Origin of the sequence: Microcoleus sp. bin38.metabat.b11b12b14.051 (assembly GCF_013299165.1) — a bacterium.
In the GTDB taxonomy this organism is placed as follows: domain Bacteria; phylum Cyanobacteriota; class Cyanobacteriia; order Cyanobacteriales; family Microcoleaceae; genus Microcoleus.
Map to the genome: position 1 here is coordinate 115,344 of NZ_JAAFKD010000006.1, position 57,671 is coordinate 173,014.

Sequence of the window (57,671 nt, forward strand, 5' to 3'; positions counted from 1 at the left end):
CCAGTTGTCCGAGAGTGGAGAGTTTTTCTTGCTGCACCAATTGCAATTGGGCTTTCTGCAACTCATCAGTACGTTCTGCCACTCGTTGTTCCAAGGTGTCGGTGAGTTGCTTGAGGCGCCAGTGAACTTTCACCCTGGCTAATACTTCCTGGGGTTCAAAAGGTTTGGTGATGTAGTCCACCGCCCCCAAGGACAACCCTTCAACTTTATTATCCGTATCTGCTAAAGCCGTCATAAAAATTACTGGGATACCTTGAGTAGCCTCGTTGGCTTGGAGGCGGCGGCAGGCTTCAAAACCGTCCATTTTGGGCATCTGCACGTCGAGTAAAATGAGGTCTGGGTGAGCATAGGCGACCATAGCTAGGGCTTCTTCGCCATCCACTGCCATGCGAACTTTGTAGTTTGCAGATTTCAAGGTTTTGGAAAGGATCGACAAGTTGGTTGCATTGTCATCCACAATCAAAATAAAAGGACTGGTTGAGTTAGGCATAGTTTCTACTGCTACAGATTAAGGAAGATACTGCTGAATAAATGCCCGGAGTTGTTGGATCTCACACGCCTCAACCATCTGGATCAGTTCTCGGAAAAAAGCAGTTGTCTCTCCATCTGAAATTTGCTGGGCGATTTCCATTACCTCGTCTAAATCGCCAATGCGGGCTAGTTGAGCAAGTTGGGTCAAAATCGCGATCGAGGGTGGCTGAATTTCTTGGGCTTCATTAGGCCCATTTACCCGATCGCCTTTCTGTTCCTGATAAATCCACTCTAAGTTTAAATATTTTTGTAATTGTTCTAGCAGAGTTTCAGCTATGATGGGTTTGGGCAAGAAATCATTGCCGCCCGCTTTAATGCTATTGTGGCGATCGATGTCAAACACACTCGCCGAAGAAACCAGCACAATGTGATGTTGTAGTTCTGCTTGCGATCGCAAAGAGCGCAAAAAATCAAACCCGTCCATCACTGGCATTGCCAAATCGGTAACAATCAAATCCGGTGCTGTGTGTAAAACTTGCTCTAACCCTTCTTGTCCGTTGCTAGCTTCAATAATTGTAAAACCAATTGGTTCTAAAAGATTCAGCAACACCGAACGGTTTTCCCAGCGATCGTCGATCAATAATATTTTGCGTCTTTCCCCTACATAGCCGACGATCTGCCCTTGAGACACAACTCTCGAATCTGCTGCCCAATCTCTAACTTGGGGCAATTCTACCTCAAACGAGAAGGTGCTACCTTCCCCGGGAATGCTCTGCACCTGAATTTCACTATCCATCAAGGAGACAATTTTGTGGCTAATTGCTAGTCCTAATCCCGTACCTTCGGATTGTTTTTTACTATCTCCTACCTGTTCAAACGGCTGGAATATCTTCTCTACCTGTTTGGGGGTCATGCCCACTCCTGTATCTGCGATCGCAAAACGAATGCCTGTTTTCTTCCCTTTATCTACTCGCTCGCTCGCTTCTACTTTAAATGTCACTTTACCCTGTTCGGTAAATTTAATGGCATTTCCCAACAGATTAATCAATACCTGACGCAAGCGTTTTTCATCTGCCAGAACTCCGACAGGTAAGTTTTCATCTACCAACAAGTCGAAGGTAATTCCTTTTTGTTCGGCGCGGATCTGGTTGATTTCGACAATGCTTTGAAGAAACGAAGGGAAATGTAAGGAGGTGGGATATAGTTCAAGTTTACGGGCTTCGATTTTAGAGAGGTCAAGGATATCATTAATCAGAGTGAGCAGATGGGATCCGCACTGGTAAATGATGTCAACTCCATTAAGTCCTTTTTCGCTGAGGGGTTCGCTGCGTTGCAAGATTTGAGCGTAGCCGAGGATGCCGTTGAGGGGCGTGCGGAGTTCGTGGCTCATGTTGGCGAGGAATTCGCTTTTGGCCGCGTTAGCATTGTCGGCTGATTCCTTTGCTTGTTGGAGTTCGGCTGTACGCTCAGCAACTCGGTCTTCCAATACTGTAAACGAGGTTTTGAGTTGCACTGCCATTTGGTTGAACGATCGCCCCAAACCTTCCAATTCCTTAATTCCTTTGACTTCCACAGGGCGATCTAAGTCTCCACTGGCGATCGCCTCACTCGCTTTTTGGAGACGGAGAATTGGGTCAGCAATCCACCGTGATGTGATAATTCCGAGGATGGTTGCTACGACTAGGGCGGCCAAGCATAGCAGAATGGTCGATCGGGTATTGGCATTAATTTGCCCCATAAAGTCTGACTCTGGTATTGTCACCACAATCAGCCAATTCAGTCCATAGGCATCTTTCCAAGGAGTGACTTGCGTAAAATAACGCTGGTTGTTGTATTTGACTCTCAATTTTCGATTCGTCTGAATGGATTGCAAGCTACCTGAATCTTGTTGAATTTGAGTGGCGATTGTTTGAATCAACGGCTCGGCAATCGTGAATACTGTCAACCTTTCTACCGGATTTTTCTGTTTGTTCAGAATCGGTTGTTTGCCAGAACTTGCCACCATTCTACCATCGCGTTCGACGATAAAAACCTGCCCCGAGGAGCTAATTTTGAGATTATTTAAAAATCTATTGATGTCGTTAAGCTGCAAATCACATATTAAAGAACCTAAAAATTTACCCTTCCGAGCGAGGATCGGATAAATTGCTGCGACACTTAGATAATCAGAGTAGTCTCCTACATTTTCACTTTGACCTCCCGCCTGCACTTCAGCGCCTGTCTCAGATACTTGAATATTGTTAATGCCAACTCCAGCGATGTCTGCCCAGAACGGTTTTTTAGATTGAGTTGCCTTGATATACTTTTTTTCGTCGATAATATTAAAGTCGTAGGTTTGAATCAGCTTGCCCCGGTTTCCTAAAACATCACTCGTGTAGTCTGATGCCTTGCCTCCGGGAAGGTTTTGATAGAGCGTAATCTCTTTGGGATTTAAATAGCGCCCGGCCCCTACCTCTATGCCATCAGGCAACACATAGCCGAAATAGCTAATCGTCGGGAAGGCTTTTGATTGTCGCCAGAAATAGAGTTCGGAGGCTTTGCGGTTATTTAGGTCAAGTTGCCCGCTGGCGATCGCATCGGCTGTCACTTGCGTTAGTTGTTGCGGCAAAGCCAGATAGTTGTCTAACTGGTTATCCACTCGCTGAGTTGCGCTATCTATCAACTGATTTGCTAGATCATTGACTGCTTGCTGACCGTTTCTAAAGGAAAAATAACCGACTAACCCAACCGCTGCAAAGATTTGCACGATGAATGGTATAATCAGCGCTGCTCGTAGCGGTAAACGACGGATGAAATGGCGATCGTTGTTTATTTTTTTTGTGGCAGACATACCGGCATTCCTTTCCACAATTTTAGTTAGATCAAATAGTCTATTTTAGTATTTTTATATAGGACTTTTGATTGCTACAGTGTAACTTATCATACAAGCCTGTGCGATTTATATTACAAATTCATCAGTCCTTGGCTCGATCGGACTAGCCTTGGGGAAGGCTAACGCCGACGTTTGTGTAGTTTGACCCCACGCCTCGAATGACGGGCGCTGCGCCACCTACGAGTTATATAGCAGTTCTCAGAAAGATGACGCACCGGACTAATTAATCCCTCAATCCCTCAATCCCCCAATCTAAAATCTAAAATTCTTCAATCTAAAATCAGAACCTGTACCTCACCTTTTTGATAAAGGCTATAAGTCCCTGGCGGTTTCAACCGCCTTTTTATCTAAATAGGAATACGAATGATAAATTCTGTACCCTTCCCTAGGGTTGATTCTACGTATAAAGTCCCTCCGTGGGTTTCTTGTACTATTTGACGGGCGATCGCCAATCCCAATCCCGTCCCCTTGCCAACCTCTTTCGTAGTAAACAAATGGTCGAATATCCGCGATTTTACTGAGTCTAACATACCGGGGCCGTTATCTTTGATACGAATCGATACTGTTTGCAAGTCGATCGACATTTCAGTACAAATCATAATTCGCCCAGGTTTGGCCTGTAATTGGGCAAAACTTTGCCCAACGCACGCTGCATCCAAAGCATCGATCGCGTTAGCGATAATATTCATAAACACTTGATTTAATTGTCCGAAAAAGCAGTTGACAAGCGGCAAATTACCGTAGTGTTTGACAATCTCAATTGCCGGACGTTTATCGTTAGCTTTCAGGCGGTATTTCAAAATCAATAGCGTACTATCAATACCTTCGTGGAGGTTGCAAGCCACTTTGGTGGGGGTATCGGCGCGGGAAAAAGTCCGCAGCGTGGTGCTAATCTCGCGAATCCGCTGCGATGCTACTTTCATCGATGGGATTAGCTTTTGTAAGTCTTCGATCAGGAATTCTAAGTCAATATCTTCGGCATGATCGATGACTTGTGGGGTGGGTTCGGGATGATTTTCTTGATAGCATTGAATGTGGGCGAGCAAGTCTTGAATGTATTCTTCGGCGTTGTTGACGCTGGCGGTGATAAAGCCAATCGGATTGTTGATTTCGTGCGCTACCCCGGCTACTAAATTGCCCAAAGTTGCCATTTTTTCATTTTGGATCGTTTGCAGTTGGGCTTGTTGCAAATCTGCGAGCGATCGCTCTAATTGTTGCGCGTAATCTTGGGATTGTTGGTAAAGGCGGGCATTTTCCAGAGAAATCGCGGCTTGGGCGCACAAAAGTTGCACGACTTGCAGGCGATCGCGCGTAAATGCACCAATCGTTAATTGATTTTCCAAATACAGCAACCCGATCAATCTACCTTGATACAATATAGGCGCGCACAGCACACTTTTGGGTTGTTGTTGCACGAGATACGAGTCAGCCATAAAATCGGTTCCTGCTGTCGCATCATCCAGCACGACGGTTTTTAAGGTACGTTTAACATAGTCGATGACTGTGAGGGGAAGGCATTCGCTGGTTGCTAACGGCACTGATAGCAAGGTAATGCTTTCATTCAGGTTCGCTACGGCTTCTACAGTCAGATTGCCATCCTTAAGTAACAGCAAAGCCGCTTTTTTTGCTCCGGCATTTTCCATCACCACTTGCAGCAAGGTAGAGAGCAATTGCTCTAGTTTAATTTGACTCGATAAAGCTTGCAATGCTTTGAAAATAGTTGCAAAATCGAGGGATTCAGAAATGCTGCTGCTAGAGGAGATTGTTTGGATAGTTCGATCGCTCAATGAAGGGCGATCGATTTGGAAGCGGGTTTCACCCAGCAAAGGGATCTCGCGCTGGGGTTGCAATATGGGAAGCAGCAGTTGCGGATAACGAGTTTCTAAGTCATCGGTTTTGGCTTTGGCTCCCCAGCGGGCGTAGCAGTAGTAAGCTTGCTGCATATAAGTTTCGGCGATTTTTTCCTTGTCCCAATCGAGGTAGAATTTGGCAGCTAATTCGTTGGCTAAGGCTTCTTCTTGGATGTAATCGTTGGCTTTGGCGAGTTGAATTGCGCGATCGAACATTTCTATTGCTTCCATCTTTTGATTCAGCACCCGATGTTTCTCGGCATCAACCAAACATAATTTGTGCAAAAAATTCATCGGTGCGTGATTCGCCCAGTGCTGCATTTTTTCCTGATTCGCACTAATTCGCTCTAATATTTGAAGTTGATCGGCTGCTTCAGCATTAGGATAAATTGCCAACCGCGTCAACGAATCATAGAAGTAAAAACTGGGAATTCTGACTTTTGAGACTGCAACCATTAAATATTGTTCTACCTGCACTGCATTTTCCAGCGCCGCACCATATTCACCCAACAAATAACAAAGCTGAAGCTGATAACGGTAGAACTCAAGAAAAGCAAATAAATCGCTTGATCTTCTGTGAATTCCAAGCATTTTTTCTGCGTTATAAGCAGCACCGCTGAGCACACAAGGATTTGCACTTTCCCCCAATAAATTTAATACGGCCTGCTCGACGATTAGATTGCAGTACAGCACTCTTTCTTGCTTAATTTGCCGAAGTACGTGATTGTATTGGGCAATTTCTGGCCCTAAATCCACTAGATTGTAACCGCGAAAATACGCAGTATTGCAATACTCTGCCAAAGCGTATGCTGCAAATTCCAAATCTCCTGTTTCCAAACCCAACGTGTAAGTTTCTAATAAAATTTTTAAATGCTCTCTAGTATGTTCTTTCCAAGGTTTAATGCTGGAGGCGACTGGTAACAATACCTTGACTGTCATCTCTGGATTCTGGAACTTCGACGCTAAACTCATGGCGAGTTCGCCAAATTGATAGCCTGTTTCGATATCGCCGAGCATCCCGCAGACAATTAATCCATAATTAGCATAACCAAAAGCCGAATCAGCAGCGTTGCCGTATTTAAGGGATAAATCGATTTGTTTTAAAGTAACTAGCGGAAACAAAGCTGGCGTGACGGTAAATGCCAGCGGAATCAAGTTAGACAGCATCCGCATTGCTGCTAGAGGTTCAGCTTCCGTCATTTGTGGCAAGTTAATTAAATCTTCAATCGATTGATTGCCTAATTTTACACTTATCTGCTGAAATTCTCGCTGAAAATCTGACGGATTGGGCTGTTCTGGAAACTCTACCCCAAACATTTTTAACAAGCCTAGCGCGAGATTTACTGCTTCCTGTGCTTGGTTTCTGGCAGCACAAGCTTGAATTTTTACTTCATAAGCTTTGACTTGCTGTACCGCTGTTTTAGCCTCGGCTAAAATTATTTGCACTAATTGCTCCATTGCTGCTAAATCTTCGGCAAGATATGCAGTTTCTGCCGCCAAAGTGTGCAACTTTAATGTCAGTTGATACTGAGTTTTCCAGCAATCAGCCTTCAGCAATGCCAGACCGACTGTGGCATATTTGCTAGCAGCAACATAGGCAGTTGACGCTCTGGCTTTGTGTCCGGCTGCCAAATTTAATTCGGCAAGTTGTTGTTGTTTGTCGGCGCCAACTAGCAAATCAACGCCGTAGTTTAATTGATTGACAATCTCAAAAATTTTCTCATCTCGCTCTGGAGCCGGTGTATGTTGCAGCAGCAGTTGTCCTATTTGCAAGTGAGTTGCTTGTTTTTGGTTTTCGGGAATCAATGAATAAGCAGCTTGCTGGACGCGATCGTGCAGGAATTTGTAGCTGACAATTTCCGAAGTTGGCGGCGCATCTTCTCTGACTCGTCCCAGATAAAACTTGTACACTTCACTCGTCGGCAAAATCAAGCCTTCTTGCAATGCTTTCCACAAATTTGTTGCTGTTTCGGTGGACAGTTCCTCTGTTACCGTGGCCAAAGTTTCCAGATCGAAAGAGTTGCCAATACACGCGGCTTTTTTTAACAAGTTTTGCGTGGAATCGGGCATTTTTTGCAACTGCAACGCCATAAATTCAACCACATCATCCGTCAGTGCTAGTTTCTTGACTTGGGCAATGTCGCAGTGCCACCCCCCTTGTCTTCCCCCCTTACTAAGGGGGGACTGAGGAGGGTCAAACTGAATCAACTTATCGTCGTGGAGCAATTTTAGGAATTGCGTGCTAAAGAATGGATTGCCTTTAGTTTTTTGATAAATTAGTTGAGTTAACGGTTGCGCGATGGCTGGCGCACAGCTAAGCGTCTCGGCAACGAGTTGATTTAAACTCGTTTCTGCGAGGGCTGTTAATCTAATCGTATTGATGGTAGCTGGTGCTTTGCGAATCTCATCTAGCGCCAACATCAAAGGATGAGCCGCAGAAACTTCATTGTCGCGATAAGCTCCAATTAATAATAGATATCCGCTGTCTGATTCGCTCATTAACAACTGCATCAATTTCAAAGATGCCGAATCAGCCCATTGCAAGTCATCGAGAAAAATTACTAACGGATGTTCTTTGGTGGTGAATACTTGCAGGAATTTTGGCAACAGTAAATTAAAGCGGTTCTGTGCCGCTGTTCCAGACAGTTCGGTGGCGGTTTGCTGTTGACCGATAATTTTTTCTAGTTCGGGAATTACGTCAATAATTACTTGGGCGCTGTCACCTAGTGCTGCTAAAAGTTTGGTTTTCCAACCTGCTAATTCAGGGTCGCTTTCACTTAGCAATTGTCCCATTAATGCTCGAAATGCTTGCACGAAAGCCCCTAAGGGAATATTGCGGTTGAATTGGTCGAATTTGCCTTTGATGAAGTAGCCGCGCGCTCCGACAATTGGTTTGTGAATTTCGTTGACAATGGCGGTTTTGCCAATTCCCGAAAAACCCGCGACTAACATTAATTCGCGATGAAACTGCTTTTCGCCAAGCCTTTGGGAGCCAGAAATGCGATTCTCCTGCGGAGACGCTACGCGAACGAACGCAGCCAATAATTGGGCTACTTCGGCTTCTCTCCCGTAGAGTTTCTCTGGGATGATGAAGCGATCGCACACATCCCGATTTGCGATCGCAAAGCCTTGTATTGTACCACTTTCTTCGAGTTGGTGCAAACAAAATTCTAAATCAAATTTCAGCCCTAACGCACTCTGATACCGATCTTCGGCATTCTTCGCCATCAATTTGCTGACAATGGACGAGAGTACCTGGGGGATTTGCGGATTGATGTGGTGCAGCAATGGCGGTTGTTTAGCAATATGAGAGTGTACCAATTCCAGCGGATCGTTGCTTTGAAACGGCAACTCTCCCGCCAACAACTCATAAAAAGTGACACCCAGCGAGTAAAAATCAGTGCGGTAGTCAACGCCGCGATTCATCCTTCCCGTTTGTTCGGGAGATAAATAGCCTAACGTTCCTTCCAGCACATTGGGACTCATCAAAATTTGAGTTTCCCTCGGCAGCAAAGATGCGATACTAAAGTCAATCAGTTTGACTTCTTTAGTTTGGGGATTAATCAGAATATTGGCGGGTTTAATGTCTTTGTGAATGATGCGGTGGCGGTAAAGTACGTTTAATGTGTTGCAGAGAGCGATCGCAATTTGGAAAAACTCGATTAAAGTGGGTACAGTTTGCCCTTGTCCCGTCCATTGTTTTAAAGAAATTCCCCCGAAGTCTTCCACAATCAACGCATAGCCGTTGCGGCATGACTCCAAACTGTAAGTTTGGATGATTCCGGGAAAACTTAAGTTTTTGGCGATCGCGTATTGATTGCGAAAATGCAAGAGTTCGCTAAAGCTGGGATACTCGTTCCGCAAGACTTTGATGGTGACTGGTGTGCGATCGCACAGGCGAGTTCCGCGATAAACTATGGTGCGAGTTCCTGAATAAATGCGATCGAGAATTTGATAGCCAGTTAGTTCTATCACAGCATTTTTTTTAAGTATTTTTTATTACAATTGTAATCTACTCATCAGTAAATTTTACATCGTATAAATACTGAGACATAAAACTAATTTTATACCCAAGAAATAGCTAACTGTTAACAGTTAACCGCATTCAGTTAACCGTTAACAGTTAAGCCATTATTAGTTAACGGAATTGAATCTGGCCGTCAAGGCATCTCGCGCTTGTTCTCGATCGTCAAAATGGACTTTTTCGGTGCCCAAAATCTGATAATCTTCGTGTCCCTTACCTGCAATCAGCACGCCATCGCCGGGTTTAGCGTCGATAATCGCGCTGCGAATGGCGGCGGCGCGATCGCACATAACGACGGGTTTTACAGTAGCGGGAATGCCTGCGAGCACATCTTCCAAAATGCGATCGGGATTTTCGGTACGCGGATTGTCGGAAGTAACAACGGCTACATCGGCTAACTCTGCAACGATTTTACCCATGAGGGGGCGTTTCGTGCGATCGCGATCGCCACCACAACCAAATACGCAAATCATTTTGCCTGGAATAAACGGCCGCGAAGCCTTCAGCAAGTTCTCCAAACTGTCAGGAGTGTGCGCGTAATCGACAATCACGCTAATATCTTGGTCGGGACTAATTTGCACCCGTTCCATACGTCCCGGCACTCCGGAAAATTGAGATAATTTCTCCACAATTGCGGACAAATCTAAACCCAATTCTAAAACCGCACCGACAGCAGCCAGCATATTGGACAAATTGAACTGACCGACTAAAGGCAAAACAAAAGCAGTTTCACCCTTGGGAGTGTGGAGCATTCCCTTAACTCCATTCGGCTGATACTGCAAATCATCAGCATACAAATCAGCAGTTTTGTCGCTAGTGCTGTAACTCCAAACTTTATCTGATTTTAAGCTTTCAACAATCCGCCGCCCGTAGGAGTCGTCAATATTAATTACTGCGCGATTCTTGAGATATTTTTGACTAAATAACAGCGCTTTGGCATCAAAATAATCCTCCATATCGCGGTGATAATCGAGATGGTCTTGAGTCAAGTTGGTAAACACAGCAACTTCAAAAGAACAGCCCAAAACTCGCTGCTGCGATAAAGCGTGGGAACTGACTTCCATCACGCCGTGTTTGCATCCAGCCGCTACAGCTTCTGCTAGTTGTTTTTGCAAGTCGATCGCAAAAGGTGTAGTGTAAAGTGCAGTTTGTTGGAAACCCGGCCAGCGAGTGTAAAGCGTGCCGAAAATTGCCGCCGGTAACTGCATTTGATTGAGCAAAAATTCGATTAAATGAGTTGTGGTAGTTTTGCCGTTAGTCCCGGTAACACCGACAAGTTTTAATTTGCTAGCTGGATTGTCGTAAAATGCGGTGGCTATTTGACCGCAAATTTGAGCCATATCGGCTGCGACAATGACGCAGGGAAGCTCTTCTAGCCCCTCCTTGCTAAGGGGGGGTTGGGGGGGTGTTTTCTCGGCTGCTTGGGTGGAAATTATGGCGGAAATGGCACCGCTGGCGATCGCCCCCGGCCAAAAATCTCCCCCGTCTACCCGCGTCCCCGGCATTCCCAAAAACAAATCCCCCGCCCCACAAGCGTGGGAATTAGTCGATAAACCCTTGACTTCGGCATCGAGGGCTTGATGTTGGGCGTCAAAGGAAATACCGGAAAGTGTTGCTAATAATTCTCTCAATTTCATTTGAAAAACTCCTCACTTGGATGTTTTGAATAGGACTCGCGCAATTGTTTTAACCGTCATCACAGGGGATTTAAGCCCCCACCTTTAGGTGGATTGTTTTTAGGCAGGGGCTTAAATCCCCTGCCTAAAAACTTCGCACTCCTTGCGTCAACCCCTCGACTTCGCGGGCGGGATCTTCTGTCAACTGTTAACCCAGCCAGAGGTGCTTTGCAGCGCTTGGCGATGCAGGCCCCATACAGCTATTCTGTGCGCGGTGCGTGCCCCGAGGCCAGGATTAAAAGCTGAGTTTTTGCGTAAATCGTATTTATTGTGACGGATCGACTGGCAAATATTTCTGTAACATTTGCTCCAATTGGGCAACTGTGCAACGAGGAGAAGGGCGGGGTAAAAGTTCTTCAGGGGAGAAAGCAGGTTCGCCAGCAGAATTTGTTGCCTGAGGTTGCACCTTAAACAAAACAGGAACTTCGTACTGATAAGCTTCAAACCAATCATCACGTTGAGTAATATCTCGAACTTCCAGTTGAAACTTGAGGCTTTCAATCAGTTCGAGTTTTTCTTGCAACCCTTCGCACAAATGGCATCCGGGTTTGCTGTACAAAATCAATCGCATCATTACAGTAAGATTAAACTCGATCTTAAATTATCGAACGCGCGATCCTCGAAGAGGGCTTCGCTAACGCGATTTGGCAAAGCCAATGCGAGCAAAACACAACTCACGGCATTATTGCTACAATTCGCGATCGAGGCTATCTTAACATTTGAGCATAAACAATTACCAGAAATAATGGGTTTAAAGCGAATCCCTGCAAGCGAGAAATTAAAATCAGACTATTGATTACAGCAATCCTCTTCCTTGCGGGTAGAGCTCGCCCGTCAACTGTCAACTGTCAACTGTCAACTGTCAACTGTTTCTTATCTTCCTCTGCGTACTCTGCGCCTCTGCGGTCAAAAAATAAATCTAGTTCATCAATAATGCAATACTCAGGTGTATGCACAGCTACTTGTAAACTTAGTTTTAATCTGCTTGACTAATGAATCAAGCTAAAGTATATTCTCAAAATAGCCCTACAAACAGGAGGCCGTATGGACTGCACCGAATACGCCGCAGCCAAGCGCAAAGCAGCCAAAAAAATTAGCGCCGATATTCGAGAACGTTGGAACAATCGCATCGTCACGCGGGAATTGCACTTGATGGGTGAAGCGGGGGCGGTGCAGTATCTGGCTGATTACGGACGCGGAATTGGTACGGCAAAAATTATTAGTTTTGCACTGTGTGCGGAGTCGGAAGGATACCCGGAAATGGCGATCGGCTTTTGGAAAAGAGCGTTTGAATTGGAAACCGGAGAACAGCCGACTAAAAACACTTCAAATAAGTCTACCACCAATCCTGCTCCTGCTGCAAAATCAAAGGCTGCGGCGAAAGTTGAATTTGTCAACAATTTGATTGTCCCCGAATTACCACCGCACTTACAGCCGGGAAGGATTGTCACAATGCAGCCAGTTGACGCGCCCAGTGAACGTTCGTATTACATCGAAAATCCCGATTATTGGGGACAGCCAAAACGGGACGGCAATCGAGTGGTGGTTGTGGCGACGCCAGACAAAGTATACTACCAATCGCGATCGACAAACCTGCGCCAACAAGCATCAGTTGCGATCGATCGCACTTTAAGCGACACAGCAGCTAAAATTGGCATCTTTGTCTTAGACGGCGAACTGTATTACAAAAGCTGTACGGGTAGCGAACACCGCACGGGCGCGCAAGCTGCTACAGTTAATATTGAAAGCGGCTTTCCCACAACCCAGCCCACCGCAGTTTATGCTATTTTTAAAGCTTTGTTTTCCCACGGCAAAGATTTGACTGGGTTGGCGGAATCCGAACGAATTGCTGCCGGAGTTGCAGTTGGCGAAATGCTGCTGAGTTTATCTACCGAATTTGAAATTGTACCGACATCTCGCACTGCGGAAGAAAAACTTTTACTAGCCCAACAGCAGGAAGCTGAAAATAGAGAAGGCGAAGTTTGGGTTTTGCATGAATGCCGCTATGTCGGCGGCAAAGATGTTAAGAAGTTTCCGATGGTAAGAACTAAATACTGTCAGGAATACGACTTATTTATTGTCGGGTTGACTGCGACAAAAGTTGCGGGGAGGCCGTTTAGTGCGATCGAGGTCGCACAAGAAATCGACGGCAAGTTAGTACCGATCGGAACAGTGGGAACTGGCTTTAGCAGCGGGGAAATGCAGGAGATTGCCCGACTGTACGAGGCAAACCCTCGGGGAATCAAAATCAAAGTGCGATCGCAAGGATTGACAGAAAGTGGCAAACTGTGGCACGCCAGATTCCTGGAAATTTGTTGAAATTGTAGGGAAACGGCAGTGTCGTTTCCTATCCTGGTATGCGATTATTAAGCAATAGTGTCAAATAAAAATCTCGGAGGAAACATCAATGTTTGTCAGCAAAAACAATTTTTACATCTCACCAGAAGAGTATCTAGAAGGCGAACGAGTAAGCCCCATCAAACACGAATACAGACGCGGACACGTTTATGCAATGACTGGGGCAAAAAAGCCTCATATCGTTATTTCTAGTAACTTAGTAAGGCGGCTAGGAAATCATCTTGATGGCACCAACTGCATCGTTTTACCATTAGACATAAAAGTCAGACTGGAAGAAGCTAATTGCTATTACTACCCAGATATAGCGGTAACTTGCGACGAAAGAGAGATAAATTCCACCGACGATTTCATTTTTCATCCGTCTTTGATTATTGAAGTCTTGTCGCCGTCAACGGCTAGTTTTGACAGAGGTGATAAATTTGCAGACTACCAAACTGCATCAAGTTTGCAGGAATATGTACTTGTCACTCAATCGGAAATCAAAATTGAATGTTTTCGACTCAATGCTGAGGGGCATTGGGTTTCTCAGATTTACCGACAAGGAGATGAGTTAGAGTTGACGAGTATAAATTTTCGCTGCCCGATCGAACAAGTTTATCAAAAAGTACCAGGTATTACATTGTGATGTATGAAAGCACATCGTCCGTACCTTCACAAAAATCTTAAACCAGGTTCGTAGTGAGGACTTTAGTCCTTCTTCAGAATCCAAAGAAGGACTGAAGTCCTCACTACAAACCTAAATTACAATTCATAAATCAAAAAACAATGATTAAAATCCTTCACCTTTCAGATATTCATATGGGAAGCGGCTTTTCCCACGGCCGCGTCAATCCAGAAACCGGGTTAAATACAAGACTAGAAGACTTCGCCGCCACGCTAAGTAAATGTATGGACAGAGCAATTTCTGAACCAGTAGACTTAGTTATATTCGGCGGCGACGCTTTCCCAGATTCAACGCCGCCACCGTTTGTAAAAGAGGCTTTTGCGCGCCAGTTTAGCCGCTTGGTAGAGGCGCAAATTCCGACGGTTTTGCTAGTAGGAAATCACGACCAACATTCCCAGGGACAGGGCGGCGCGAGTTTGGGAATTTATCGGACTTTGGGAATACCTAAGTTTATTGTAGGCGATCGCCTGGAAACGCACCTCATACACACCCGCAGCGGGCCCGTACAGGTGGTGACGCTACCTTGGTTGACGCGATCGACCTTAATGACCAAATCCGAGACTGAAAGCCTGTCTGTGGGCGACGTTAACCAATTATTAACCGAAAAACTGACGATCGCAATGGAAGGCGAAATCCGCCGCCTCGATCCAAACATCCCCACCGTACTATTAGCGCACTTAATGGCAGATAAAGCAAGCCTGGGGGCGGAACGTTTTTTAGCAGTGGGAAAAGGTTTTAATATACCCGTAGCCATGCTAAAACGCCCTTGTTTCGACTACGTTGCGCTCGGCCACGTCCACAAACACCAGAATCTCAACGCTAGCAATGATCCGCCCGTAATTTATCCCGGAAGCATCGAACGAGTTGACTTTAGCGAAGAGAAAGAAGACAAAGGCTTTGTGTTGATTAATTTGGAACGCGGCAAAGCCGAATGGGAATTTTGCGCGTTACCCGTGCGAGTGTTTCTGACGATTAAGGTAAAGGTGTCCGAATCCGAAACCCCGCAAGCTGACTTGGTGAAGGCCATTGGGAAGAAGGAAATTCAAGATGCAGTCGTCAGATTGATCTACCAATTGCGATCGGAACAATTAGACTTAATTGATAACGCAGAATTGCACGCACTTCTCGGCGCAGCCCACAGTTACACAATTCAGCCGGAATTAGTCAGCCAGCTAGCAAGGCCGAGGCTGCCAGAATTGAATGCTAATAATAGTATAGAACCGTTAGACGCTTTGAAAACTTATTTAGGAAGTCGCGAAGATTTGAAAGATATTACTGAAAGTATGTTAGAGGCGGCGCGAGATTTGTTGGGAATTGAAGAGGAAGTTTTGGTCGAATTTTAGATAAGACAGCGGTTTCAACCGCCTAGTCTTATAATGAATGTTGTGGGGTGGGCCGGAGAGCCCGCCCTAAACCTACAATTTAACCCCCAAAACCTCACCCGCAGCTAACCGAGTACCATTGGCAAAATCCACTCCAGACTGAACTTTTTTACCCGCCAACTGTACCTCTCGCAATAATAGCAAACCGTCGCCAGTTTGGACGATCGCCCCAAAGCCCTTCACAACCCTGACAACCTCCCCATTTGCGCCCGACAACTCGGCCAAAACCGGCCATTCCCGTTCCAAAACCCTCAACTCCGCAGGTAATTGCAGCCAATATTCCGGCCCCACGGGCACAGTCGCAATCACCTTCAGAGAATTACCGCGAAAAGTCGTAGTGCAATCCGGGAAAAAACCCCTAACTTGATTATGAAGGGCGATCGCGCTTTTCGACCAATCCAGCACCAAATCCGCAGCCTTAATCATCGGCGCATAAGTCGCCTCATCATCATGTTGAACAACAGGCTTAACATCCCCATCCCTCAACTTCACCAAAGTTTCCACCAACAAATCCGCCCCAACATCTGACAGTCTATCACCCAAAGAATCAGCATTATCCAACAGCGAAATACCAGCAAAAGCCTTCAATAACATCGCCCCAGTATCCATACCAGCATCCATCAGCATCGTGGTAATTCCAGTAGCTTTTTCCCCATTAACCAGACAGCGCTGAATCGGCGCCGCCCCGCGATACTTCGGCAAAATTGAACCGTGAACATTCACACAACCCAAACTCGGAATATCCAGAATTTCCTGAGAAAGAATCTGGCCATAAGCCACCACCACAAACACATCCGCCTCAGATTCCTGCAACTTAGCAATAGTTTCCGCATCCTTCTTAATTCGGCGCGGCTGTAAAACCGGGAGACTGTGATTTAACGCCACATCTTTTATCGGTGAAGGCATCAATTTATTACCCCTTCCCCGGCGCTTATCCGGCTGAGTCACCACACCCACCACCTCAAAATCAGGGTGACTCAGCAAACTCGACAAAGTAGGAACCGCAAAATCAGGAGTGCCAAAAAAAACAATTTTCATAAATATTTAGTTCGTTTTTATAATCATAACAAAATTACGCCATTAACTCATCCACCGCCACACTAAAACCTGGCAAAACAAGCTGAGTCTTCGCCACCTCACCAGACTTAAATAAAACCACATCACCTTGAGTAATTACTAACACCCAACTACTCTTCGGAAATAGCAACCAAACTTCGCGACAACCAGAGTCTAAATACTCCTGCGCTTTTGCAAAAACATCATCAGCAAAATCGCTAGGCGAAACAATCTCAGCTACCAGCGGAAAACTCTGCCGCAAAACTGAAAACTCTCCAACTTCCGCCAACAGTTCAGGAGTAATATAAGATACATCCGGTATTCGCCCTTTTTTGAGAGTTTGACAAGTAACTTCCACATAAACCTCACCGCCTTGGGCGCTTGAGTCCATGTAAATGCCCCAATAGCGTACTAATCTAGCTTGAATTCGACGAGTCTTTGCAGTCATTCCCGGTTTCCCTACTACTTCTCCATTGACAAATTCTACAGGATGTTTGACTATCACTTTACCATCCGCCCACTCTGTCCCGTCAGGAGGATTTTGCATCCATTCTTCCAAAGTTAAATCTAATTGTTCTACACTAAAAGTTGTCATCTGATTCACCAATTTTACTGCTAATGTCGATTTTATCATATCTCCCGAAACAGGGGAAACTCCTTGAATATGCCGCAGCCAGCCAGTCGCAGCTTGTTTGCAGATACCGCACTACCAGAAAAATGTATTCATAACGAACAAGTCAGCCGATCGCTATTAGACCTCTTGCAAAAATCTTTTTTATCAACTTTTGGAACGGGCAAGATGCCCGTTCCACATAAAAAATATCTTTGTGGAACGGGCATCTTGCCCGTTCCTAACTATTTTTGCAAGAGGTCTATTAAGCAAATTCCCGCATTCGAGCCTGTCGAAATGCCTCATTTAGCAAACAGGGCGATCGCACTTGACGGCAATTCCTTGCGATCGGATCTGGCAACAGGATAGACTAGGGCTTGAGTTTTCAGGGTTTTGTTTCCAAACACCTCCCCCCAGACTGCTGAGATTCCAGCAGTTTCACCAACCTCTAACCATCCGCGTCCATCCGCGTCCATCTGCGGTAAAAAAAATCTTCTTCCCTAAATACAACTAAAAAATGATTTTATCCCAATTATTCCCAGCCTTTAAAACTCAAATCAAACGGATTGCCTGCATTTTACTTACCTTAAATTTTCTAATATTAAGCGGCTGTAAAAACGCCAGAACCAACACCGAACAAATTAAACTCACACTGTGGCACGGCATCAATCCGCCACCCAATCGCGATGTATTTAAAACCCTCACGGACAAATTCAACAAAACACATCCCAACATCCAAATTGAACCGATTTACATCGGGCAACCAGACCAACAACTGCCAAAAATACTGACAGCAATAGTAGGAAGTGCACCGCCGGATTTGCTGTGGAACGTTCCCACAATTGCCGGAAAGCTGGCAGAACTAAACGCAATTCAACCCTTAGAAAACTGGCTCGACAAATCGCCCCGCAAAGCCGAAATCTACCAGTCACTCTTCGAGTCAATGGAACTCGGAGGACACACTTGGTCAATTCCCCTCGCCACCAACAACGCCGCCGTATTTTACCGTCCCAGTTTATTTAAAGCCGCAGGCATCAAACAAGTACCGCAAAATTGGGAAGAATTCAAGCAAGCAGCCCGATCGCTCACACGAGACACCAACGGAGACTGCCACCCCGACCGACACGGCCTAGTGCTCTCCCTAGGCAAAGGAGAATGGACAGTATTCACTTGGTTGCCATTCATGTTTAGTGCAGGCGGCGAACTGTTGGCCGGGACACCTCAAACTGCCGTACCTCAAATCGACAATCCCGGTTCTCTCGCCGCCTTAGAATTGTGGAGCGATTTGTTAAAAGAATGTTCAGCAATACTGTCAGCACCAGAGCGCGGTTACGAGCTCGACAACTTCATCGTCGGCAAAGTTGCCATGCAAATCACCGGGCCTTGGACGCTAGCACAATTGCAGCAAAGCGCGATCGACTACGCAGTGATGCCTGTACCCGCCCTCAAGCGTCCCGCAGCCGTCGTAGGGGGTGAAAACATATTTTTAATGAAAACTTCGCCTGAACGCGAGAAAGCTGCCCTAGAATTCTTAGAATACGCGATCGGCGAAGAATTCCAAACAGCCTGGGCAATAGGAACAGGTTACTTGCCAATCAACTTAAAATCGAGACAGAGCCAAAATTATCGAAACTTTGTGGAAAAAAACCCTGTTTTGCGAGTGTTTTTAGAACAAATGAACTCAGCGCGATCGCGCCCAATTATCTCAGGCTACTCCCGGGTGTCAGAAAACCTCGGTCGCGCCATAGAAGCAACCCTTCTGGGCCGCGACCCCCAAGACGCCCTCAAAGAAGCTCAACAGCGTTTGACACTAACCTTAGATATTGGAAAAAAGGTAATTGATAATTAAGAAAAAGGTCATCGGGAAAAAGGGAAAAAGGTAATCGACCAGGATTTTTTGATCTCTACCCCTTCCCCTTCCGCAGATTTGAATCCTCGATATAATTGGTGAAAATTCAGTTAAAATCATTGCCGCCGGTACTTCTAGTCAGAAACCGGGTTTCTTGACCCGGGTTGACCTGAAAGCTGAGATTTTGTGTCGCTCTTATCTGTTTTTTAGTATTGAGAATGTCACAAGATGTTAGGTAAAATCGAGCGCCGATCGCCCGATACGAAAAGACACCCGCAGTCGCTCGGTAATAAATCTTTAACCAAAATCCCAAATCCGGCGAGCGAGTGCTTCGCCATTGCAGATATATTGGCAAAAAAGGGATGCTCCCCAAATTTATGTGCAGATTCGATCGCACAGCCCAAACAAACCGTGCGGTTGAGGGCGTTAAAAAAAGTGAGATCGACAGGTTCTCCCCCTACCTACCACCCATGACCTACCATCACTTAATAGAAAGATTTTCCCTACCGTGTGCCCGTCCCGTGCCACCTACTGAGACCCTAACAACCGTCCACCTTTTCCCCAAACGACAATGCAGACAAAGTTCCTTAACGCAATCAAAGGACATTCTTGGCGGTACTTCCTCGCAGTAGGCGCGATCGCCCTCATCTACTATGCGGCTTCCGAATTCGCCATTGGCACCCTCACCCTCAGCACAGAAATCTACCCCATGTGGCCTGCTGCTGGAATTGCCCAAGTCGCCCTGCTGCTGTTCGGGCGCCAACTGTGGCCGGGAATCGCGATCGGAGGCTTCCTGTTCAGCATGAACGTACCGTCGGCCAACATCGCCACGGCATTGATCTCGGCGGGCGCCAGAACCCTGCAAGCGTGGACGGGAACTTACCTGTTGCAGAAAATTAACTTTAGCGCCGGGCTCGATCGGCTCAAAGACGTTTTAGGAATAGTCGGACTAGCAGCCCTAGGCTCTACCCTGATCAACTCCACCATCGGCAGCATCCTCGTGTGCGTCACCGGTTTATCTAGCTGGAGCAATTTTGGCACGATTTGGGGAAGTTGGTGGGTAGGAGACGCTCTCGGAATTTTGCTCGTCGCCCCGCTGCTGCTGACATGGCAAAAATTGCCCAAAATCGGCACCCACCGCCACCAACAGCTCCTCGAACGCGCGATATGGCTGTTGCTGCTGCTAGCAGTCGGCTGGCTCGTCTTCTGTTCCCGCACCCGCGCCGCCTACGCCCGCTATCCCCTAGAATACTTACCATTTCCCCTAGTAGTTTGGGCAGCCTTTCGGTTCGGCCAGCGCTACACGGCCCTCTCCAACTTCATCCTCTGCGGCTTCGCCATCTGGGGCATAGCCCGAGGCAGCGGCCCCTTTCTCAAACACGCCAGCAGCATCCCCCAAGCACTCTTATCGCTGCAAGCCTTCATCGCCGTCATCGCCGTCACCGGCTTAGTATTAGCAGCCACCGTCGCCGAACGCCACCAAGCTGAAACCTCCTTGCGCGCCAGCGAAGCCAGCCTCGCCAACGCGCAACGCATCGCCCAGCTAGGCAACTGGGACTTAGACCTCAACACTCAGCAATTGCGCTGGTCAGAAGAAATTTATCGCATCCTGGGACAGCGGCCGGGAACTTTTCCACCCAGCCTCGAAGCCTTCTTGCAATACGTCCACTCCGAAGACAGAGAATTAGTCAAAACCTCGATCGACGCCGCTTTATTTGAGCAACAGCCCTACAGCATCGACTACAGGCTGGCACTCCCCGACGGCAGCCAGCGCACAGTCTGCGAACAAGCCGCCGTCAACTCGCTCTACATCAGCAGCACAGTCCAAGACATCACAGACAGAAAGCGCGCCGAAGCAGCCCTGCGCGCTTCAGAAGAAAGATTTTCTAAAGCCTTTCACGCCTCCCCAGTCGGGATCGGCATCTGCACGCTCACAGACGCACGCTTCCTCGATGCCAACGACAGCTTTTTACGCTCCTTAGGCTGGCTGCGACACGAATTTATTGGCCGCACCCCCAGCGATTTAGGAATGTGGGTCAACTCCGAAGACGGGCGGCGGCTCGCCCAGATGTTGGAAGCCCAAAATTCGATCGGCAACCAAGAAATCAAAATTCGCACCAAACTCGGCGACATACGCGACTGGCTGCTGTCAGGAGAACTGATCGACCTCGGCAGCACTCAGTGCGTGTTAATCATGACCAGCGACATCACCGAGCGCTTGCGTTCCGAAGAATTCCGCCGCGCCGCCTTAGCCGCCGAATCTGCAAATCGATCGAAAAGCATCTTTCTCGCCAACATGAGTCACGAACTCAGAACCCCTCTCAACGCCATCATCGGCTACAGCGAGATCCTGCAAGAAGACGCCCGAGACCTCGGCGCCGATGAATTCATCAACGACCTCCAGAAAATTAACACCGCCGGACAGCACTTGCTAGCCCTGATTAAAGACATTCTCGACTTCTCTAAAATAGAAGCCGGCCGCATCGACTTGCACGTCGAAACCTTTACCATTTTAAATGTGGTTGACCAAGTAGTAGCCACGATCGCGCCGACGGCAGATAAAAATAACAATCTATTAGAAATACAATGCCCCGAAGATATTGGCTCGATGCAAACCGACTTGACTAAACTCCGCCAGTCGCTGCTCAACCTCCTCAGCAACGCCTCCAAGTTTACTTGCTCCGGCACCATAACTTTCACCGTTACCCGCTCCCCCGAAACCCCCGCCGAGGCTGCCAAAAGAAACAAACAACTTGGAGTCTATAGAGGTGGCGCCCCCACCGACAATAGCTCGCCTTCCGGCTCTTCCCCTCGGGATTGGATCGTTTTTACAGTCAAAGATACCGGCATTGGGATGAGTTCGGAACAGTTAGCCAAAATCTTCGATCCTTTCACCCAAGCCGATTCCTCAACTACTAAAAAGTACGGCGGCACTGGTTTGGGTCTGACAATTACTAAGAAATTCTGCGAAATGATGGGCGGAGAAATTTCCGCCTTCAGCGAATTAGATAAAGGTTCTACTTTTACACTTCTGCTCCCAGCTTTTTTGGGCGACCATTCAACATTATTATTCACCGACAACTCTGAAAAATAAACATTTTTGACGCTTATTGTCAATCGCTATTTCTTGCTCTCACCCGGCCTACCAGCCTCCAGAATTTTCTTCTGGTGCGTTAAGGAACGGTTTCCTCGAATGGCATCAAAGATTGATGAATCTTACCTGCCATGTATAGCAGTGGACAGTTGACAGTGGACAGCTTGCCCCGAGCGAAGTCGAGGGGTGGACAGTTGCTTCGTCAAGGAAATCAAACCGTTTCTGCTATGGACGAGGGGATCTATTCATGAGGTTATACCAATTTTATAAAGATTTGCTAGAGATGAACTCTTAGCCCCCCCTTAGTAAGGGGGGGGTTGGGGGGGTGATTGTATAACACTACTTTAGAAAAATGGTATTATTTATGTCCTCACCGCTGTGGCGATTGCTATAAAACTAAACTCTTCGCTGCCAACTCATAAATGATATTGTATTTGCCCGAATGGCGCTGATCAAATAGGTGAACCCTCAAAACACAGATTCCTCTGTCGTCGGCGCGCGAACAAATATCGTAAAATACTTTATTTTACCAGACACGACTTGATTCAGATGCTCAGAAAGTACGATCGCGCGATCGCACTTTCTGATCACCACCTCCCTCACCATCAAACAGCCCGTTCGATCCTGAGGGTCGATCCAATACCTCTGGGTTAAGCACAAAAATGTAGAAGTTAATCTCCTGAAACACCAGCTTTCCGGGCGAGCCCAATCGCCCGGGCAAATTTCCTTAACTCAGATGTGTTCAGGTGCGTCGCTTTTGGAAAAGTTGATTTTTACTCAGAGATCGATCGCACTATCCACACCCTACTGCTAAGATCGTGCGGGCCAATTTTATTAAACGAGACGCCTGACGGGTCGATCGCCCCGCTGAGCATCGATTATCAAGCCCCGGAAAGGGCAACCGACAGTCAAAACCAACTAAAACATTCCTGTAATTAGGTTAAACCCATCCGCTAGCAGATCCAGAAACCCGGTTGATTCCCATCTCTGGAGCCGTCAACAAAGCCACTTTTCCCTGAAACCGATTTCTTGAGCGTTAGTTTACCTGATAAGATGATACCATTTGTGAAGGGGCGGCCGACTTTGACAGCCGGAGTTTATTGACTCGGTTTATTGACAAAGAAAAAAGTTTTGAGGGTAAATATAATCAGCCCTGTTTGAAAGATAGAGAGAGATCGCATACGATCGATTTCTAAGTAGAACCCGCGAGATACTTCGATTCCCTACCTTTCCAGTAACTGTATAGCTGCGTATATATACTATTAATTAAAAAGATATACTTTATAAAGTTGCCTAAAAAGCGCCCTAAAATATGCATCCCCACCTCCAGCGCCAACTCGAACAACTCGGTTTAGCCAGCGACTCCCCCCCTCCTACTGCCGAGCAGTGGCAGCTATTCTTAGAGCAGGTAAGCTGTAGCTACGACGGCGCTCGGAGACAGCAGGAACCTCAGCAGCAGGCGGGTGTGAACTCCCAACCCGTGGGGTGCTTGGAGGATTTGACTTCTTCGCCCCAGTTTCCTCAAGACTCTCCAACAGCTTCAGAAGTCGATCGGCTGCGGGCGACTGTCAACAGTTTGGGGGTGGGATTGTGCATCCTTGACTCCAAGGGGTTGGCGATCTCGGTGAATCCAGAGGCCCAACGGTTGCTGGGCTGGGCGGAATCGGAACTTGCAGGCTTGGGGCTGCTAGAGCGCATCAATAGCCCCCAAAACAAAGGCAACAAATTGCCAATTCTCACGGCGTTGAAACAGCCGTCAAGCATTGGCTCTTCTGAGGATCTAACACCTGCACTCTGTTGTTTGCAAGAGGCGATCGACTCCCGTCAACCTTACAACTGTTGGGAAGGTGAGTTTCTCTGCCGCGACGGCAAGATTTTACCAGTATCCTATTTTTTCAATCCCGCAGTTGAGGGTGGTGAAATATCAGTTTTGGTATTTTTTGAGATGAGGGAACACCAACAAGCCGCCAGAGAACAAGAGCGATCGCTCTCGATGCTCCAAGAAGTTTTAGAAGCTACAGATGCTGCAATTATTGCAGTTGACAAAGGCGGCGATGTATGCTATTTTAATCAAAAAATTGTGGAAATGTGGGGTGTGGGCGCGAATCTGATAAAATTGAGCAGCTCTGCTGAAGGTCACGTCAAAAAAACGAGAGAAGCAGCAATGGGTCTGGACGCAGGGAAATTAAAAGACCCGAAAAAGTTTATTGAAAACGCGATCGCATTGGAGGCTGACTCAGCTCCTCAAACCAGCGAATTGTTAGAATTTAAAGACGGAAAAATTAGAGAATTAAATTCGTTGCCATCAAAACTAGGAGCGAAAACAGTCGGCAGAGTTTGGATATTTCGAGACGTTACCGAACAAAAAGTGGAAGAATCTTGGCACAGCCTAGAATTAGATCAGTTGATTGCTACTTTGTCAACCAATTTGCTCTGCCTGCGGGGCTCGGAAATAGACAAAGGTATCGATCGCACCCTGGAAGCAATCGGCACATTCAGCGGCTGTGAGCGCAGTTACATCTACTTGTTATCCGAAGACAAAACCCGCGCCGACAAAACCCACGAGTGGTGCGCTGACGGCAGTGCAGAAATAACAGACAGCACAGACACCGCCAACATCCCAATGCTAGCAGAAAAGCTCGCTCGCGCCCCAAATCTCCACATCAAAGAAATCGCCGAACTCCTACCTTCAGAATTTGCAGAAATTGCCAGTTATGATGGCAACATTTCGGGCGAATTATTGATAAATTATCCATCCGAAATAGCCGATAAAATAGCAACGGCAGATTCCCAAACAACCGAATTAAACCAAATTCAAAAAAATCAGCGATCGCTGATAATTATTCCCCTAATTGGCAGCAGCAAAAACTTCATAGGATTTCTCGGATTCGACAGTTGCAGCCCGGGAAACAGTCGATCGACCGAAATATCCACACCTCTAAAAAAGCTAGGAGAAACCATCGCCAATACTATAGAACGCCAGCGAGCAGAAGTCACCACACCATCCGCCGCCACCAAATACCGCAACATCTTTGAAAACGCAGCCGAAGGCATATTCCAGACAACGCCGACCGGGCGCTACCTCACCGCAAACCCCGCGCTAGCCAACATTTACGGCTACGAAACAGTCGCCCAAATGATCGCAGAGATCCCGAATCTCAAGCGCCAACTATACGTAGACCCCAAGCGACGAGCCGAGTTTGTCGCCCAATTGGACGCGAGCCGCCAAGTGTCAAAATTTGAATCGCAAGTATACCGCGCTGACGGCACCATAATTTGGATTTCCGAAAACGCGCGCAGCATCTGCGACGCCAGCGGCAGGGTTTTATACTATGAAGGCACTGTCACCGACATCACCGATCGCAAACAAGCAGAATCCACCATGCAGTCGGCCCTAGAAGCAGCAGAATCAGCCAACCGGGCAAAAAGCACGTTTCTCGCCAACATGAGCCACGAACTACGCACGCCGCTCAACGCCATCATCGGCTACAGCGAAATGCTCAAAGAAGAAGCCCAAGAATTGGGCAGCGCCGAATCCATCTCGGATCTCGAAAAAATCCGCACCGCAGGAAAACACCTGCTGTCCCTGATCGACGACATCCTCGATATCTCTAAAATTGAAGCAGGGCGAATGGATCTCTACTTAGAAACCTTCGACATCAGCGCCCTAATTGAAAGCGCTGTGGCTACGGCTAGCCCGCTGGTGGAAAAAAACGGCAATACCCTAGAAATTTACTGTCCAGACAACCTTGATACTATGCACGCCGACATGACCAAAGTTCGGCAAGTGCTGCTGAACCTGCTCAGCAACGCTGCCAAGTTCACCAAAAACGGGAAAATTGCGATCGGAGTAGAAAAAATTAAAAATGAACAATTAAGAATGAAAAATCAAGAGGAATCTTCCCAAATTTTAATTTCCAACTCCGAATTTTTAGGTTTTCGCGTCACAGACACCGGCATCGGCATGACAAAAGAGCAATTGCAGCGAGTTTTTCAACCTTTTACCCAAGCTGACGCCTCGACAACCAAGCAGTACGGCGGCACCGGTTTGGGATTAGCTATCAGCCAGCGCTTCTGTCAGATGATGGGCGGCAGCATTGAGGCTAAAAGCGAGTTGGGTGCAGGCACAACTTTCACTGTACTGTTGCCCAGCGCCATCAAACAGCCGGAAATCCGCAACAATGTTCGCGACACCATTAGGGCCACAGACGCCCCCGCTGTCGGCACGGTTCTGGTAGTTGACGATGACCCGATTTCGCGGGATTTGATCCAGCGCACCCTGGCTCGCCAAGGACTGCACATCGAAGTCGCTGGCGGTGGCGAGCAAGCCCTCAGGCTCGCGAAGCAACTGCGCCCGGATGCGATTACCCTCGACGTGATTATGCCCGGAATGGATGGCTGGGCCGTGCTCTCCGCCCTGAAGGCAGATCCTGACCTTGCCGAAATTCCGGTAATCCTGCTATCCTTTGTGGGCAACAAAAGCCTCGGCTTTGCATTGGGTGCCTCGGACTACCTCACCAAACCAGTGGACGGCAAACGGCTGGTGGCCTTGTTGAATAAGTACCGACGCGACCAAGACGGGGCGGCCGCTCAGAGCTTGCCCGGTCAGATATTAGTTGTGGAAGATGATGATGCTACACGCCAAATCCTGCGGCGCATACTAGAAAAAAAAGGCTGGGCGGTGGCGGAAGCTGACAGCGGACGCACTGCTCTCGAACAGCTAGCAGTTGCTCGCCCGGAACTGATATTGCTGGATTTGATGCTGCCGGAAATGGATGGTTTTGAGTTAATCGCCGAACTTCGCAAGTCGCATTCTGGAGATCCTATACCAATAGTAGTGATTACTGCTAAGGACCTGACTCCCGCCGAAAGGCAGCAGCTCAACGGCTATGTCGATCGGGTTTTACACAAGGGAGTCTACAGTTGCGATACTTTGCTGCGCGATGTTCGCTCTATAGTGAATGACAGGCTCGATCGCAGGTACGACTCGAAAGGCAAGGAGAACACCAATGGCTAAAATCCTGTTGGTCGAAGATAACGAAATGAACAGGGATATGCTGTCCCGGCGTCTGGCGCGCAAGGGACACGAGGTTTTTATTGCAGTGGACGGTGCTGAGGGAGTGTCGATGGCGCTCGCAAAAGTACCGGATTTGATTCTAATGGATATGAGTTTGCCAGTGCTTGACGGGTGGCAAGCAACCCAGCAAATTAAGGCTGCTCCTGAGACTAAAACGATTCCGGTGATTGCGCTGACAGCTCACGCAATGGCTGGCGATCGCGAAAAGTGTCTGGCGGCAGGCTGCGACGACTATGACACCAAACCGGTCGAGTTTCCCCGACTTTTGGGTAAGATCGAAACGCTGCTCAAAGAGGCGATGACATGAAAGCTGACGAGGGCAGCGTGCTGGTTGTTGACGACAATGAGGTGAACCGCGATTTGCTGGCCCGCCGACTTCAGCGTCAAGGCCACGCGGTGACTGTTGCAGAAGATGGTGTCCAAGCTCTGGAACTGATGCGCGCAGAGCCTTTTGATTTGGTGCTCCTGGACATTATGATGCCGCAAATGAACGGCTATCAGGTTCTGGAACATCTCAAGGCCGATGAGAAGTTGCGCTACATCCCGGTAATTATGATTTCGGCGGTGGACGATATTGACAGTATTGTCCGCTGTATTGAGTTGGGGGCGGAGGATTATCTTTCTAAACCTTTCAATCCGGTATTGCTCAAGGCTCGGATTAGCGCTTGTCTGGAAAAGAAGCGGCTGCGCGATAAGGAACAGACGTATTTGCGCGAGTTGGCCTTGGAAAAGGAAAAGTCCGAGCGTTTGCTGTTAAATATTTTACCGGGCCCGATCGCGCAGCGCCTCAAAGAAGGGGAAAGTACGATCGCCGACAGTTTCGCTGAAGTTACTGTGATGTTTGCCGATTTGGTCGGTTTTACCAAGCTTTCGGCTCATTTGTCGCCAGCGGAGTTGGTAGAATTGCTCAACGAAATTTTTTCGGCTTTTGACGAGTTGGCCGATCGCTACGGACTTGAGAAAATTAAGACGATCGGCGATGCTTATATGGTAGTCGGCGGTTTGCCCAGGCCCAGCGACAACCACGCCGAAAGTATTGCCGAAATGGCGATCGAGATTCTAGCAGCAATGACTCAGATCCGCACCAAGGGAGGTCAGCCGCTCAGCATCCGCATCGGCATCCACACGGGCCCGGTGGAAGCTGGCGTCATCGGGACTAAAAAATTTACTTACGATTTGTGGGGAGACACGGTAAATACAGCTTCCCGCATGGAATCTCAAGGCGTCCCCGGTGCCATTCAGGTGACAGTTGCTACCTACGAGCGCCTGCGCGACAAGTACATTTTTGAGCAGCGCGGCGTGATTTCGGTCAAAGGCAAAGGCGATATGATGACTTATTTGCTTGTGGCCAGAAAAAGCTAATGGGGCATGGGGCATGGGGCATGGGGCATTGGGCATTGGGCATGGGGCATCTCGCCCTGAGCGAAGTCGAAGGGTGGGGCATGGGGCATTGGGCATGGGGCATTGGGCATTGGGCATCTCGCCCTGAGCGAAGTCGAAGGGTGGGGCATTGGGCATTGGGCTATCCTCACTTTTTTGAGAACCGCGATAGTTAAATTTAAATAATAATTTAGTACGATTATTCTGCTGAGTTCCGTATCTTTTGCGATTCGGAAGTATAGTATAATTTCTTAGTCACAGCCTTAGATATTACCAATGACCAATGACCAATTACCAATGACCAATGACCAATTACCAATGACCAATTACCAATGACCAATTACCAATTACTAAATTGACAAATGAACGTAAATTCTAACCTTTTAATGTACGCCCAATGGGCGGGAATTCTAACAGCAGCTTTGTTTGTTTTAACAATCATAGCATTTATCTTGAAATGGGGTTTTCGCTTCCGATTAGTAGGAGTGACCAGCTTTATGGGCGTCATTGCTGCGAGTATATTCGGTCTCGGTTTGGGACTGTTTTCGCGCACAGAAATTCCCGGTGCAGTTCGCTATTCTTTAGTTTACGATACCGGCGGCGCCCAAACAGTAGTTACCGTGCCACCTTCGATTACTGAGTCGGAGTTAGAAGCCACGATGCGACAAGTGGCTGCGGATTTGTACTCCCCAGGGCGTTCTGGAAGCGGAAGAGACTACATGACAATCAGGGTTCGGACGGTGGTACATCCGGAACCGGGTCTATCGCAGCCGCTGTTTTTGGGCGAGGTGAGGCGATCGCTGGCAACTAGGTATGATGACAAAATGGCGATCGACATCTTCCCCGAAAAAGTCGCAACCCTGAAAAAATACCAAGCCTAAAAACAAAGGTTCGTAGTAAGGAATTTATTCCTCTCTACCTAGTTAAGGTAGTAGGGTGCGTCGCCATTGACAAGCCATAAACTTGACAGACAATCTCATAGCGACGCACCAGACTCAATATCGAGTCGAGGCATAATAAAATGATTGCAACTATACTTATTAAAAAAACAAAAACACCGAAAAAATTATGACTCAAAATACAGAACAACTACTAAAAAAGCTCTACAACGCCTTTAACCCATATTCTCCTTTACCAGCAGGCGACCCCCAATATGTTGACTGTGGGGAAGTGCGGGGAGATGACAATATTACCAAAGACTTGGGACGCAACATTCAACGTTCCGAACAAAATACTTGTCAGTTGTATGCAGGACATCGCGGCGCCGGAAAATCTACTGAATTGCTGCGGCTGGAAAAACATTTACAAGACAAAGGTTATTTTGTAGTTTATTTCGCGGCTGACGAACAAGATATCAATCCAGAAGATACTGAATATACAGATATTTTGCTGGCTTGCACCAGACATTTATTAGAAACTATTAAAGATACTGATTCAAAACCTTTGCGCGATTGGATGAAAGACCGTTGGAACGATTTAAAAGATTTAGCGCTGACAAAAGTATCTTTTGAAACATTGAGTTTGGAAATGCAAATTGCTCAGTTTGCCAAGCTGACAGCAAATGTGAGAAACGAACCGAGTTTGCGCCAAAAAATCCGAGAAAAAGTTAATCCCTACACGCAAACACTGATTGAGGCGCTGAATGAGTTTATTGGTGCTGCTAAAAAAAAGTTGCCGGCCCAATATTTGCAACTGGTAGTAATTGCCGATAATTTAGATAAGATTGTACCGTTTTCTAAGGACGGAGGAGAACGCAGCAATCTCGACGAAATTTTTTTAGATCGTAGCGAACAACTCAAAGCTTTAGATTGTCACGTCGTTTACACTGTGCCCATCGCGATGGTGCATTCCAATCGAGCGAGCGATTTAAGAAACAATTATAATAATATTCCGCAAGTGCTGCCAATGATTATGGTATGCAATCCCAGCGGTGAAATTTACCTGCCCGGACTTGCTAAAATGAAAGAGGTGATTGAGAAGCGGGTAAAAAAAGTAGCTCCGAATTTATGTTTAGAAACAAAGTTATTTGATACCACAGAAGCCCTAGAAAATCTGTGTTTGATGAGCGGGGGTCACGTCAGGAATTTGCTGTCGATTTTGCAAGGAGCGATAAATCAGATAGATGAGTTGCCAATTACTGCAAAAGCGGTGCAAAGGTCGATTACAAAAGAACGTAATGTTTATTGCAGTGTTCCTGGAAAAGATGACTGGTCAATTTTAGCTAAAGTATCTGTCGATCGGGAGATACTTAATGACGAACAGCACCGCAATTTGCTGTTCAGCCGCTGTATTTTGGAATATCGATACTATAATGATGAAGGAGAAATGCAGGTTTGGTATGACGTTCACCCGCTGATTAAAGGTATTAAGCAATTTAAGGATGCTGTCGCACTACTTGAGTCATGAAACCAAAAGCGATCGATTGGGACGAAGATTTGCCACCAGCAGAACCAGAGGAAGAATATCAAGCTCTGGTGCGCTCTCTCAAGCGGACAGATGGTTTTCGGTTGCTGTTTGTTGAGTGTTCGCCGGCGGAGGGGGAACGCTTGATTTCGCGAGTTAAAACTGATATTCCACAGCCAAGAATTGAGGTTTTGCCGTTGGATAAGGCGGTTTATAATTTTTACGATCTAATTGAAGAGTTGCCAAATCGCGATCGAATCAATATCCTGTTTGTCAAGGGTTTAGAATATTCGCTTTACGAGTACGAACAAGAAAAAAAGGCACTTGGATGGGAAAGTAAGGATATTTATTCTTACAGTTGGCGGGGAGTGCCGCCTGTTTTAATTAATTTAAACCAGCAGCGAGAACGATTTCGAGATAATTTTAAGATTTGCTTTGTGTTTGTAGTGCCTAAGTTTGTTGTGAATTATTTTATTCAGCGCGCACCAGATTTTTTTGATTGGCGATCGAGTTTGTTTAAGTTTTCGATGGATGGAGACAGCCTGCAAGCAGAATCAATCAAAGCTTGTTCGGAAAGATGGAAGAAAGAAGATTATGTGTCTCTGACTCCCGAAGAACGCAAACGGGAATTGGTGAGAATTCAAACTTTAATTGATGAAGACAGGCAAACACCTGAACAAAAAGCTGAATTGTTTTATGAACAAGCTTTATTGTATGACTTTGCTGAACAATCTGCAAAGGCGATAGCCTCCTACGACAAAGCCTTAGAATTCAAACCAGATTACCACGAAGCCTGGTACGGCCGGGGCATTGCACTGGGTAATTTAGGCAGATTGGAAGAAGAGATCGCCTCCTTCGACAAAGCCTTAGAATTCAAACCAGATTTACACGATGCCTGGAACAATCGGGGCTATGCACTGTATAATTTAGGCAGATTGGAAGAAGCGATCGCCTCCTTCGACAAAGCCTTAGAATTCAAACCAGATTTACACGAAGCCTGGAACAATCGGGGCGGTGCACTGGTTAATTTAGGCAGGTTGGAAGAAGCGATCGCCTCCTACGACAAAGCCTTAGAATTCAAACCAAATTTACACGAAGTCTGGCTCAATCGGGGCAATGCACTGGGTAATTTAGGCAGATTGGAAGAAGCGATCGCCTCCTACGACAAAGCCTTAGAATTCAAAACAGATGACCACGAAGCCTGGATCAATCGGGGCAATGCACTGGGTAAATTAGGCAGATGGGAAGAAGCGATCGCCTCCTACGATAAAGTCTTAGAATTTAAACCAGATGACCCGGACGCATTTTATAATAAAGCTTGCTGCTATGCGTTAAGCGGTCAAGTTGACTCATCTATTCAAAACTTGCAGCGGGCGATCGCCCTAAATCCTCACAAATACCGAGAAGTGGCAAAAACTGACTCGGATTTTGACAAAGTGCGATCGCACCCTGAGTTTCAAGCGTTAATTCAAGGATAGTTCGATCGCACCTAACGCCGAATTAGGGCGATCGAACTTCTGTTAGTAGATCGATCGGCAATCAGGCTGCACTAGGTTAAACTTCTTCATCGATGTTAGATAAAATGTCTTCCAAATCCCGAGCACCATGCAAAACCCGAAGAATTTCGACCCGATCGTCCTGAATTTGGTAAAAGATTAGATAATCCTGAAAATCTTTAATTCGCCACTGACGAATTTCCCCCATGCCAGAAGATACCAATTGCACGATCTTCCCCATTCCCGGTATCGTCGCTAATTGGGCAAAAGTAGCTTCAGCTAACTCTAGAAATCGCTGGGCAGTACGAGCATTTCCATTTACCAGAATATAATTTGCTTGTTGCCTGATATCTTGAGTAGCACGATTTTTGACAATTAACTGATAACTCATGTCTGTTGCGGCGAATCGTCACCGAAAACCGATGCGCGCAACTTCTGCCAGTATGCAGCAGTCACGGGTTCTCCCTCTGAGTCTAAACCCTCTTGCAACAAATTTTCTAACTTGGCTTGTGCCTGTTTTCGCTGGCGATCTTGCTGCACCAAATCTAGGAAATACTCTACCGCATTGGTGTAAGCCCCTGCCTGAATTTGATCTTCAATATAGGTTTGCAGATCTTCTGGTATGGCAAGAATAACGTTCATCGTCACCACAGATTTAGGATATCTATCATTGTAGCAAATGGCTCTAGGTACGGATATCAGCCTAAAATTTATTGCATAAATTGTCACCATCAGGCTTCTGACCTGCTGAGGAACACAACCGCTGCTACCGAATACGGTATAATTTCGTCATAACATAACACCATTTTATGATAAATATGCACTGCACGCTCGACTCGATTTATCGATTCAAAACTTGCAGCGCGCGATCGCCCTAAATCCTCACAAATACCGAGAAATGGCAAAAACAGACTCGGATTTTGACAAAGTGCGATCGCACCCTCAGTTTCAAGCATTGATTCAAGCACAAAAAGACTGAACATTTACATACTTGTGCTGCGGAGTTTGACATCCCAGCCCGATCGCCCTTTCCCCTATTGTCTGCGTGAGTCCTAAAAAAAGTATTAATATATACCTAAAATCTCAATACTTACGTATATAGCACAATCTAGACTTGAAAAAAATCCAAAATTCCTGTAAGATATCAAAAAATAACAATTAACAAGCTATAGCTCGGGGTCAAAAGCCAGCGACATCTTAATATAAAAGAAGAAACGACAGACAATTTTACATAATTTAAGAGGTGAAAACCCTTGCAAAAATTAGCTAGCAGAGAAAAGCCTCTCGACTCTGGGGAAAAATCCATTCCAGTCAACGCCCAAAACGCTCAAACGCTGTACGATCGCGGTAACGCCCTAGAAGCAATGGGACGCTTGTCAGCAGCACTCGAATCTTGGTCAAAGGCGATCGAACTCGAACCGAAATTTCACGAAGCTTGGTACAACAAAGGCGTAGCCCTCAGAAAATTGGGACAGCTACCAGAAGCAATCTCGGCGTACAACAAATCATTAAAAATTCAACCCAACAATCCAGAAGCGTGGTATAATCGCGCGAACGTTCTGCGAAAGCTCAACAGACTATCAGAAGCGATCGCCTCCTACGAACAGGCGATCGAACTTAAGCCAAACTATCACGAAGCTTGGACGAACCGCGGTAACACCCTCGTCAAATTAGAAAAATTCTCAGAAGCCCTCGAATCCTACGACAAAGCGATCGCCATCAAAGCAGACTGCTCAGAAGCTTGGTACAACAAAGCATTCGCCCTGAAAAACTCGGGTCAAAATGCAGCGGCGATCGCCTCCTACGACAAAGCGATCGAACTAAAACCAGATTTGCATCAAGCCTGGTACAACCGCGGCTTAGCCCTAGCCGATGAAAAACTCTACCCCGAAGCCGTTGCTTGCTACGACAAAACCCTGCAACTGCGGCCGAATTCGCCCGAAGTGTGGAACAAACGCGGCACGGCGATCGCCCAAATGGGAAAATTTAAAGACGCGATCGCCTGCTGGGACAAAGCCATCGCACTCAAGCCAGACGACAGCGAAACCTGGTACAACCGCGGCCTGGCCTTAGCCAACTTAAAACGTTTTGCAGAAGCAGTCGGCTCTTGGGACAAAACCCTAGAGTTGCAGCCCAACAATATCGAAGCCTGCTACAACCGCGCCGTCGCCCTCAGAAAAATTGAACGATTTACTGAAGCGATATCTTCCTACGATAAAATCATCGCACTCACACCCGACGATCCAAATATTTACTATCAAAAAGCCTGCATCTACGCCCTAGAAAAATCAGCAGGCGATCGCAAAAATAGCCCGGAAGCTGTAGCAACGAGCACCCGCAATGCGATCGAAAACTTATCAAAGGCGATCGAACTAAATCCGGAAAAATACCGTAAACTGTGCCAGAATGACTCTAAATTGCTTACAATACGGGAAGAAGTGCGGTTTTTAGCTTGATTTCAGGGTAGCAATGATTGATGGATACAGATGCCGCACCGCAACCTTTGTAGGCAAAACAGCACCACAAACCCCAATCATGCAAACCCTAGACAAAACTCAAGCAAAATTCGCTCAACTCGCAGCATATCTCAGCGAAGTTACGGACATTGAATCAGCCTCCTCACTGCTACATTGGGATCAGGCGACTTATATGCCTGCCAAAGGTGCAACTGCTAGAGGCCGCCAGTTGGCCACTCTCAAACAAATATCCCACGAAAAATTTACTGACCCCAAAATTGGCGAACTCCTAGAAGACTTGCGTTTCTACGAACAAACCCTCCCCTACGATTCCACCGCAGCCAGCCTGATCCGCATCGCCCGCAGAGATTACGATCGCGCCGCCAGAGTCCCCGCCACCTTCATGTCAGCACTCTGCCGCCACCAAGCCGACTGCTACGAAGTTTGGGCCACCGCCAAAGCAGCCAACAACTTCGCAGCAGTCGAACCGTATCTCGAAAAAACCTTAGAATTAAGCAGGCAGTACGCCGACTTTTTCCCCGGATACGAACACATTGCCGATCCTTTGATCGATCGCAGCGACTACGGCATGAAAGTATCCCTGCTGCGCCCGCTGTTCGCCCAACTGCGTCAAGAATTAGTGCCCATAGTCGAAGCCATCACCTCACAACCTCCCGCCGACGACTCCAGTTTGCACCAAAAATTCTCAGAATCCCAACAACTAGAATTCACCCGCACAGTCGTAAAACTGATGGGCTATGACTTCCAGCGCGGACGCCAAGACACCACCCTGCACCCGTTCATGACCAACTTCTCCATAGACGACGTGCGAATCACCACCCGCGTCTACGAAGATCACCTCGATCAAGCACTCTTCAGCAGCATCCACGAAGCCGGACACGCCCTCTACGAACTCGGCAATTCCCCGGAATTTGAAGGAACGCTACTCGCAGGTGGCATTTCCTCCGGCGTGCACGAAAGCCAGTCGCGACTTTGGGAAAATTTAGTCGGGCGCAGCCGCGGTTTTTGGCAGTATTTTTACCCGCAACTGCAAAGCCTGTTTCCGCAGCAGTTGGGTGCAGTATCCCCAGACGCATTTTACCGCGCCATTAACAAAGTCTCGCGCAGTCTCGTCCGCACCGACGCCGACGAAGTAACCTACAACCTCCACGTCGCCATCCGCTTTGACCTAGAATTGGCAATGGTAGAAGGCAAACTAGCAGTGCGAGACCTCCCCGAAGCCTGGAACGATCGCTATAAAACAGACCTCGGTGTTGTCCCCGCCACCGACAGCGACGGCGCCATGCAAGACGTTCACTGGTACGTCGGGACGATCGGCGGAATGTTCCAAGGTTACACCCTCGGCAACTTGATGAGCGCTCAATTCTACGAAACCGCCGTTAAAACTAATCCCGAAATTCCCACACAAATAGAACAGGGAAACTTTACCGTACTCCACCATTGGCTCAAAGAAAACATCTACCAGCACGGCCGCAAATACACCGCCGTCGAATTGATCGATCGTGTCACAGGCTCACCTTTAACTATCGATCCGTTTGTCCGTTACATTCGTCACAAATACGGGGAATTTTATGTCATTTGAGGGATAGCAATTTCACATTGCAGACTTTAAGATGAGATAAAAAAAAGTAGGCGCCTAAAAAAAAGGGAGATACTAATACTGTATCGCCCTTTTTCACAGCAAAAATCAAAAATCTCAAATAAGGGAGTATCTATGTCTGAACTCTTTGAGGCTGTTATTGCCAGCGACGAAAAAACCGACTTGCGGCAGTTTGCCAGCGATTTGCGGGCTTTGGGAAACAAATATTTGCTGCGAAACGACATAGTTAGCGCTTTTGCCGCCTACTGCACCAAATACGAAAAGCCCGAACAGTTCCATCAATCTTCTCATTTGAGCAAACTGATTTACTACGTTCAGGAAATTATTCTCGAACCAGGCAGCCTTTGCGTCCTGCTGCGGCCAAAAATTGCGACAATGGAAATAGTCCGAGTCGGAGACGATTTGACACTAGAGCCGATGACAGTCCAAGAATTGCTCGACGTGCGCGATCGCTTCGTCAACCACTTTCACCCCCAAGAAGGTGACATCCTCGAACTAGATTTCGGCCCGTTTTACGACTATTCGCCCTCCATACGCGACCCCAAAAACATCGGTAAAGGAGTGCAATTCCTCAACCGATATATGTCCAGCAAACTGTTTCAAGACTCCAAACAGTGGCAGGAAACTCTATTTAATTTCTTGCGAATTCACCGCTACAACGGCGTACAGTTACTAATTAACGATCGCATAAAATCGCAAGAACAACTTTCAGAACAAGTCAAAAAAGCCCTCACCTTTGTCAGCGAACTTGCTGAAGAAGAACCCTACGAAAGATTTCGATTTGTCTTGCAAATGATGGGTTTTGACGCAGGTTGGGGAAATACCGCAGCCCGCGTCCAAGAAACCTTAGGAATTCTAGACGAATTAATTGATTCCCCCGACGCGCAAACCCTGGAAGCATTTATTTCTCGCATCCCGATGATTTTCAAAATCGTCCTAGTTTCTCCTCACGGCTGGTTCGGCCAAGAAGGAGTTTTGGGGCGGCCGGATACGGGCGGTCAAGTAGTTTACGTACTCGATCAAGCCAAGAATTTAGAGAAACAACTGCAAGAAGAAATTCATCTGGCAGGCCTCGAAAGTTTAGGCGTCAAACCAAAAGTAATTATTCTCACCCGGTTAATTCCTAACAGCGACGGTACCCGCTGCAACGAACGCTTGGAAAAGGTTCACGGCACCGAAAATGCTTGGATTTTGCGGGTTCCATTCCGCGAGTTCAATCCCAAATTGACTCAAAATTGGATTTCGCGCTTCGAGATTTGGCCTTATTTGGAAACCTACGCGATCGATGCAGAAAAAGAACTGCTGGCAGAGTTTCAAGGCAAGCCAGATTTAATTATCGGCAATTATTCTGACGGCAACTTGGTAGCATTTTTGCTGTCGCGAAAACTCAAAACTATTCAGTGCAATATTGCCCACGCACTCGAAAAATCTAAATATTTGTTCAGCAATCTCTACTGGCAAGAATCCGAGGAAAAATACCATTTTGCCATGCAATTTACTGCCGATATCATTGCCATGAATGCGGCTAATTGTATTGTCAGCAGCACCTATCAAGAGATTGTTGGTAAACCCGATAGTGTCGGTCAGTACGAATCTTACAATTGTTTTACCATGCCGGATTTGTACCATGTCGTCAACGGCATTGAACTGTTCAGCCCTAAATTTAACGTCGTGCCGCCGGGAGTCAACGAAAGCGTATACTTTCCCTATACGCGCAGCGAAGATAGGGTGCAGGGCGATCGCGATCGACTCAACGAACTGCTGTTTACCCTAGAAGACCCGGAACAAGTCTTCGGAACACTCGACGACCCGCAAAAGCGCCCTTTATTTTCCATGGCCAGGCTCGATCGCATTAAAAACCTCACAGGCCTAGCAGAATTGTTTGGAAAAAGCAAGGAATTGCAAGAAAAATGCAACTTAATTCTAGTAGCCGGCAAGCTCAGAGTAGAAGAAACCGAAGACTACGAAGAAGCCGAAGAAATTAAAAAGCTCTACGCAATTATCGAGCAATACAACCTGCACGGTAAAATTCGCTGGCTGGGAGTGCGGCTTTCCAAAAGCCTGTCCGGCGAAATCTACCGGGTAATCGCCGACGGCCAAGGTATATTTGTACAGCCAGCCTTATTTGAAGCTTTCGGCTTGACAATCCTTGAAGCAATGATTACCGGCATTCCAACATTCGGGACGCAGTTTGGCGGCCCCCTGGAAATCATTCAAGACGGGGTAAATGGGTTTTATATCAACCCGACCCAACACCAGGAAACCGCGCAAACAATTCTCGATTTTTTATCGAAATGCGAACACAATCCCAACTATTGGTATGAAATTTCAACCCGAGGAATAGACCGAGTTTACAGCACGTATACTTGGAAAATTCATACTAGCAGGCTGCTAAACCTTGCCAAGACTTACGGTTTCTGGAACTACTCGTCTAAGGAAAACCGCGAAGATATGCTCCGCTACATAGAAGCGCTGTTTTATCTGATTTACAAGCCGAGAGCAAAGGCTTTACTCGCAGAACACGCGAAGCGCTAAGGGCCGAGTTGAGACATTAGAGGCCGGTTGACCGAAAAAACTTGGCCTCTAATGACAGTTGACAGTTGACAGTTGACCGTTGACAGTTGACAGTTGACAGTTGACAGCTAGCAAGAAGATATGTCGTCGAGGGGTTGACAGTTGACAGTGACCTCTAGCTGGAACCCAGAGGATGGGAGCAATTAATTGTCTGATTTTAATTTCTCGCTTGCAAGCCAGAGGCTTTCAACCAATTCTTTGTGGTAAACATTTGTAAATGAAAGGAGGTTCTGCACAAGAAAACTGAGCCTGATATCAATGGTGAAAAGCATTGCTACAGATAAATTGTATGTAAGAATATGTAGCAACTTAGCATCATCCTTTCCTAGTGAGGGGTTCTGCAACTTTTAATAACAAAAGTATAAAATTTATAAGAGTAGCAAAACTTTTTTGAATAAACAGAAAAAACCCGCTTTTTCCCAAAATTTTTGCTTTGGTAGCTAAACATCTCGCAATCCACCGGCTTGAACTCGAATCGTGCCAAGCAGCCCCTAATTCCAACTTGCAAATTCCAACTCGCAACTTCTGGCGGAGGCTCTCCCGATTACCCAAATTTTAGAGCCCGCGGTCGATATCGCAACCGCCCCTTAGGGTGAAAACGTTGTTAATAGCCCGAGTCCCCATGCGGTTGATTCCCTCTCCAGCAACCATAACTAAAGCCTTCTGACTTCGGCCTTGTGACAAAAACCTTCTACCCTCTTGCTTCTTCCTGATTCCTGACCTCCCTTACATCACTTCAATCGGTTAAACAATACGTTGCCAGACTTGCTTATTCCTGATTTTTATTTATTTCTCAGAAAGCTATCCGGGTAATACAATGAGATTGAGAAACATGAAAACAGGGAAACCTTGTCAAACCTCACCAACAGGATGAAACTTATGCGTGTAACTACTGTTACGATTTTCAGCTTGCTCGCTCTGCTCGCTCCCGGGTTGACCAGAAAGGCAAATGCAGCCTTCGAGTCCAAACCCTTTGTGCAGGAACAGTACCGCAGAGACTTTGCTGCTCCCGCCGATCCGGGTGCGTCGGCACAGCCTGATGCAAATTCCCAAGGAGATATGTTTAATAAGCCTTTTTATGCGGGCGAGCAAAAGCCTGTCAGAAAGGAAAAAACTATCTCAGCAGGAGCTGACGGCCCAGAAGTTGCTGCCATACAGCAGCGGTTGCAAGTTCACGGTTTGTCGATCGGCACGATCGACGGTTCCTATGGTTCTCGCACCACATCCGCTGTCAGGGCATTTCAGCAGTCTAAGGGATTGAACTCCGACGGCATCGTGGATAAACAAACTTGGACAGCTCTAGCTGCCGATCCGGCCGCTGGTTCTGAAACTTTGCAGAGCAATGCTCCAATTCAAAATAGCGCTCCTGCTAGTGTCAATCCTGCTACTGCTCTGACTAAAGGCGCTGCTGGTTCCAAGGTGAAGACGTTACAGGTGCGTTTGGAAGTCCTGGGTTACGATCCGGGCCCGATCGACGGCATTTTTGGCGCTCGCACTGCTACGGCTGTCAAGAAATTTCAGGAGTATAAGGGTTTGACGGCTGACGGTGTGGTAGACGAAATCACCTGGAAGGCGATCGGTCAAAACTAAGTCACCAGTCAGAAATTGGGAAAATTGCTGTGGCGATAACTCATCACTGAACCCGGCGTCTAAAAATGACCGGGTTTCTCGATGTTGACCGATCGCTTTGTTGTGTGTTATAATTTTTCAGTGTCAAAATGCGGATATGGCGAAATTGGCAGACGCGCCAGATTTAGGTTCTGGTTCCGAAAGGAGTGAAGGTTCAAGTCCTTTTATCCGCATATCATAGAAGACTGGGCGGTTGAAACCGCTTCTATACAAACAAAACCCGCCTCCGCGGGTTGAAGAGCAGGCGCTTAAAATTCAATACGCTTGGGATTATAAGACTGGGCGGTTGAAACCGCTTCTATACGAACAAAACCCGCCTCCGCGGGTTGAAGAGTGGGTAGTTAAAATCACCGGATTTTATTAATTATCTTCAGTCCGCGGAGGCGGACTTCGTTTGTGTAGACGCGGTTTCAACCGCCGTCGTATCTTAAAACCAGCGCTTTTTTAGTTTCTGCAAGTGCGATCGCCTCAAATTTTCCACCAACCGCCGCAACTGATTCAAGTTTCCCGCTTCACCGCCATACTTCCACCGCACGTAAGCTTGCGAAACTTCCTCAATTACCTCAGCTTCATCAGTTGCATGATGGCCGCGCATAGCCTGAGCATACTCCAAAGGCGTTTGAGCTTTCTGCTTGGCAAATCCCCGGCTTGCCAAATCCTTTAGCATTTGCTGGTAAACTCCCTCCACCGGCGGCAATTTCCCCAGCCAGCGACGGTAGCGCCACTTGCGCCACCCTTGCCAAACTAACCAGCCAAGGAAGCCAAAGCCGATCGCACTAATCAACCCAATAAATAAGCCCACCCAACCGTTAGCAAACTGTCCCAGAAACCAGCCCAGAATCAAAGTTATCCAGCCAATCACAAAACTGATAACAGAATCGAGCCCGCTTCTCAGAGGCGTCGGTAGCCAACCCGCAATCCACTTCCAAAACGATTCCAGCGCGCTAAAAGTCTGGTTGTCTTCTATGGAAGCCGGAATCAGCGGATAACCGGGAATCGGATTAAAACCCAACCAACCGTAATTGGGAAAATATACTTCTGTCATCAAGAAAGCGTCGGTATTCTTGACAACGTACAAACCAGTAAACGGGTTGAATTCTCCCGTATCGAAACCGCCAGCCACTCGCGCCGGAATCCCGATCGATCTGAGCATCATTGCTAGTACCGTCGAAAAATGGTCGGGATATCCGCCTCTAACTTTTTTGCCGTCTTGCGTGTTTTTGTAGCCAAACAGAAAACCCTCGACTAAATCTTCGGTTTCTTCCAAGTAAGGCAAAGCTTTTTCAATTTTGTAATTCGGATTTTGCTTCAAATATTGAGCTAAGTACAAAGCTTTTTCGTAGGGAGAATCGATCGCCCGCTCCGACTTCGCTACTCTAGTTCTCGCCTGCAAAATTTCTTCAGTTTTTTCTCGCACCTTTAGGGCTATTTTTGGAGGCACATCCAAATAAAATCTGCGAATATTTTTCGGATAATTAGTACCAGTTTGCCCCAACACGGAGCGATCGCGAACAGGTACATTAGAAATCACCGTATAAGTCAAACCTTCCCGCAATTCCACAGGCGATCGCAAACCGCCCTCCGCATCCACCGCCACATCCTGCGTCGGAAAATACAGTTCCTTCGGCTTAGCCAAAGCCGGAATCAAATTCGGCAACTGAGCAATTACAGTATAACTTTGAATCACTTCTTGAATTCGGGGCGCATTGGGAAACGGATTCAGATAAAATTGAAAAGACCACCTTGGTCTATTCACCTTTTGAGCTTGTTCGTTACGAGAAATTTCCCAACCTTGACCCGTGTATTTGTCGAAGCCCAAAACGCGCCAAAAACCCGCCGCCTGCGATCGCACCCGCATCACCACTTGGGGTTTCATTTCCCCCCGCAAATTTTGATTGATGCGCTGGTTGAAACCGTAATAAAAAGTAGAGTCCACCTCTCCTGGCCCTTTGTCTGGGTTTCTCCCCCTTCCTGAGCCAGTTCCGTTTTCATTTCCCCCTCTGACATACCCCGGATTCAGAATGCTGCGCGAGTCAAACTCTCCCTGATATTCAATCGGAGCGCTGACGGGAAAAGTCCGCAACTGATAGCCCGGGAGGCGTGGCAAAAACGCAAAAATAGTCAGCCCCAACCCGACAGTTATCAGCAGCAGCAAACCAAAATATTTGGGGGATAAAGTGGCAGCAAATAACGATGTGTTGTGTTTTTTTTCTTCACCTTCTGCTTTGTGCTTTGTAGCTTCTGGGTTTGACAGGCCCAAGCGCGATCGGTAATCCAGCACCAGAGTCGGCAGCGCTAAAGCCAAAAACACTACCAGCAAAGGCCCAAAAGTCAGCGTTTGACTGATTGTCGCCGCGACGCTCAACAGAATCAGCCCAATGACGATCGAATAGCCCAAATCCTTGCGGCGGGGCAAATCGAAGCTGTGCAGGACTTGAATGTGAATTAACAGTTGCGCCAAAACTAACCGCGTATCGTTTAATTCTCCTACCAAGCGGGTAAAAAAAGCGAACAGCGCCACCAGCATGGCAATAGCTATGCAGAATTTAGCAGCTACATTGCGATCGCGCCGGCGGTACCAACTCCAAGTTGCTCCCACAATACTAACAGGCACAGCCCACAAGTTCAGGGCTTCTTCAGCAGCAACATCCGTAGCCACAATTCCCACAATTACCAACAACTGAACTAGGATTCGCAGCAGTAAAGAATCCTCAGTCACCGGCGGAGGCATTGCCTCTATCTGCTCCCACAGCTTACCTAAAATAGGTATATTTCGCAGGCTATCAGTTGTCATGTGCACCCATCCAAGTCGATTTTAGATTTTAGATTTTAGATTTTAGATTTAGTCTCGCATTGAATCTGGGAGAACTTTCACTAATCTCTAAAATTTTTGGCTTTCCACCATGACAGAAGTCTGGGGACGGCATCTATTTTTTGTGTGAGGTAAAACCACAGAGTAAAAATCTACATAATTTACTCTATTTTACCTTTTTAGTTGCTATTTTGTGCCGCTGAATTTGGACGAATAGCAAACATCAGAGGTCTACTTTCAAAGTTTTGGAAGCTAACTTCTAGGGCATAAATCTTATCAGGTTGCGGGTCAAACAACTCCACACTTAAATGCCCTGAATTCGGACGCTGTGCTGTTGCTTCTGCATCTCCTCCCTTGAGTTCCAAACTTCCTGCTCCCGGAAATTGGCAGTCAACTCTTAAACACGGCATTGGTTGTTCTGTGTTGCGGTTAAACACGTATTGAGCTTGCAGGTTCAGCGAGCCCAAACCAGTCAGCCACTCTCTCGAAACCGGGGGCTGATTCACTGGACAATTTAAAGTTAGAGAGTCTATGATTTCCCGGGCTGCCAACAGCGACAGCACCATTTGTTGATCCGTAGTTGCGGCTTCGTAATTTGGGAAATCTTCTACATCTAAAACTCCTCGCAAAGCACCTCTAAGCACTAAACCGGCTAATTCGTTGAGTTCATTGGACTGACCCGGAAATAAACTATCTACAGCGCGAACTAACTTCGCTCCTTCCCGCAGCGACGACATTACCAGTTCCTGACAAGGTTCTAGCAGTTGAGCAAAAACCCCTTGGGCGATCGGAATTGGCAGCCGACCCCATCTAATATTTTGTAGTTGGGGAGTCCAGAGGTGCAGGGGGGGAACCCATTGGGGGACTGCATCGTCTGGATAATCGTGGTCATAGCTTTTGAGTTCTGTTTCCCAGGGGAACAGCGGCGGGTTGGATTCAATGGAGGCTCTAAGCCTCTCTTTTAATAGGGTCTGAAAGCGGTCTTGCACGGTCGGTATTTCTCCAATTGTCAGCGGTTGTGCGGGTGCATTGCTGTGCGCCCCGACTTGATAGTCCAGCGGGTCTGGTTCGTCCCATTCCCAGTATTCCACCCCGGAATTCTCTTCTGTGTCGCCCCACTCTTGGGAGCCAGGGAGTCCATTGAGGTTTTGGTCATCTTCGCTAGAGGCATTCGCTATTGGCGCCTCCAATATCCAGTCTAAAAAATGGCGCTCGAAAGCCTCTGCATCCCCGTTCGTTTCGTTATTCATCACTAGATGCCCCTTCTCCGGAATCTGAACTATTTCGCAATTCCCAGGCAAGTTCCAGCAATTTAAACCACCGTTTCTGTACCTGGGCCACCGTGCTGCCGAGGGTTTGCGCGATCGCCGACTCTGACAGACCCTGTTGTTTCAACTTTAACAAACGCTGCCCCTCTGGGCCGATTTGCTCACCAAAAATTTGCCACTGAGAAGGCAGCAAACCCAAATTTCGATCTAAGTCTGCTTCCAGCCACTGGTGAACGAGTTCCCAGCGGTGCGACATGGCGAACCTGAGCAAATGGTACTTGAAGCGCTGCTGCAAATAATCTCTTTGGCGTGGTGTGATGCCCAGCAGCGACTCTATTTCATTAGTCGGCAAGTCTTGCAACCGCAGCACGAAGTAATCGGCGCAGTCTTTTTGATCGCGTTCTTTCAAGTAAGCGACTAATTCGTCTATCACGTTTTGCCGCAGAGATTCTGACTCGTCACCTAGCGAGCGAATTGCTGACGAACCCTGACGGGCCATCGCTTCTCGCACCGAGTGTACCGATGTGTCGTTCCAAGTTTGGTCGGAATCTGTAGCCCCCCCTTCGGCGGCTTGTTCCATATCTACAGAGGTTTCTTTCGGCTGCTGCTGGGAAAAAGTTTGGGCGCGTAAAATAATTAGTTGCTGGCTGCGGTTGCGAGGTAAAGGAATGCGCCGCTTGCCGAAGCGCTCTACAAACGCCATGTACTCTGCTAGTTCTAAGCGAGTGCGGGGACTGTAGGTAGGTGAAAGTTGGGTTTCGCGCCGGAATGCTTTTAAGGCTTCCAGATAAAATGCTTGCAAAAAATCTTTGATCAGTTCTACTCGCGCCTGATAGCTAGACTGCACCTGCGGAGGAGTTATGTAGCGATAGACGATCGCGCTGAGGGTACTGTGTAATTCTACTCGCCCGGGCCCGGAGCCTAAATTGTAATAGTGGAGGCATTGTTGCAAGCGGTGCTGAGCCAGGCTCTGGGCTGAACCTTCTATGTCTCCGGAGGTTTGAATCCGCTGGCTTTCTGTGCATATCCTAGTGACTTCTGCTGCGAGTCGGCCTGCTACATCTTGGCAGTTCTGCTCAGACGCGCGAGTGGACTTTTTAAGTTCGTCTAGCAGCAGTTGAAATATGGTGTCCACGCTCTGGCAGATTTCCCGCATGATGGTTTACAGCTAACAATGAAACTAGCACAGTTAGTACCAGTATGGATAAATGTTTTTTACAGCTACTTTACCTGGTTTCCCCGGGACAGGACAAACTGCAATGCCCTCAATCTCTTCCTCCGCAAAAACACGGAGGACTGGTTGTTTCTAATCTGTGGTGCTGGAGGCACCATCCGCCCAAAAGCCTGTTTGAGCGGTATTTGGTGGCAAGGGCGAGAACGGTTTTAGCAGCCACCAGTTTTTGGGCATCCTGCACCATAAATTTTGTCTCAGCTACCGAGATCGGGATTAATTAAATCTGGCTCGCGCGCCTGACGTTTTTAGACTGATCGGCTCAAATGTCAATTTGTCTAAATAATGCGGCTTTTTTTCGGCAAAACGGTCTATTTGGTTAGATATTTAATATTCATTTATTATATTCATGGGACTTGGGATTTGGGATTTTACATTTTCAGGCGTGCTGCTGGGTAATATATACTTGGACGCGCACCTGTTAACCTGAAATTTAAAATTTTAGATATCCCAGAACTGACTGATGGATTTAGACCAACAGATTCAAGCACTGATCGACCAAGCTCCGCCAGACGGTTCGACGCCACAAATCCTCAAGGCGATCGCCCCGGCGCTGATTTTAATCGCCCAACAGCTACAGCATCTCGAATACTCGATCCTGCAAGCGGTAGACCAAAGTTGGGCGATCGTGGTTTTGAGCAATCTCAAGGAACCGGGACGCGAGAAAAAGGTGGTTTATGCTTTTCCCACTTTTCAAGATGCGTCGTCGGCAGCCGCCGTTGGGGGCGATCGCGTCAGGCCAGTGCCTTTGCCCGTTACTCACATCTTATTTCAGATGATAGCTCTCGAAGGTCTAGACAGCATTGTTTTTTTTGAAAAGCCCGGGAATCAGGAAGTCGGGACGGAAATCCCCCGCCAGCAAGTGCAGGAGTTAGTTACCGTTTACTTGCAACAATATCGATCGGCTCCACCGCCGGATATTGCCTAAATATAGCCTTTGTCAATAAGTCTGAGTATGTCCGGTAATTGGTAATGGAGAATTGGTAATTGCTAATTGCTCGCGTTCTGCATAACGCACTTAAGCAGCGCCATAACTCAATTCCTGATGAATTGGTAATAGGGAATTCTCCATTACCAATTCTCTCTTACCAATTCCCCGCAAACTGTAACTTTTTAACGTTTAATAAAGCCGGCTCAAAACGTAATCGGCTAAATCAATCAAAGCTTGACTGGACTCTGAATGGGGCAGGGCAGCTAGGTATTCGACAGCTTGCTGTGCGTGATGGGTTGCTAGTTCTCGCGATCGCTCTATGCCGCGAGAATCTGCTACCAGTGACAAAGCCTGCTCTATATCTCCTTCTTGGGCGAACTCCCGTTCTATGAGAACTTCCAAGTAAGGCTTTTCTTCCAGGGCAAATAGGGCTGGTGCTGTCAGATTACCGCTTCTGAGATCCGAGCCTGCGGGTTTCCCCAAAGTTTCCGTAGAAGCGGTGAAATCTAATATATCATCTACTATTTGAAAGGCCAAACCAATGTTGCGACCGTAGTTGTACAAATCGTCTGCGATTTCCGCTGAAACTTCGCTCAAACAGCCGGCAGCTTTGGAACTGTTGGCAATTAAAGACGCTGTTTTGTAATAACTTTTTTCGAGGTACGCTTCGATCGACAAGCTAGTGTCAAATCCATTTAGTCCCTGTTGAATTTCCCCCTCAGCTAAATCCATAATCACTTCTGAAAGCAGTTTGACTACTGGCAGGTTGTCCAGATTCGCCAAGTGCCATGAAGATTGAGCAAACAGAAAATCTCCCGCCAATACGGCCACTCGGTTGTTAAACCGACTGTGTACTGTGGGTACTCCCCGCCGCAGATCCGACTCGTCTACTACGTCGTCGTGAACTAGGCTAGCTGTGTGGATCATTTCCGTGATTTCAGCGAGACGGCGGTGTTTTTCCGTAATTAGACGATCGGGCATCGTTGTCCGGGCCACCAATAAGACTATTGCGGGTCTCACCCGTTTTCCCTTTGTGCCGAATAAGTATTCTGCAGCCGCGTACAATATGGGATGACGGGCACCCACTAACTGTTTTAAGTTTTCTGTCAACAGTCGCAGGTCTTCTTCAACCGAGGAAAATAGGAGAGTGCTAGAGATCATGGATACGCCGACTCAAGCCGTAAAGTAACAAAATTTTACATATCATATCTTTATTTTAAGCCAATTCTCTGCAATAGGGAAGAAAATATAGGCGCTCGGCAGTTATTCTTCATCTGTCGCCGGTTAAAACTGACCCGATTGTCTCCCGAGACAGTCGGGTTGCCCCTATTTTATCGAATCCCCGCGGCTCGAATGTCAAGAAGTGGCCCGGGCGAGCAGCAAGGCAAGGCGCATACCCGGACAAAATTCAAATCTCAGGAGTGTTTGTCACCAAGTGTTTTCTGACCAAGTGTCGGGAATGTAGCGCCAAATTGCCCGGTACGATCTCGGCAGATAATTTTGAGTGCTGCTGCTGGGAAATTCTAGCACAGCGATACTTATACTCGATCGCGCCACAGCAGCGGCACCCAAGCGAGGTCAGCCGCTACCTGACTGGTAGGAAACCTGCCCAGAGGGTCTTCAGGGAACTCCACCGGGCCCTAAAATCATTAAAGCTGCCACCCACGCAGTTTGTTAATAATAAATTTCACTAATTGTGCAGAATTGTTAAGGACACAGCGAAAAAATCTCTAAATCCCAGAAACCCTGTGTTATTATAGGAATTAAGGATTTAAACAATTCTATACATTAAGTACAGCCAGACTGGCAGGTAGCTTTCAGATGCCTGTAAGATTTTCGTAGAGCCAGCCTTGTTAGTCAGATCGCAGCGAAAATTTCTGGGACAGATTTTTAGTTTCTTGCAGCTAAAAATTTTCAGGAGTTAAGACTAGCGCATAAGATGTGCGCGGTAGCTCAAAGCAGCTAAAGTGGACGGTTTTACGTTTTTTAAGCATCTGTAAAGCAGTAAGTCATTATTGACCGAGAACGCCTAAATGTTCCCGCCGGCTTGATATGGAAAAGCAGCCTTCAGAACCAAGGCATAGTCTTGCGTGCTGACTTAATGTAGTAGGTCTTGAACTTGTCCTCCTCCTCCTCCTCCTAGTCCTTGACTTTTGGTTCTAATTATGATTTATCGCGATATTCCTCTAATTATTCCTATTCTGGCCGCGGGTTATGTAATGACTATTTATGTACTGCTGATCTTGGCCGAACGTAGTTCTAAAATAACTCGACTGGGCGAGTAGTGTAGTGCTGGGGAGCATCTGGCCGGCTGCCTAGCACTCGCCTCCTGAGAGACTCAAATTCTGAATATTCAAAGATCACCCTGCCTTGAAAGCTTGCACGCCAAGGCAGGGTGATTTTTGACAATTGGCCGCACCGTGATGTTGTGCGGGTTGAGAATATGTGTGGCGATAGCTGCGAACACATATCCGTGGTTAAACTGATATAAATAATGTTGCTCCTTGACAGTAATTAATATCGCAGTTCTCAAAAAGATGACGCAAAAGACCAGCTCGATGTCTCAATTTTTACCCGAAGAGCTCTCGTCGATCCGGGCTAATCTAAAATCTAAAATCTAAAATCTAAAATTTTAAATCTAAGCCTGTGCCTCACTTGTTTGAGAAAGGCTAGAGTTTCCTCCACCTGCTCCCTAAGATTCTGCAGCTATGCTCCACTTTCCAGGCTACAAAATTTTCAGGAAAATTCATGAAAGCGATCGCTCTCTAGTTTACCAGGGAGTGCGATCGGCCGACGGCGATCGCGCAATTTTCAAGATACTCAAGCAAGACTACCCGACTCCGGCAGCACTCGCGCGCCACAAGCAAGAATATGAAATCATCCGCAGCTTAAATCTCGCAGGAGTCGTCAAAGCTTACAGCTTAGAACAGTACGATCGTTATCTGGTTATCGTCCTAGAAGATTTTGGAGGCGAATCTCTCAAAAGGCTGATGCAGTCTGAGCCTTTTACCTTATCGGAATCTCTGGGCTTCGCCATTGAAATAGCCGACATTTTAGGCGAGCTCCACGCTGCGAATATCATACACAAAGATATCAACCCCGCCAACATAGTTTACAATCGCAGCACCAACCAACTCAAAATTATTGACTTTGGAATTGCCAGCGTCTGCGCGCCGGAAAAATTAAGCGGCGAGACGCCCGCCCTCAAAAATCCCCATGTTTTAGAAGGCACTCTCGCCTATATGTCTCCAGAACAAACTGGCAGAATGAACCGCACCCTAGATTATCGCACGGACTATTACTCTCTCGGCGCCACGCTCTATGAAATGGTGACTCGCCAACTGCCTTTTGGAACCGCCCGCGCCCTAGAATTAGTACACTGCCACATTGCCAAACAGCCACAACAGGCCGCCGAAGTCGATCGCACAATTCCCGCAGCAGTTTCCAATATTATCGCCAAATTATTAGCTAAAAATGCAGACGATCGCTACCAAAGTGCCAGAGGCATCAAAGCAGATTTAGAAGAATGTCTAAACCAATTAAACACGCGCGGTAAGATATCACACATCTCCCTAGCCAGCCAAGATATTTCCGATAAATTTCAAATTCCTCAAAAGCTGTACGGACGCGAAACACAAATAAAAACTTTAGTAGCAGCCTGGGAGAGAATTACCGACAGTCGCCCCCGTTCTCCAGAACAAAAACGGGTAGAAATGATGTTTGTAGTAGGTGATTTCGGTAGCGGAAAGTCATCGCTGGCTAGAGAAATTTATCAGCCAGTTATCGAAAAACAGGGCTATTTTATCAGCGGAAAATTTAACAGATTGCAGGAAAAAGTTCCTTACAGTGCTGTCGTAAAAGCTTTTGAAGATTTGCTCCAACAAATTCTTGGAGAAAGCGAAATAAGATTTAAACAATGGCGCGCTAAAATATTAGATGCTATCGCGCCCAACGCTGGAGTAATAATCGATATGATTCCAGATTTAGAATTAATTGTCGGGCAACAACCCGCGGTACCACCGCTAGATAAAGAGCAGGCTTACAATCGTTTTAATCTAGTATTTATGCAATTTCTGCGGGTATTTTGTTCCCAGGAACATCCCTTAGTTATTTTTCTGGACGATTTGCACTGGGCAGACTCGGCTAGCCTAAAATTAATACAACTAATGGTAGCTGGTAAAATGGCAACCCCAGCCCACAAAAATATTGAGAATGCCCAACCAATAACCGCTAGCAACTTATCTCTGGCGCCGCCCGAATATTTATTGATTGTTGGGGCATATAGCTACAACAATGTGAGTCCGCTTCATCCTTTGATGGCGACAGTGGCAGAATTGCCAAAACTGGGAGCAAACATCAATCAAATTACCTTAGCTCCGTTGGAAATAGCAGACATTACTAATTTGATTGCTGACACGTTACACAGCGACCAAAAATCAGTAGCACCCCTAGCAGGATTGGTGAGGCGGAAAACTGGGGGCAATCCTTTCTTTGTGAGTGAATTCCTGAAAATGCTGCACGCCGAAAATTTAATAACTTTTAGTTTTACCAGATATCCCCAGTTAAATTTTGATGCTGCTTTATTGCCAGGTGACGCCCGAGAATTGACCAATAATTATGCACAAATTAAAACAGGATGGCAGTGGGATATTGATGAAATTGAGGAAATGGAAATTACTAATAATGTAGTCGAGTTGATGATTGCAAAATTGCAAAAATTGCCGGAAGCAACCCAGGAAGTTTTACACTTAGCAGCTTGTGCGGGAACAGATTTTGACTTGCACCTGCTGTCTGTGATTTGCGAAAACTCTCTGGAGTTAGTATTTGCCGACCTCCTCCCGGCACTGGAGTCTGGTTTGATATTAGCGGTTTCGGAAGTAAATAGCGATGTGTTAATTATGAATTTTAAGTTTTTGCACTATCGAGTGCAGCAAGCGGCCTATGCTTTGATTGACGAGCAGCAGCAAAAAATATTTCACTGGCAAATAGGTTGCTTTTTATGGAAGAATACAGCGGAATCTCGGCTGACAGATGAGATATTTAATATTGTAGATCATATTAATATGGCTCTCAAAGATCTTTTGAATTTAACAACGATATTTACTGAGGAAAAACGATATCAAATTGCTGAGTTAAATTTGATGGCTGGCAAAAAAGCTAAGGCGGCTGGGGCTTATGCTGCTGCGGTTATGTATTTAAATCTCAGTCGGAGATTGCTGGCCGATGCAAACTGGGTACAGCAGTATGAATTAACTTTAGATATTTATGTAGAATCAGTTGAGGCTGCGTATTTTAGCGGCGAATTTGATCTGATGGAACATTTATGTGAGACTGTCTTGTTGCAAGGGAGAACTCTGCTGGATAAAATCAAAGTTTATGAGGTAAAAATTCAAGCTTATATCGTGCAGAGGAGACAGCTAGAAGCGATCGCTCTCGCCCGGGAAGTGCTAGCACAATTTGGCGTCAGTTTTCCAGACACTGCTGACGAGTCAAGCATTCAGCGACAATTAGAGCAAGCACGGGTCAAATTAGCCGGAAAAAATATCGAAGACTTAATTTATCTGCCTTTGATGACTTCTCCGGAACAACTCGCAGCAATGCGGCTCGCCGCGAGTATAGTTCCTGCTGCCTTTCACTGCGCTCCTCAACTATTAACTCCGCTAGTTTTGTCACAGATTAATTTATGTATTCAGTATGGAAATTCACCGACTTCTGCATTATTTTATGTGGCTTGGGGCGTAGTTTTAAACAAGGAATTTCAAGATATTGAATCTGCGAATAAGTTAGGCGAATTGGCTTTAAACTTAGTATCGATGTTCAATGCCAAAAGCCTCAAATGTAGGATTTTATATGTAGTAGCAGCTTGTATCGCTCACACGAAGTACCATGTCAGGGAAAGCCTGCCCATGTTCCGAGAAAGCTATCAAACTGCGCTCAAAAATGGAGATTTTGAGTTAGTCGGTTATTGTGCCAAACAAAAATCTCAATATGCTTATTTTGTGGGGCAAGAACTTACAGAACTAAAACGCGAAATTGCCGAGTCTAGCAAGTTGCTAGCTCAACTCAAGCAATCCATAAACTTGCTGTGCAATCAAATATTTCATCAAGCGGTGCTTAACTTGCTGGGCGAGGCAGATAATCCCTGCAATTTATCCGGGACAGCTTGCACGGAAGAACACGTGGTGCCGCTGCTGGCACAAGCATACGATCGCACTGGGCTTCATTACTTTTATTTGCACAAACTCGTACTTTGTTATTTGTTTGGCGATTTGTCCGATGCACTGAAGAATGCCGCAAAGTTTAGAGAAGTTTTACCGGAAGGAACTGTTTTTTTAACTCTGCCACTGTTCTATTTTTACGATTCTTTGGCTGCACTAGCAGCGTATTGTGAGGCGGATGTATTGGAACGAGAAGTTTTGCTAAACAGAGTAGGAGAAAACCAAAAAAAATTGCAGAAAGTGGCGAAACACGCCCCGATGAATCACTTGCAGAAATTGTATCTGATTGAGGCAGAGAAACATCGGGTTTTGGGCGAGAATTTTCAGGCAATGGAAGAGTACGATCGCGCGATTAGTTTAGCCAAGGAAAACGAATATCTTAACGAAGAGGCTCTCGCTCACGAATTGGCGGCTAAATTTTATATGGGTTGGGGGAAAGATAAGATTGCGCGAGTTTATTTGGCGGATGCTCATTACTGCTACACCCACTGGGGAGCGAAAGCCAAAGTTGAGGATTTGGAAAAAAAGTATCCCCGATTTTTAATCAGAATTCCGGCGTCAACCATCATCAGCAGCGATTGCGCTACGATTACGAATATTTCCAACAGCCGCGATTCCAGCCGAAGTTTTGATTTGAATGCAGTGCTGAAAGCCTCTGGTGCGATCGCTAGCGAGATTGTTCTGGACAAGTTACTGGCGAAGTTAATGAGAATTATGTTGCAAAATGCGGGGGCGGAAAAGGGATTTTTGATTTTGGAAAACCGAGGTCAGTTGCTGGTAGAAGCTTCGGGAAAAATAGATGGCGATCGCGTCGATATTTTGCAGTCGATTCCTGCCGAGCGATGCCTGCCTGTTTCCATCATTAACTATGTCGCCCGCAGCAAACAAAGTGTTGTCGAAGATTACGCAGCTCATAAAGGAAACTTTAGTCGCGATCCGTATATTGTCAAACATCATTCTCAATCTATATTGTGCGCGCCTTTGCTGAATCAAGGTCAATTAATTGGGATGATTTATTTAGAAAATAATCTGACTACCAGTGCTTTTACTGATGACAGGGTAGAGGTTTTGCAACTATTGTCTACCCAGGCTGCTGTTTCGATTGCTAATGCTAAACTTTATGCAGAAGTGCGGGAAAGTCAAAGCAATTTGACGCAGTTTTTAGAAGCTGTGCCGGTGGGAATAGCCGTGCACAATCCTAAGGGCGAGGTATCCTATATCAATCAAACTGGACAGCGGTTGCTGGGTAAATTTTTTGCGCCGTCAGCTACAGGTGAAGAGTTGGTGTCAGGTGATCAAATTTATATTTCAGGAAGCGAGAGCCCGTGTTCTGAACAACAATTGCCGGCCAAGCGAGCGCTCAATGGTGAAAATGCGATCGCTGATAATTTAGAAGTTCGCAGCTCCGGTAAAATCGTGCCTTTTGAAATGCACTCGAAACCAATTTTTGACAACAAAAACAAGATTGTCTACGCGATTACGGCTTTCAGCGACATCACCGCTCGCAAACAAGCTGACAAGTTGGTAGGAGAGTACAATAGAACCTTGGAAACGCAAGTAGCCGATCGCACCCGAGAACTTTCCGAAGCCCTGCAAAACCTGCAAGTCACGCAGCGAGAGCTGATTCAATCAGAAAAAATGGCAGCATTGGGACAGCTTGTTGCCGGCGTGGCTCACGAAATTAATACTCCCCTGGGTGCGATTCGCTCGTCAGTCGATAATTTAGCCGACTTTTTTAATCAAAATCTTGGCGAAATCGCCGATTTTTTCCACAAAATGTCCCCGCAACGTTACTCTGATTTAATGAAGCTGCTGCGATACGAGCCGCAGGCGATCGGCTTTTCCAACAGAGAAAAACGCCAGTTTAAAAGAGCTTTGATTCAGCAGCTATCAAACAGCTCTGTTGCCAATCCAGAAACAGTAGCCGACACTTTAGTTGACATCGGCATTTACGACAATATCGAATCTATTTTGCCTTTGCTGCAAGACCCCACCAGCTCGGATATTTTGCAGCAGGCTTATCAACTTGCTACTTTGCAAAGAAGCACGAATACTATTATCACAGCTACAGATAGAGCAGCTAAAGTAGTTTTTGCTTTAAAAACATATTCTCGACATAATTCTACGGGAGAAAAAGTAAAAGCCAATATTATTGACGGTATTGAAACTATATTAACTCTTTATTACAACCAACTCAAGCACGGGGTAGAATTGGTCAGAGATTATCAAGATGGACTGCCTGAATTGTTGTGCTATCCAGACGAACTCAATCAAGTTTGGACAAATCTGATTCACAATGCCCTGCAAGCGATGGAAAATTGCGGAATTTTAAGAGTAGAGGTGAGAGCCAAAAATTTGCTGCTGAGCGTCAGCGTCACGGATAATGGTAAGGGAATTGCGCCGGAGGTTTTGCCGCGAATATTTGAGCCGTTTTTTACCACAAAACCCGCAGGTGAAGGCACTGGCTTGGGACTGGATATTGTGAAAAAAATTGTGGAAAAACATTCGGGTAAAATAGAAGTAACATCAGTTATCGGTCAAACGACCTTTACCGTGTCAATTCCGATCGCCCGATCGCGCTAGAGCACTAGGAATGATACCGATGCACGACAAAAAGTGCAACTTTAGACAAGTGTCAAAAACAATCAAAAAGTCCGGCAGGGCTCCAAATCCTAATGCAATCGGTCATTCTCATCTAAAATCTCAAGGTGAAAATCTCAAATGGTATGAGACAGATGTCAAGCCTCGATTTGCGCGATCGCCCTACCACTGTCAAATCTAAAATCTAAAATGGTATTAATTGTAGGTTCCGCCTGCATCTATTTCCCTGAATTTGCCTATGTCAAGAAAAGTTTCTGATAGCCAAAGCTTGCTACAACAGGCGATCGACCCCAAACTGCCGGTGGTGCCTCCTGACACGCCTTTGAAAGTGGCGATCGCAGCCATGACATCCGCGAGGGCCAGTTGCATTTTAATCGCGAGCGATCGCCAACTGCTGGGAATTTTGACAGAGCGCGACGTTGTGAAAATAACTGCTCGGGAAATACCGCTAGCGGGGGTGGCAATTTCTGCGGTAATGACGCAAAATCCGATCGCAATTTCCTTGGAGCGATCGCAGAATATCTTCAAAGTATTGAGCATATTGCGATCCTCTTCGAGGGCTGCGCTAACGGCAAAAATTCGTCACTTGCCCGTCACAGACGAAGGCGGAAACTTGATCGGCGCCATCACCCCAGAAGGTATCCGTCAAATCCTGAAACCGGGCGACTTGCTGCAAATGCGGCGCGCCGGAGAAATTATGAATCCAGAAGTAGTAGTTGCCTCAACTAACACCTCTGTTTTAGAAGTCGCAAAACTGATGGCAACCCAGCGCAAAAGCTGCACAGTCATTTGCACTGATTGCGACAACAGCCATCAGAAACCGGTGGGCATAATTACAGAAGGCGACATTGTTAAATTCCAAGCTGCCGAACTCGATTGCGTCGGTAAAGCAACCGCCGCCGCCATGAGTTTTCCCTTAATAGTGCTAGAAGTAAAAGCCACAATGTGGGAGGCTCACCAGTTCATGCAGCAGCAACGCATTCGGCGCTTGGTGGTGGCGGACGAGGCAGGATATTTAGCCGGGATTGTGACCCAAAGTAGCCTGTTGTATGCCTTAGAGCCAGTAGAAATGCTCGCCAATGTCGAGGTTTTGCAGGAAACAGTTGCCGAAAAAATGCTGGAGTTTAAAAAAGTGAACGAACAATTGGAAACACAAGCACTGCACAGAAGCGATGTAGAGGAACAGTTGCGGATGTTAAATGAAGGTTTAGAAGAACAAATTAAGCTGCGAACTTTAGAATTAATTAAAGCTAACAATCAGTTAAAGAACGAAATACAAGAACGCGCCACCGCTGAAGCTGAAATCCGCCGCCTCAACACCGAACTGGAACAGCGAGTGCGAGAGCGCACGCTTGAACTAGCAGCAACCAATGAAAATTTGCAGCAAGAAGTTAGGGAACGCCAATTGTTAGAAGAAAAGTTGCATTTTTCTGAAAGCAAAGTCCGTGCAGTTTTTGAAGCGATGCCAGACATCGTTCTCGTGCTTGACAGTCAGGGTAACATAGAAGTTTTACCGACAAATACGGCGGAGTTTTCCGAGCCGGATTGCGACATAGTAAGTTTGACAGTCGAACATTTTTTTGACGACGACAACCCAGATGATTGGTGGATGCTAGTTCAGCAAGTGTTAGAAACGCAACAAACGCTCAATTTTGACTACAGTTTAATAGTTAGCGGTCGCGAAATTTGGTTTTCAGCCTGCATTTCTCTGTTCTCAAAAAATGCAGTAATTTGGGTTGCCCGCAACATCAGCGCCCGCAAACTAGCAGAGTCAGCGGTGTCTCAAAAAAATAGTGAATTAGCTCATACCCTGGAAGAACTGAAGCGCACTCAAAAAGAACTGATTCAATCAGAAAAAATGGCAGCTCTCGGACAGTTAATTGCCGGAGTTGCCCACGAAATCAATTCTCCTTTAGGGGCGATTCGCTCCTCGGTGCAGAACATCGCCGACTTCTGGACTGAACAATTGCACCACTTACCGATGTTTTTCCAACAACTATCCCCGGAACGACAGCAGGATTTCTTTGCCCTGCTGCACAACTCTAGTCAAGAAATAGACACCTTATCT

37 protein-coding genes and 1 tRNA gene (2 of these 38 cut by a window edge) are annotated in these 57,671 nt (G+C 46.7%); 23 read left to right on the plus strand and 15 right to left on the minus strand.

What is annotated here, in order from left to right; genetic code table 11:
- From QZW47_RS09145 to QZW47_RS09165, 5 genes are all read right to left on the minus strand, one after another.
- Positions 1-490, minus strand: the start of a protein-coding gene (locus tag QZW47_RS09145) for a response regulator (protein ID WP_293126305.1). Its footprint begins 794 nt before the window's first position; the window shows 490 of its 1,284 coding nt (coding positions 1-490); it begins with the start codon at positions 488-490; its stop codon lies off the left edge, out of view.
- An 18-nt stretch (positions 491-508) separates the two neighbouring features.
- Positions 509-3,301 (minus strand): hybrid sensor histidine kinase/response regulator, encoded by a 2,793-nt coding sequence (locus QZW47_RS09150; protein ID WP_293126307.1) that lies wholly within the window; start codon positions 3,299-3,301, stop codon positions 509-511.
- Positions 3,302-3,690: 389 nt separating this feature from the next.
- Positions 3,691-9,168 carry an ATP-binding sensor histidine kinase gene (locus QZW47_RS09155; protein ID WP_293126309.1) on the minus strand — a complete coding sequence of 1,826 codons (5,478 nt, stop codon included), beginning with the start codon at positions 9,166-9,168 and terminating at the stop codon, positions 3,691-3,693.
- Between the two features lie 159 nt (positions 9,169-9,327).
- Positions 9,328-10,854: a UDP-N-acetylmuramoyl-L-alanyl-D-glutamate--2,6-diaminopimelate ligase gene (locus QZW47_RS09160; RefSeq protein WP_293126311.1), complete on the minus strand. Its 1,527-nt coding sequence runs from the start codon at positions 10,852-10,854 to the stop codon at positions 9,328-9,330.
- A 304-nt stretch (positions 10,855-11,158) separates the two neighbouring features.
- Positions 11,159-11,464 carry a glutaredoxin family protein gene (locus tag QZW47_RS09165; protein ID WP_293126475.1) on the minus strand — a complete coding sequence of 102 codons (306 nt, stop codon included), beginning with the start codon at positions 11,462-11,464 and terminating at the stop codon, positions 11,159-11,161.
- Between the two features lie 473 nt (positions 11,465-11,937).
- Here QZW47_RS09165 and QZW47_RS09170 point away from each other — a divergent pair, with 473 nt between their 5' ends.
- From QZW47_RS09170 to QZW47_RS09180, 3 genes are all read left to right on the plus strand, one after another.
- Positions 11,938-13,212: an ATP-dependent DNA ligase gene (locus tag QZW47_RS09170; protein WP_293126313.1), complete on the plus strand. Its 1,275-nt coding sequence runs from the start codon at positions 11,938-11,940 to the stop codon at positions 13,210-13,212.
- Between the two features lie 88 nt (positions 13,213-13,300).
- Complete coding sequence (locus QZW47_RS09175) at positions 13,301-13,876, plus strand: Uma2 family endonuclease (protein ID WP_293126315.1); 576 nt, start codon at positions 13,301-13,303, stop codon at positions 13,874-13,876.
- Between the two features lie 140 nt (positions 13,877-14,016).
- A complete protein-coding gene (locus QZW47_RS09180; protein WP_293126317.1) occupies positions 14,017-15,258 on the plus strand; it encodes an exonuclease SbcCD subunit D in 1,242 nt (413 codons plus the stop codon).
- A 72-nt stretch (positions 15,259-15,330) separates the two neighbouring features.
- On the opposite strand, the gene fmt is transcribed toward QZW47_RS09180, so the two are convergent.
- Together fmt and QZW47_RS09190 are read right to left on the minus strand one after the other, a co-directional pair.
- Positions 15,331-16,335 carry a methionyl-tRNA formyltransferase gene (gene fmt, locus QZW47_RS09185; protein ID WP_293126319.1) on the minus strand — a complete coding sequence of 335 codons (1,005 nt, stop codon included), beginning with the start codon at positions 16,333-16,335 and terminating at the stop codon, positions 15,331-15,333.
- 34 nt (positions 16,336-16,369) lie between these two features.
- Positions 16,370-16,987, minus strand: coding sequence for a Uma2 family endonuclease (locus QZW47_RS09190; RefSeq protein ID WP_366930830.1), 618 nt, complete (start codon positions 16,985-16,987; stop codon positions 16,370-16,372).
- 30 nt (positions 16,988-17,017) lie between these two features.
- On the opposite strand from QZW47_RS09190, the gene QZW47_RS09195 reads away from it, so the two are divergent.
- The 4 genes from QZW47_RS09195 (at position 17,018) to QZW47_RS09210 (ending at position 21,906) form a co-directional block, all read left to right on the plus strand.
- Entirely contained in the window at positions 17,018-17,332 is a 315-nt protein-coding gene (locus QZW47_RS09195) for a hypothetical protein (RefSeq protein WP_293126321.1), read from the plus strand.
- A 148-nt stretch (positions 17,333-17,480) separates the two neighbouring features.
- Positions 17,481-18,812, plus strand: coding sequence for an ABC transporter substrate-binding protein (locus tag QZW47_RS09200; protein ID WP_293126323.1), 1,332 nt, complete (start codon positions 17,481-17,483; stop codon positions 18,810-18,812).
- A 228-nt stretch (positions 18,813-19,040) separates the two neighbouring features.
- Positions 19,041-19,286, plus strand: a complete 246-nt coding sequence (locus QZW47_RS09205; RefSeq protein ID WP_293126325.1) for a hypothetical protein — start codon at positions 19,041-19,043, stop codon at positions 19,284-19,286.
- 97 nt (positions 19,287-19,383) lie between these two features.
- The gene (locus QZW47_RS09210) at positions 19,384-21,906 is read left to right on the plus strand and encodes an MASE1 domain-containing protein (RefSeq protein WP_293126327.1); all 2,523 of its coding nucleotides are present in this window, start codon (positions 19,384-19,386) and stop codon (positions 21,904-21,906) included.
- Positions 21,907-22,459: 553 nt separating this feature from the next.
- Here the strand turns inward: QZW47_RS09210 and QZW47_RS09215 are convergent.
- Positions 22,460-22,627 carry a hypothetical protein gene (locus QZW47_RS09215; protein ID WP_293126329.1) on the minus strand — a complete coding sequence of 56 codons (168 nt, stop codon included), beginning with the start codon at positions 22,625-22,627 and terminating at the stop codon, positions 22,460-22,462.
- Positions 22,628-23,218: 591 nt separating this feature from the next.
- Between QZW47_RS09215 and QZW47_RS09220 the strand changes: the two genes are divergently transcribed.
- From QZW47_RS09220 to QZW47_RS09250, 7 genes are all read left to right on the plus strand, one after another.
- Positions 23,219-26,923: a response regulator gene (locus tag QZW47_RS09220; RefSeq protein ID WP_293126331.1), complete on the plus strand. Its 3,705-nt coding sequence runs from the start codon at positions 23,219-23,221 to the stop codon at positions 26,921-26,923.
- Positions 26,916-27,290: a response regulator gene (locus tag QZW47_RS09225; RefSeq protein ID WP_293126333.1), complete on the plus strand. Its 375-nt coding sequence runs from the start codon at positions 26,916-26,918 to the stop codon at positions 27,288-27,290. The genes QZW47_RS09220 and QZW47_RS09225 overlap by 8 nt, the downstream gene beginning before the upstream one ends.
- Positions 27,287-28,345 carry an adenylate/guanylate cyclase domain-containing protein gene (locus QZW47_RS09230; protein ID WP_293126335.1) on the plus strand — a complete coding sequence of 353 codons (1,059 nt, stop codon included), beginning with the start codon at positions 27,287-27,289 and terminating at the stop codon, positions 28,343-28,345. The genes QZW47_RS09225 and QZW47_RS09230 overlap by 4 nt, the downstream gene beginning before the upstream one ends.
- Positions 28,345-28,539, plus strand: coding sequence for a hypothetical protein (locus tag QZW47_RS09235; protein WP_293126337.1), 195 nt, complete (start codon positions 28,345-28,347; stop codon positions 28,537-28,539). The genes QZW47_RS09230 and QZW47_RS09235 overlap by 1 nt, the downstream gene beginning before the upstream one ends.
- 186 nt (positions 28,540-28,725) lie before the next feature.
- A complete protein-coding gene (locus tag QZW47_RS09240; RefSeq protein WP_293126339.1) occupies positions 28,726-29,244 on the plus strand; it encodes a Ycf51 family protein in 519 nt (172 codons plus the stop codon).
- Positions 29,245-29,431: 187 nt separating this feature from the next.
- Positions 29,432-30,769, plus strand: a complete 1,338-nt coding sequence (locus QZW47_RS09245; RefSeq protein ID WP_293126341.1) for an AAA family ATPase — start codon at positions 29,432-29,434, stop codon at positions 30,767-30,769.
- Positions 30,766-32,244: a tetratricopeptide repeat protein gene (locus tag QZW47_RS09250; RefSeq protein ID WP_293126343.1), complete on the plus strand. Its 1,479-nt coding sequence runs from the start codon at positions 30,766-30,768 to the stop codon at positions 32,242-32,244. Before QZW47_RS09245 ends, QZW47_RS09250 begins: the two co-directional genes overlap by 4 nt.
- A 76-nt stretch (positions 32,245-32,320) precedes the next feature.
- Here the strand turns inward: QZW47_RS09250 and QZW47_RS09255 are convergent, their stop codons facing one another.
- From QZW47_RS09255 to QZW47_RS09265, 3 genes are read right to left on the minus strand one after another with little or no spacing between them, the layout of a single operon-like run.
- A complete protein-coding gene (locus QZW47_RS09255) occupies positions 32,321-32,653 on the minus strand; it encodes a type II toxin-antitoxin system RelE/ParE family toxin (protein WP_293126345.1) in 333 nt (110 codons plus the stop codon).
- Positions 32,650-32,994: a hypothetical protein gene (locus tag QZW47_RS09260; protein ID WP_293126347.1), complete on the minus strand. Its 345-nt coding sequence runs from the start codon at positions 32,992-32,994 to the stop codon at positions 32,650-32,652. Before QZW47_RS09260 ends, QZW47_RS09255 begins: the two co-directional genes overlap by 4 nt.
- Positions 32,994-33,218 (minus strand): hypothetical protein, encoded by a 225-nt coding sequence (locus QZW47_RS09265; RefSeq protein ID WP_293126349.1) that lies wholly within the window; start codon positions 33,216-33,218, stop codon positions 32,994-32,996. Before QZW47_RS09265 ends, QZW47_RS09260 begins: the two co-directional genes overlap by 1 nt.
- A gap of 297 nt (positions 33,219-33,515) precedes the next feature.
- Between QZW47_RS09265 and QZW47_RS09270 the strand changes: the two genes are divergently transcribed.
- From QZW47_RS09270 to QZW47_RS09290, 5 genes are all read left to right on the plus strand, one after another.
- Complete coding sequence (locus tag QZW47_RS09270; RefSeq protein ID WP_293126351.1) at positions 33,516-34,718, plus strand: tetratricopeptide repeat protein; 1,203 nt, start codon at positions 33,516-33,518, stop codon at positions 34,716-34,718.
- Between the two features lie 79 nt (positions 34,719-34,797).
- Positions 34,798-36,321 (plus strand): carboxypeptidase M32, encoded by a 1,524-nt coding sequence (locus QZW47_RS09275; RefSeq protein ID WP_293126479.1) that lies wholly within the window; start codon positions 34,798-34,800, stop codon positions 36,319-36,321.
- Between the two features lie 132 nt (positions 36,322-36,453).
- A complete protein-coding gene (locus QZW47_RS09280; RefSeq protein WP_293126353.1) occupies positions 36,454-38,874 on the plus strand; it encodes a sucrose synthase in 2,421 nt (806 codons plus the stop codon).
- A 918-nt stretch (positions 38,875-39,792) separates the two neighbouring features.
- Positions 39,793-40,503, plus strand: coding sequence for a peptidoglycan-binding protein (locus QZW47_RS09285; RefSeq protein ID WP_293126354.1), 711 nt, complete (start codon positions 39,793-39,795; stop codon positions 40,501-40,503).
- Between the two features lie 130 nt (positions 40,504-40,633).
- Positions 40,634-40,715: transfer RNA gene (locus QZW47_RS09290), tRNA-Leu, on the plus strand.
- 254 nt (positions 40,716-40,969) lie between these two features.
- Here QZW47_RS09290 and QZW47_RS09295 read toward each other — a convergent pair.
- From QZW47_RS09295 to hetZ, 3 genes are all read right to left on the minus strand, one after another.
- The gene (locus QZW47_RS09295; RefSeq protein WP_293126356.1) at positions 40,970-43,336 is read right to left on the minus strand and encodes a DUF3488 and DUF4129 domain-containing transglutaminase family protein; all 2,367 of its coding nucleotides are present in this window, start codon (positions 43,334-43,336) and stop codon (positions 40,970-40,972) included.
- Between the two features lie 197 nt (positions 43,337-43,533).
- Positions 43,534-44,604, minus strand: coding sequence for a hypothetical protein (locus tag QZW47_RS09300; protein ID WP_293126358.1), 1,071 nt, complete (start codon positions 44,602-44,604; stop codon positions 43,534-43,536).
- On the minus strand, positions 44,597-45,778 hold the full coding sequence (gene hetZ, locus QZW47_RS09305; RefSeq protein ID WP_293126360.1) for a heterocyst differentiation protein HetZ: 1,182 nt from the start codon (positions 45,776-45,778) through the stop codon (positions 44,597-44,599). The genes QZW47_RS09300 and hetZ overlap by 8 nt, the downstream gene beginning before the upstream one ends.
- Positions 45,779-45,796: 18 nt before the next feature.
- Here hetZ and QZW47_RS09310 point away from each other — a divergent pair, with 18 nt between their 5' ends.
- Both QZW47_RS09310 and QZW47_RS09315 read left to right on the plus strand, forming a co-directional pair.
- Positions 45,797-46,009 (plus strand): hypothetical protein, encoded by a 213-nt coding sequence (locus QZW47_RS09310; RefSeq protein ID WP_293126362.1) that lies wholly within the window; start codon positions 45,797-45,799, stop codon positions 46,007-46,009.
- 307 nt (positions 46,010-46,316) lie between these two features.
- Positions 46,317-46,781 carry a hypothetical protein gene (locus QZW47_RS09315; RefSeq protein WP_293126364.1) on the plus strand — a complete coding sequence of 155 codons (465 nt, stop codon included), beginning with the start codon at positions 46,317-46,319 and terminating at the stop codon, positions 46,779-46,781.
- Between the two features lie 192 nt (positions 46,782-46,973).
- On the opposite strand, the gene sds is transcribed toward QZW47_RS09315, so the two are convergent.
- Positions 46,974-47,945 (minus strand): solanesyl diphosphate synthase, encoded by a 972-nt coding sequence (sds, locus tag QZW47_RS09320; RefSeq protein WP_293126366.1) that lies wholly within the window; start codon positions 47,943-47,945, stop codon positions 46,974-46,976.
- A gap of 1,547 nt (positions 47,946-49,492) precedes the next feature.
- Between sds and QZW47_RS09325 the strand changes: the two genes are divergently transcribed.
- Both QZW47_RS09325 and QZW47_RS09330 read left to right on the plus strand, forming a co-directional pair.
- A complete protein-coding gene (locus QZW47_RS09325; protein WP_293126368.1) occupies positions 49,493-55,585 on the plus strand; it encodes a trifunctional serine/threonine-protein kinase/ATP-binding protein/sensor histidine kinase in 6,093 nt (2,030 codons plus the stop codon).
- A gap of 256 nt (positions 55,586-55,841) precedes the next feature.
- Positions 55,842-57,671: the 5' portion of a CBS domain-containing protein gene (locus tag QZW47_RS09330; RefSeq protein WP_293126370.1), read on the plus strand. Its footprint extends 726 nt past the window's final position; the window shows 1,830 of its 2,556 coding nt (coding positions 1-1,830); its start codon is at positions 55,842-55,844; its stop codon lies beyond the right edge, outside the window.

What these genes read in the sequence shown, in the direction of transcription:
- hetZ (WP_293126360.1), bottom strand. Translation starts at nt 45,778, where the DNA reads ATGCGGGAAATCTGCCAGAGCGTGGACACCATATTTCAACTGCTGCTA.
- QZW47_RS09245 (WP_293126341.1), top strand. Translation starts at nt 29,432, where the DNA reads ATGACTCAAAATACAGAACAACTACTAAAAAAGCTCTACAACGCCTTT.
- QZW47_RS09235 (WP_293126337.1), top strand. Translation starts at nt 28,345, where the DNA reads ATGGGGCATGGGGCATGGGGCATGGGGCATTGGGCATTGGGCATGGGG.
- QZW47_RS09285 (WP_293126354.1), top strand. Translation starts at nt 39,793, where the DNA reads ATGCGTGTAACTACTGTTACGATTTTCAGCTTGCTCGCTCTGCTCGCT.
- QZW47_RS09220 (WP_293126331.1), top strand. Translation starts at nt 23,219, where the DNA reads ATGCATCCCCACCTCCAGCGCCAACTCGAACAACTCGGTTTAGCCAGC.
- QZW47_RS09180 (WP_293126317.1), top strand. Translation starts at nt 14,017, where the DNA reads ATGATTAAAATCCTTCACCTTTCAGATATTCATATGGGAAGCGGCTTT.
- QZW47_RS09295 (WP_293126356.1), bottom strand. Translation starts at nt 43,336, where the DNA reads ATGACAACTGATAGCCTGCGAAATATACCTATTTTAGGTAAGCTGTGG.
- QZW47_RS09265 (WP_293126349.1), bottom strand. Translation starts at nt 33,218, where the DNA reads ATGCTTGAAACTGAGGGTGCGATCGCACTTTGTCAAAATCCGAGTCTG.
- QZW47_RS09165 (WP_293126475.1), bottom strand. Translation starts at nt 11,464, where the DNA reads ATGCGATTGATTTTGTACAGCAAACCCGGATGCCATTTGTGCGAAGGG.
- QZW47_RS09190 (WP_366930830.1), bottom strand. Translation starts at nt 16,987, where the DNA reads ATGATAAAATCGACATTAGCAGTAAAATTGGTGAATCAGATGACAACT.
- QZW47_RS09255 (WP_293126345.1), bottom strand. Translation starts at nt 32,653, where the DNA reads ATGAGTTATCAGTTAATTGTCAAAAATCGTGCTACTCAAGATATCAGG.
- fmt (WP_293126319.1), bottom strand. Translation starts at nt 16,335, where the DNA reads ATGAAAATTGTTTTTTTTGGCACTCCTGATTTTGCGGTTCCTACTTTG.
- QZW47_RS09325 (WP_293126368.1), top strand. Translation starts at nt 49,493, where the DNA reads ATGCTCCACTTTCCAGGCTACAAAATTTTCAGGAAAATTCATGAAAGC.
- QZW47_RS09315 (WP_293126364.1), top strand. Translation starts at nt 46,317, where the DNA reads ATGGATTTAGACCAACAGATTCAAGCACTGATCGACCAAGCTCCGCCA.
- QZW47_RS09200 (WP_293126323.1), top strand. Translation starts at nt 17,481, where the DNA reads ATGATTTTATCCCAATTATTCCCAGCCTTTAAAACTCAAATCAAACGG.
- QZW47_RS09310 (WP_293126362.1), top strand. Translation starts at nt 45,797, where the DNA reads ATGAAACTAGCACAGTTAGTACCAGTATGGATAAATGTTTTTTACAGC.
- QZW47_RS09230 (WP_293126335.1), top strand. Translation starts at nt 27,287, where the DNA reads ATGAAAGCTGACGAGGGCAGCGTGCTGGTTGTTGACGACAATGAGGTG.
- QZW47_RS09205 (WP_293126325.1), top strand. Translation starts at nt 19,041, where the DNA reads ATGTTAGGTAAAATCGAGCGCCGATCGCCCGATACGAAAAGACACCCG.
- QZW47_RS09210 (WP_293126327.1), top strand. Translation starts at nt 19,384, where the DNA reads ATGCAGACAAAGTTCCTTAACGCAATCAAAGGACATTCTTGGCGGTAC.
- QZW47_RS09260 (WP_293126347.1), bottom strand. Translation starts at nt 32,994, where the DNA reads ATGGTGACAATTTATGCAATAAATTTTAGGCTGATATCCGTACCTAGA.
- QZW47_RS09240 (WP_293126339.1), top strand. Translation starts at nt 28,726, where the DNA reads ATGAACGTAAATTCTAACCTTTTAATGTACGCCCAATGGGCGGGAATT.
- QZW47_RS09275 (WP_293126479.1), top strand. Translation starts at nt 34,798, where the DNA reads ATGCAAACCCTAGACAAAACTCAAGCAAAATTCGCTCAACTCGCAGCA.
- QZW47_RS09300 (WP_293126358.1), bottom strand. Translation starts at nt 44,604, where the DNA reads ATGAATAACGAAACGAACGGGGATGCAGAGGCTTTCGAGCGCCATTTT.
- sds (WP_293126366.1), bottom strand. Translation starts at nt 47,945, where the DNA reads ATGATCTCTAGCACTCTCCTATTTTCCTCGGTTGAAGAAGACCTGCGA.
- QZW47_RS09150 (WP_293126307.1), bottom strand. Translation starts at nt 3,301, where the DNA reads ATGTCTGCCACAAAAAAAATAAACAACGATCGCCATTTCATCCGTCGT.
- QZW47_RS09175 (WP_293126315.1), top strand. Translation starts at nt 13,301, where the DNA reads ATGTTTGTCAGCAAAAACAATTTTTACATCTCACCAGAAGAGTATCTA.
- QZW47_RS09250 (WP_293126343.1), top strand. Translation starts at nt 30,766, where the DNA reads ATGAAACCAAAAGCGATCGATTGGGACGAAGATTTGCCACCAGCAGAA.
- QZW47_RS09225 (WP_293126333.1), top strand. Translation starts at nt 26,916, where the DNA reads ATGGCTAAAATCCTGTTGGTCGAAGATAACGAAATGAACAGGGATATG.
- QZW47_RS09160 (WP_293126311.1), bottom strand. Translation starts at nt 10,854, where the DNA reads ATGAAATTGAGAGAATTATTAGCAACACTTTCCGGTATTTCCTTTGAC.
- QZW47_RS09280 (WP_293126353.1), top strand. Translation starts at nt 36,454, where the DNA reads ATGTCTGAACTCTTTGAGGCTGTTATTGCCAGCGACGAAAAAACCGAC.
- QZW47_RS09170 (WP_293126313.1), top strand. Translation starts at nt 11,938, where the DNA reads ATGGACTGCACCGAATACGCCGCAGCCAAGCGCAAAGCAGCCAAAAAA.
- QZW47_RS09195 (WP_293126321.1), top strand. Translation starts at nt 17,018, where the DNA reads ATGCCGCAGCCAGCCAGTCGCAGCTTGTTTGCAGATACCGCACTACCA.